We start from the raw sequence: 57671 nt of genomic DNA, 5'->3' as shown, positions 1-57671 counted from the left end.
ACGAGGTCCTCCCAGTCGGAGTAGAGATCGGGGACGCCGCGCGTCGCGCCGAGTTCGCGCAGGCGCGCCTCCTCCTGGCCGGCGAGGGCGACGACGCGCGCGCCCGGCAGGGCCTGGAAGGCGTCGAGATGGGTGGTGCCGGCGAAGCCGAGGCCGACGACGCCGACCCGGAGCTCGGAGGTGTTCTCAGTCATGCTCGAAGCCTAGTCGAATTGATTCGAGTGCTGGATAAACTCTGCGGGGCGTTCGGGTGGACGCTGGGGGCTCGACGTCGATCGAGTGGGCGCCAGGCGGGGCCTGCACGGCGCGCAGGGCCCGGTCGGCGACGACTCGAGCGGGCTCGCGGTGCCGACTCGGCGGGGAACGGGTCCCGGCGGAGGGGTGGCGCCCGGTTCGCGTCCTCTCGCAGGGGACGAGCCGCCTCGGCTGATCGAGTAGACCGCGCAGCGTGCGTATCGAGATCCACCAGCGCTGGAGGACGGGGGTCTCGATACGCGGCGTGCCGCCGCTACTCGACCAGCGGAGGAAGGGGCGGCCCCGTTCTCGCTGATCGAGCAGGCCGCGCCGCGGGCGTGTCGAGATCCACCAGCGCTCGAGGTGGGCGGTCTCGATACGCGGCCAGCGAAGGGGAGGGCGGGCCACCCTCGCTGATCGAGTAGCGCGCGCAGCGCGCGTATCGAGATCCACCAGCGCTCGAGGAGGGCGGTCTTGATACGCGGCCTGCGAAGGGCGGGGCCGGCGCTGGCAGCATGAAGGCATGAGCGCAGTCGAGCAGCGGGCCGGGATGGACGACGACGAGGTCCTGCGGCGGCTGCCGAAGACGGAGCTGCACTGCCACTTCGCGTCGACCATGAGCGCCGCGCACCTGATCGCCTCCGCCGACCGCTACGGGGTGGAGCTGCCGTCGGCGGACCCGGCGACGCTGTTCGACTTCGCCGACCTGCAGGAGTTCCTCGTCGCGTTCCGGGCCGCGCACCGGGTGCTGCGGACTTCCGCCGACCTCGCGACCGTCGCCTACGACGGGGTGCGCGCGGCAGCGGCGCAGGGGCTGCGCTACCGCGAGTACGCGATCAACCCGCAGTACTTCGCCGACGCGGCCTACCTCGGCTGGAGCGGGCTCGGGTACGCCGACGTGCTCGATCCGATCCTCGACGGGCTGCGCGCCGCGGAGGCCGACCTCGGCGTCGGCTTCAGGATCGTCGTGGCCGTGAACCGGAGGGAGCCGGCGGGCAGCGCCGTCGAGCTGGTCGAGACGATGCGCCGCCACCCGCGCGAGGAGGTCGTCGCCCTCGGCATGGACGATCTGACGCCCGAGGGCACGGAGGATCCCGGCCGGTTCCGCGAGGCGTTCGCGCTCGCGCGCCGCTCGGGGCTGGCACTCACGGCCCACGTCGGCGAGACGGACCGGTCCGAGCCGGACTCCGTGCGGATCGCGATGGACGTGCTGCGGGTCGACCGCATCGACCACGGCTACCGGATCCTCGACGACCCGGATCTGGTCGCGAGAGCCCGGGACTCCGGCATCGGATTCACGACCACGCCGGTGTCGACGACGATCTGCTCGGGCTGGACGCTCGACCCGCAGCACCGGATCGCGGCGATGGTGCGGGCCGGGCTGCGCGTCACGGTGTCGACGGACGACGCCGTGTTCTTCCGCACCGACATCGGCCGCGAGTACCGCGAGGCGCTGCCCGCACTGGGGCTCGGACTCGAGGACGCCTGCACGATCGCACGGAACGGCGTCGAGGCGGCGTTCTGCCCGCCGGAGCAGAAGGCGCGGCTGCGGGAGGAGTTCGACGCGGTGATCGCCGGGCTGCTGGGCGAGCGCGACGGCGCCTCGAAGCGCACCGACCCGCAGAAGTAAGGCTCAGCGCAGCCGATCCGTCGCATCGACGCGGATCGATCCCCTCAGCCTTGGTTCTGCTGACGATCCGGCGGCAGGCGCGCCAGCAGGTCGGCGTGGCCGCGCACGCGCACCGCATCCACGCCCGCGTCGTCATCGAGCGAGATCAGCAGGATCTCGAGGCCCCGCCAGAACGCCACGATCTCGCGCGCCAGCACCGGCACCTCCTCCGGCGGCACGCCCGACTCGGCGAGCGCCCGGCGCAGCTCCGGCTGCAGGAACTCGTCGAAGCGGCCGCGCGTCGCCCGCCACTCCTCGGCCTGCTCGAACGCCGCGAGCCCGAAGACCTGGAAGAACAGCCGCAGGTAGGGCCGGTTGCCCGCCGAGGCGAGCGCCTCCCACGAGCGGTCGAGGCGCTCGTGGAGCGGGCGGCCGGGCACCAGGAGCTCGTCGGCCGCGCGCTGCATGTCGGGGAAGCGCACGGCGGCGGCGACGAGCGCCTCCGACAGCAGCTCGGCGCGGGAGCCGAAGTAGTACAGCAGCATGCGGTTGTTCGAGTCGGCCGCGCGGGCCAGAGCGCGCAGCGACACGTTCGCCACGCCGTGCTCGAGGATGTGCCCGACGATGCTCTCGAGCAGGAGCGCGCGCCTCGTCGGAGCTGTCGTCATCGCGTCGCTCCCCTCGGCCGGACCCGCGTCAGCGTAGCGGCACCCTGCCGCGTCCCACGAGCCGTGGTGTATCCATGGGCGGGAGCACGGCGCACGAGCGCCGCGCCGCACAGGAGGGGGACGCGATGGCACCGCCGCGCAGGAAGGCCACGCTGCTGGCCGTCGCCGAGCGCGCCGGAGTGTCGCTGAAGACCGCGTCGAACGTCCTCAACGACACCGGCCGCATGGCCGACGAGACGCGCCTGCGCGTGCAGGCGGCGGTGGACGAGCTGGGCTACACCGTCAACGTCGCCGCGAGGAACCTGACCCGCGGGCGCACCGACTCCGTCACGCTGGCGGTGCCGACCCTGAAGGCCGCCTACCTGGCCGAGCTCGCCGAGGTCGTGGTCGACACCGCGCGCCGGAGGGGTCTCGTCGTCTACGTGACGACGTATCCGGACGAGGGCCGCACCGGGTCCCGCCGGCTGCTGCAGCAGTTCAACGCGCAGCTCACCGACGGGCTGCTGCTCTCGCTGTCCGAGCACGAGACCCTCGATCGCGAGGCGCTGGACGTGCCGTATCCGCTGGTCTGCCTCGGCTCGCGGAACACCTACGGCCTGACCGACCGGGTGACCACCGACGACGTCGACGACGCCCGCACCGCCACCGCGCACCTGCTCGAGCGCGGCAGCACGTCGATCGCGGTGGTCGGCGCGCACGTGCCGTTCGACGCCGCGGGCCTCGGCGCCGCCCGCGAAGGCAACGCCGAGCTGCGCCTGCGGGGGGTGCTCGAGGAGGTGACCGCGTGGGGCGGCACTCTCGATCCGCGACTGGTCGGAGTGACGGGCTACGACTGGACGATCGGCTCGGGGTTCCGGGTCGCCCGCGATCTCATCGAGACCGGCCTGCCGTTCGACGGTCTCGTCTGCCTCAACGACGGCCTGGCGATCGGAGCGGTCTCGGCGCTGCGCGAGGGGGGCCTGCGGCTCCCCGAGGACGTCCAGGTCATCGGCTTCGACGACGTCGAGGAGTCCGCGTACCTGAATCCGCCGCTCACGACGATGGACTCGCGGATCGACTGGATCGCGGAGACCGCGCTCGACAAGCTGATCGCCCGGATCGACCGCGCGGCGGGCGCGCCGACCACCGAGTTCGCCCGCTCGAAGGTGATCGAGCGCGCGACGACGAGGACCGTCGGAAAACGCTTCTTGCGGTCGGAGGCGTCCTCGGTCTAGATTCGCCCCCGTGGTACAGCGCTGTACCACGTAGGACCTGCGACGACGGAGGACTCCCTTGACGCGATCGATCCCACGATCGACCACCCGCCCGGCCACCCGGCCCGCGACTCGACGGCTCACCGCCCTCGTCGCGGCGCTGCTCGCCGGACTGCTCGTGCTCACCGGCCAGACCTCCGTGTCGAGCGCCGAAGCCGCCGAGGTGCAGACCTCCACGGTCGCCTTCACCGACACGACGACCGTCCGCGGCACGCCGCTGAAGACCTTCTACGAGGGCGCCTGGTCGAAGAACAGCACCCACACCTGGGCGAGCGCCGGAGCCGCGTTCGAGATCACGTTCACCGGCGAGACCGTCGCCCTCTCGGGCCGCAAGGCCACCACCAACGGCACGGCCGACGTCTTCGTCGACGGAGTCAAGGTCGGCTCGGCCGACTACCGCGGCGCCCGCTCGACCACCACGGTCCCGATCTTCAGCCACACCGGCCTCCAGCCGGGCGAGCACGTCCTGCGCGTGGTCACCGTGGGCTTCATCAACCACGCCTCGGCCGAGTTCACCGCCACGACGCCGGTCGACGAGCGGGCTCGCCTCACGGAGACGATCGACCGGCTGAGCGCCTCGGCCGCCGACGACTTCACGGCCTCCTCCTGGGCCGCCTTCTCCGCGGAACTCACGACCGCCACAGCGGTCCGCGACTCCGCCACCGCCACGGACGCCGAGCTCGTGGCGCCCGCGCCGACCTCGAGCAGGCCGAGACCGCCCTGGTGCGCGTCTCGGGGCTGCGCGAGATCCTCGAGCAGTACCGCACCCGCGTCCCCTCCGCCTACACGGCCGACTCGTGGGCGCCCTTCGCCGCCGCGACCGTGACGGCCGGCGACGTGCTGGACGACCCGGCCGCGAGCGCCTCCGCCGTGGTCGCCGCGAAGAACGGCCTGCAGACGAGCGCCGCGGCACTCGACCCGCTGTCGGACGGCGACCTGCAGACCATCGAGAACAACCGCTTCTGGCTCGACACCGCGGGCGACCCGATCTTCTCGCAGGGCGGCGGCATCTTCCGCTTCGGCGACCGCTACTACTGGTACGGCGTCGAGTACACCGGCTCGCAGCAGTACTACGACTCCCCCACCCGCACCTACACGCGGGCGGGCGAGGTCGACTTCGTGGCCGTGACCGCGTACTCCTCCGAGGACCTCGTGAACTGGACGTTCGAGAACGACGTCGCCACGAAGGACACCCCGCTGCACATCCCGACGTCCAAGGACGTCTCGGGCTCCTACTTCTCGGACATGGAGACGCTCGCCGACGCCGTCTGGATCGGGCGCCTCGGAGTCGCCTACAACGAGAACACGGGACGCTACGTGCTGCTCACCCAGTTCGAGAGCCCGGACCCCGCCCGGATCACCAACGCCGGCGTGCTGTTCCTCAGCGGCGACTCCCCCGTCGACGACTTCGAGTACGCGAACCTGCAGACCCACATCCCCGGTGTCTACAACAACCCGAACAAGCCCGGCTGGAACCAGGGCACCGGCGACCAGACCGTCTTCACCGACGACGACGGCTCGGACTACCTCGTCTTCTCGTACCGCGACGGCCGCAGCCGCACCTACGTCGGGAAGATCGCCGAGAGCGACTCGCTCTCGGTCGAGACCGCCGTCGAGGTGTACCGCGGCGCGGGCCGCGAGGGCAACGCGATGTTCAAGCTCGACGGCCAGTACTACGTCGCGAGCTCGGACCTGCACGGCTGGAACACCTCGCAGACCTACCTCGTGCGCTCGCTCGAGGGACGGATCCAGGGCCCCTACTCGAGCATGTACGTGCTGCCGGGCACCGAGAAGGACTACAGCCACGTCACGCAGAGCGGCTTCTTCCTCACCGTGCAGGGCACCGAGCAGGACACCGTGATCTACGCCGGCGACCGCTGGGCCGACTTCGCCTGGAACGGCCTCGGCTACAACCAGTGGGTGCCGCTCTCCGGCACCGGCGCCGACGTGTCGTTCAACTCGCTCAGCGAGTGGGAGATCAACGCCCGCACCGGCGAGTGGGAGGTGGGCGAGGGCAACAACTGGATCCTCAACCCCGACTTCGCGGCCGACCGGATCGCGGTGACGACGATCACCGGATGGACGCAGGTCGCCGACCCCTCCTCCGCCACCACCGCCTTCGTGCAGAACACCTCGCCGGGCGCCGACGGCTCCCGCTTCGCCCTCCGCCTCGGAGCCGCGCAGGCCTTCTCGGGCGGCGTGCAGCAGGAGGAGGAGGTGCCCGCGGGCGTCTACGCGCTGGCCCTGAAGGCGAGCAACCCGGGCGGCCTCACCGCCGCGCAGGTGTCCGTCACCGGCGCCGACGGCGTCGCGCACACGACCGCGATCCCCGTGACCGGCGGATGGGCGGACGTCGCGTCCGAGCAGTTCGTCCTGCCGGCCGGCACCGCCCGCGTCGCGATCACCGCGACCGGCACCGGCGGCCAGTCCGTGAGCGTGGACGCGCTGTCGCTGCGGAAGCAGAGCGTCGACACGGCGCCGCTGCAGGCCCTCGTCGACGTGACGGCCGGCCTCGTGCCCGCCGACTCCACGGCCGGCTCCTGGGCTCCGTTCGCCGAGGCCCGAGCGGAGGCGACCGCCGTGCTCGCCGGTCCGGCGACGCAGGCGGCCGTCGACGCCGCCCGCGCCGCGCTGGAGTCGACCCGCGCCGCGCTCGTCCCCGCCGTCCGCTCGATCGTCGTCGCTCCGGCGACGGTGCTCGTGCCGGTCGGAGCCGCATTCGACCCCGCGTCGGTCACGGTCACCGCGACCCTCGCCGACGGCAGCACCCGCGCCCTCACCGCGAGCGAGTACCGGGTCACCGGGTTCGTGACGACGACGGCGGGCGCGCGCACCGCGACCGTCGCGGTCGTCCCGGCGCTCCTCGCCGAGGGGGCGACCGTCGAGGCCCGCCTCACCGTCTCGGTGCTGCCGGCCTGGAACGCGAAGGCCGTGTACCAGAAGGGTGCGGCGGTGCTCTACGCCGGATCCGAGTGGCGCGCCTCCTGGTACTCGAGCAACCAGAAGCCGGGCGATGTGAACGGACCGTGGCAGCAGATCCTGACCGCACCCGACGGCACCGCGATCTGGACCGCCTCGCGCATCTTCGACACCGGCGACGTCGTCGTCCACCAGGGCCAGCGCTTCCGCGCCGAGTGGTGGACGCGCAACCAGGCCCCCGGCGACCCGTACGGCCCCTGGCAGCCCCTGCGCTGACCTCCCCCCGCTCGCACTCGGACCCCCGAGTGCGCCCCCGGCCGACCCCGGAGTCGGCGGATCCGATCACGATCCGCCCCTCCGGGACCGCCGCGGAAACCCTCCAGCACCCGACACAGCACCTGCCATCACAGACAAGGAACAGACACCGTGCGAACTCTCTCCAAGAAGGTCACGACCGCCGTGGCCGTCGCCCTCCCCCTCGCCCTCGCCCTCACGGCCTGCTCCGGCGGAGGCTCGTCCTCCGGCGGTGACGGCGGAGGCGACGGCGACAACACCCTGACCGTCTGGGCCTGGGACCCGGCGTTCAACATCGCCGCCCTCGAAGAGGCCGAGAAGATCTACCAGAAGGACAACCCGGACTTCTCGCTCGACGTCATCGAGACGCCGTGGGAGGACCTGCAGCCCAAGCTCACGACCCTCGCCCAGTCGCGGCAGTACGAAGAGCTGCCCGACATCTTCCTCATGCAGAACAACGCGTTCCAGAAGAACGCCCTCAACTACCCCGAGATCTTCAGCGAGATCTCGACCGACGCCGTCGACTTCTCGGAGTTCCCCGAGGCCGTCACCGCGTACTCCACCGTCGACGGCGTGAACTACGGCGTCCCGTTCGACTCCGGCACCGCGGTCACCGCGCTGCGCACCGACGTCCTCGAGGCGGCCGGCTACACGATCGACGACTTCACCGACATCACCTGGGACGACTTCCTCACCAAGGGCAAGGACGTCCTGGCGAAGACCGGCTCGCCGCTGCTGTCGGGCCAGGCGGGCTCCGCCGACATGATCATGATGATGCTGCAGAGCGCGGGGGCCAGCCTCTTCGACGACGAGGGCATGCCCACCATCAGCGACAACGACGCGCTGCTCACCGCGATCGACACCTACAAGCAGCTCGTCGAGTCGGGCGTCTTCGTCGAGGTCAACTCGTGGGACGAGTACCTGGGCACCTTCGTGAACGGCTCGGTCGGCGGCACCATCAACGGCATCTGGATCGTCGGCTCCATCCAGGCCGCCGAGGACCAGGCCGGCAAGTGGCAGGTCACCAACGTGCCGTCGCTCGACAGCGTCGACGGCGCGACCAACTACACCGCGAACGGCGGATCGTCGTGGACGATCAGCTCGAACGCCGACGTCGACCTCGCGACCGACTTCCTCGCGTCGACCTTCGCCGGCTCCACCGAGCTGTACGACACGATCCTCCCCGCCACCGGAGCGGTCGCCAACTGGCTCCCCGCCGCGTCGTCGCCCGCCTACGAGCAGCCCAGCGAGTACTTCGGCGGACAGCCGATCTTCTCGGAGGTCGCCCAGTTCGGCGCCGAGGTGCCCAGCAACAACACCGGTGCGTACTACTACGAGGGCCGCGACTCCGTCAGCGCGGCGATCACGCAGATCATCGGAGGCGCCGACCCGGCCAAGCGCTCGAGGAAGCGCAGGCGAACGTCGAGTTCGCGATGAGCTGACAGCTCTAGACCGGGTCGGGGCTTCGGCCCCGACCCGGTCCCCCTTCTCCCTCCTCCTGCAGATTGCGAGCACCCCGTGACGACCTCCGCGCCACCGCGCACCCGACCCCGCGTTCCTCCGCAGAGGCGGCGCGACACCCGACGACCCGTGAGGATGACCGGCGAGCGCCGCCGCAGCCTCACCGGCTGGGCCTTCCTCCTGCCCGCCTCGCTGCTGATCCTGCTGGTCAGCTTCCTGCCGATGGCCCAGGCGCTCCTGCTCTCGCTGCAGACCGGACGCGGCGCGAACCTCTCCTTCGCACAGCCCTTCTGGCTCAACTACGAGCGGCTGCTGCAGGACGAGATCTTCCGCCTGACGCTGCAGAACACCTTCATCTACCTGCTCATCCAGGTGCCGGTGATGCTGATCATGGCGCTGGTGCTCGCCAACCTGCTCAACGACCGCACCCTGAAGTACAAGACCTTCTGGCGCACCGCGATCTTCCTGCCCTGCGCCGTCTCGCTCGTCGCGTACTCGCTGGTGTTCCGCACGATCTTCGCGAACGACGGCTTCGTCAACGACGTGCTGCTGGGCATCGGCCTGATCGACAGTCCGGTCAACTGGCTCGGCAACCCCGAGACCGCGCGCTTCGTCATCATCCTCGGACTGCTCTGGCGCTGGACCGGCTACAACATGGTCTTCTACCTGGCGGCCCTGCAGAACGTCGACTACTCGAGCATCGAGGCCGCGAAGATGGACGGCGCGAGCTCGCTGCAGACCTTCTTCCACGTCACGATCCCGCAGCTGAAGCCGATCATCCTGCTCACCGCGATCATGTCGACGAACGGCACCCTGCAGCTCTTCGACGAGTCGTGGGCGCTGACCCGGGGCGGCCCGGCGTACACGACCATGTCGATGTCGCACTACCTCTACGAGGTCTCGTTCCTCAAGAACCCGAACTTCGGCTACGCGTCGGCGCTGTCGTACGTGATCCTCATCCTCGTCGCGGTCCTCGCGTTCGCCCAGCTGAAAGTCGGTGACAAGCGTGACTGACCCCGCCCGCACCCTCCCCGTGACCGATGCCGTCCTCTCGCTCCCCGAGACGGAGTCGTCGCGCCCCGTGACCGCCCCCAAGCGCACCGTCCCGGTGGCCTCGCGCCTGCGTGCGGTGCCGAAGTACGCGTTCCTGACGGTCTTCGCGATCTTCTCGATCTTCCCGCTGTACTTCATGGCCGTCTCGGCGACCAACACCAGCCAGGACGTGCTCGACTCGCGGATGCTGCCCGGCACGCAGCTGTTCGAGAACTTCGCGAAGCTCTCGGGGCTGCAGGACGTGGGCGGAGCGATGTGGAACTCCGCCACCGTCGCCATCGGCACCACGATCCTCGCCCTGATCGTCTGCTCGATCGCCGGCTACGGCTTCGAGGTCTTCCACTCGCGGGGCAAGGACCTCGTGATGGCGATCCTCCTGATCGCGATCATGATCCCGTTCGCGGCGACCATGATCCCGCTGTTCCAGGTCTTCGCCGAGCTCGGGATGGTCAACTCGCTCGCCGCGGTCGTCATCCCGGCGATCTCGACCCCGTTCCTGATCCTGCTGTTCCGCCAGGCCTCGCGCTCGTTCCCCTACGAGATCATCGAGGCCGCGCGGATCGACGGAGTGAGCGAGCTGGGCATCTTCGCGCGCATCTACCTGCCGTCGATGAGGTCGACCTACGCGGCCGCCGCCGTCATCACCTTCATGACCGCGTGGAACAACTTCCTCTGGCCCAAGGTGATCCTGGTCAACAACGACTTCCAGACCATGCCGATGCTGATCTCGAACCTGGCCGCGGGCTACGTCACCGACTACGGAGTGCTGATGCTGGCCGTGCTGCTGGCCTCGGTGCCCACGATGGTCGTCTTCATGATCCTGCAGCGCTCGTTCGCCGAGGGCATCACCGGAGCGATCAAGTGAGCCTCGCGCACGATCCGCGGCCCGCCGCCTCCGCCTCCCCGGGGTTCGACCCGTCGCGGCTGTCCGACCCGGGCTACTTCGCCGAGAACCGGCGCCCGGCCCACTCCGACCACCGCTGGTTCCGCTCCTCGGACGAGGCCGCGACCGGCGTCAGCTCGTTCGAGCAGTCGCTGAACGGGCTCTGGCGGATCCACTACTCCCCCGACCTCGCGGGCACCGTCCCCGGGTTCGAGCAGCCGGACTTCGACGCGGGCGACTGGGACACGATCCCGGTCCCCGCGCACATCCAGCTGCACGGCTACGACCGCCCGCAGTACGTGAACACGCAGTACCCGTGGGACGGGCACGAGGACCTCGCCCCCGGGCAGGCTCCGCAGCGCTTCAACCCCGTCGCGTCGTACCGCACCGTGTTCACACTCGACGCGCCGCTCGAGCCCGGCGAGCGGATCGCGCTCGACGTGCGCGGCGCCGAGAGCGCCATCGCGCTCTGGCTGAACGGGCGCTGGCTCGGCTTCTCGGCCGACAGCTTCTCGCCCGCCGAGTTCGACCTCACCGACCTGCTGGTCGAGGGCGAGAACGTGCTGGCCGCGCAGGTGGTCAAGTGGAGCGCCGGGTCGTGGCTCGAGGACCAGGACTTCTTCCGCTTCTCGGGGATCTTCCGCGACGTGGTGCTGCTGCGCCGCCCGCGGACGCACCTCGAGGACCTGCACGTCACGACCGTCGTCGAGGACTCCTGGGCCGAGATCTCGGTGGAGCTGAGCCTCGACGGCGAGGGCTCGGCGGTCGTCGAGCTCGAGGGAGTCGGAGTGCTGCGGCAGGACGAGGACGGGCGGCACCGCCTCCGACTCGCCGACCCGCGGCTGTGGAGCCCCGAGGACCCGCACCTGCACCGCCTGATCGTGCGCGTGCGCGACGCCGACGGCGTCGAGACGGAGGTGGTCCCCCAGCCGGTCGGCCTCCGCCGCTTCGCGATCGAGGACGGGGTGCTGCGGCTGAACGGCCGCCGCATCGTGTTCTTCGGGGTGAACCGCCACGAGTTCGGCGTCGACGGCCGCGTCGTCACGCGCGAGCAGACGGAGGAGGATCTGCGGATCCTCAAGCGCGCGGGCGTGAACGCGATCCGCACCAGCCACTACCCCAACAACTCCTTCTTCTACGAGCTCGCCGACGAGTACGGGTTCCTGGTCATCGACGAGATGAACCTCGAGACGCACGGCGTGTGGGACCGGGTGCGCTTCCTCGACGCCCCGGTCGAGGACGCGGTGCCCGGCGACGACGGCCGCTGGGCCGCCGCGCTGCACGACCGCGCGCGGAGCCTCGTCGAGCGCGACAAGAACCACCCGAGCGTGGTGATGTGGTCGCTCGGCAACGAGTCCTTCGGCGGCAGCGTGCTGCGCGATCTCTCGGACTGGTTCCGCGAGGTCGACGACCGCCCCGTGCACTACGAGGGCGTGCACTGGGACTCCCGCTACCCCGACACGACCGACGTCGTCAGCCAGATGTACACGCCGGCCGCCGAGGTCGAGGAGTACCTGCGCGAGCACCGCGACAAGCCGTTCATCCTCTGCGAGTACGCCCACGCGATGGGCAACTCGTTCGGCGCGGTCGACCGCTACCTCGACCTCGCCTCCCGGGAGCCGCTGTTCCAGGGCGGCTTCATCTGGGACTTCGCCGACCAGGCGATCGCGATGGTCGACCGGCACGGCGTCCCCTACTTCGGGTACGGCGGCGACAACGGCGAGGCGCCGCACGACGGCGACTTCAGCGGCAACGGCATCCTCTTCGCCGACCGCGCGCCCACGCCGAAGCTGCAGGAGGTCGCGTTCCTCTACCAGCCGTTCCGGATCGAGGTGACCCAGGAGGGGATCGCGATCGGGAACCGGCTGCTGTCGACTCCGTCCTCGGCGTACGACGCGGTCGTGACGCTGCGGCGCGAGGGCCGCGTGCTGGCCGAGCAGACGCTCGAGACCGCGGTCCAGCCGGGGGGCGCGCGACGTACGCGAGCCCGGTGCCGGTGCCCGAGCTGCCGGGCGAGTACACGCTCGACGTCGAGCTGCGGCTGGCGTCGTCGACCCGCTGGGCCGAGGCCGGGCACATCGTGGCCCGCGGCCAGCGGGTGCTCGAGGTGGCGGGCCGGCCGCACGTCGAGAGCCGGCCGCGACCCGAGGTCGTCGAGGGCACCCACAACGTGGGCGTCCGCGGTGAGGGGTTCAGCGTGCTGTTCTCGCGCCTGCACGGCGGACTGCAGTCCTACCGCTGGGGCGGCGGGGCCGAGGGCGGGCGCGAGCTGCTCGACTCGATGCCGATGCCGTCGTTCTGGCACGCGCCCACCTCGAACGAGCGCGGCTGGGGCGGGCCGTTCGAGGACGGCCAGTGGCTGCTCGCGAGCCGCTACGCCCGGGCGGCCGGCGGGGCGCTGCGGACCGCGCGGGCCTCCTCCGACGACTCGGCGGTCACGGTCGGCTTCACCTACGAGCTGCCGACCACGCCGCGGACCACCTGCGACGTCGACTACCGGGTGACCGGCGACGGGCGGATCGAGGTGACGGTGGCGATGGACGTGCCGGACGGCCTGCCCGACCTGCCCGAGTTCGGGATGCAGTGGACGATCGGCGCCGACGCGCACCGCCTCCGCTGGTACGGCGACGGACCGGACGAGTGCTACTCCGATCGCCGCCTCGCGCCCGGCTGGACGTCTGGTCGAGCGACGTGGCGCGGGAGCTGACCCCGTACCTGAAGCCTCAGGAGGCGGGCAGCCGCACCGGCGTGCGCTGGGCCGAGGTCACCGGCGACGACGGCTGGGGACTGCGTCTCGACTGCGACGGCGGGATGGAGTTCTCGGCGCTGCACTGGACGCCGTTCGAGATCGAGAACGCGCAGCACCCGAACGAGCTGCCGCCGGTGCAGCGGACGGTCCTGCGGCCGGCGCTGAAGCGGCGCGGGGTCGCAGGCGACGACTCCTGGGGCGCGCGGACGCATCCGGAGTACCTGGTGCGGCCGCGCGACGGCCGGCTGGTGTTCCGCTTCGGGGTGTCGGGAGTGTCCGGAGGCTGACGCGGGGCGCTGCCTCCGCTACGGTGAACCGATTGGTTCAGATCGCCGCTCGTCCCTCGGGGCGGGCGGCGATCGCCGTACTCGACGAGAGGGATGCGCGTGCCGAAGAGGATCGTTCTGGGAGTGTTCGAAGCGGGGACGCCGCACGTCGGCGGCACCATCAGCTGGTCGCACGAGCGCAGCCGCGACGGCGACTTCCGCGACATCGGGTACTGGATGCGCATGGCGCGGCTGCTCGACGACGCCGGCTTCGACTTCCTCTTCTTCGCGGGCGGCTCGTTCGGCTACTCCTCCCGCCGCGGCGAGCTCTCGACGACGCTGATCGAGGCGGGCATGACCTTCGCGCTCGACGGGGCGTACATCATCCCCGCCCTCGCTGTCGTGACGGAGCGGCTGAACTTCGTGGTCACGTCGACCACGGGAGCCGACCACCCGCTGCACGCGGTGCGCAAGTTCTCGACGCTGGACCACGTGACCCGGGGCCGCATCGGCTGGAACATCGTCACCGGCGCCTCGCAGAACACCATGGCCGCGATGCTCGGCCAGCCGATGGTGCCGCACGACGAGCGGTACCGGGCGGCGCAGGAGTACGTCGACGTGACCTACTCGTTCTGGGAGGGCGGGCTCGACGACGACGTCATCGTGCTCGACCACGAGAACGGGGTCTTCGCGGATCCGGCGCGGATCCGTCCGGTGTCGTTCGAGGGCGAGTTCTACCGCTCAGAGGGGTACCACACGCTGCCGCCGTCGCCGCAGCGCTCTCCCCTGCTGTTCCAGGCGGGCACCTCTCCCGTCGGCCGGGCGTTCGCGGCGAAGAACGCGGAGTGCGTGTTCGTGCAGGGATCGACGTACGCGAAGGTGGCGTCGGACATCGCGGACATCCGGCGCCGCGCGGCCGAGAACGGTCGCGACCCGGCGTCGCTCAAGGTGATGGTGGGCGTGACGGTCGTGGTCGGCGAGACCTCGGAGGACGCGGCGCGGCTCCGGGCCGAGTTCGACGCCCTGCAGACCGACGAGCTGGCGGCGCACTACTACGCGGGGAACACGGGCGTGGACCTGCTGCAGTACGACCCCGACCGCACGCTCGCCGAGCAGCTCGTGCTCGACGACCAGGCGGGGCAGATGGGAACGAGCAACATCGAGCGGTTCCTCCGCCGCCCGGACGGCACGGCGCCGACGGTGCGCGAGATCCTCGACGAGCTGAAGGGCAAGGGCACCCGCGGCTTCGCGGTGACCGGCTCCCCCACCGAGGTGGCCGATGAGCTCGAGCGGATGATGGACGAGACCGACCTCGACGGCATCATGCTCGAGGCGGTGTTCGGGATCGCGTCGCTCTCGGACTTCGTGACCCTCGTGCAGCCGGAGCTCCGCCGGCGAGGGCGCCTCGACCCGGAGCCGGTCGGCGCGACGTTCCGCGAGCGGATGCTGGGCACGGGGCCGCACCTGGCGCCGGAGCACCACGCGGCGTCCTTCCGCCCGGCGGAGTCGGCTGCCGCCGAGTAGCCCTGTCCGCAACCGAGGTCGGGAGCGGCACCGCGTGCCGGATCGGCCGTGGAGCCCGCTCCCGACCTCGGTTGCTGACACCTCGGGCAGCAGAACGAAGGGTGAGAGGGCCGATCCGCGCGAGATTCGCGGGATCGGGCCGGTGAGCCTTATTCGTGCAGGCCCGACGCCGCCCTCCTGCAGCGCGGCCCGCGCAGAACCTCGGCCGGGAGTGGGGCTCAGCCACGATCGTGGCCGACGCCCGCGCTCAGCCGAGGTTGCGCTGCCGGATGCGTCATCGCTCCCAGCTGAAGCGGATGATCCCGCCGCCGTCGATCCCCATCCCGGTGAAGCGGGCGACAGAGGCGGCGAGCACGACGGCGCCCGCACCCCAGGCGAAGCCAGTGCGTCGGCGCCGGCGCGCAGCGGACCAGCCCGAGAACCCGCACGCGATCGCCAGGCACGCGAGGGACGCGACCGACGCCCAGCGCGCGGCATCCGTCATCGCCGTGCCCAGCAGAGCCCCCGCCCAGCTCACGAGCACGGCGAGCACGAAGATCGCGCTCGACACGGACCACCCGGTGAGTGCGACCGCGTCGCGCCAGTCCTCCGCGGGCAGGGCGAGGTGCAGGCGCTCCTCGGCCGAGAGCCGGAAGCGGACGCGGTACCGCTCGATGTCCGGCAGCAGCCGGACGACCGCGGCGGGCAGGTCACCGGTCGGCAGCGCGAGGAACTCAGGAAGATCGGACGCCGAGACGCGGGAGGCCGCTACGAGACGGGCCGCTCGGTCGCGCTCGAGCGGAGTCGCCTCGCCGTCCAGAGCGAGGGACCAGCGCCCGGCCTGGTCCGGAGCTCCGAGTTCGCGGTAGAACGCGATGAGTACCCGCCGTGCCGCTGACTCGTCAGGCGCACGTCGGACGCGGGTCTTGAGCAGCTCCAACGCCTCAGCGCGTCGCCCGGACACCCAGAGTCGCGTCGCCCGCGCGATCGCATCCGTCTCGTTCACCGCCCCATCGTGCCAGTGCCGTCCCGCTGCGGCGCGGCCTCCGAACCCTCGATCGTCCGCAGTCGGTTCCTGCACATCACGGCGACACTCCCCGCTCTCCCCAGAACCCGCATCGACCACGACACCCGCTCGCGAGCTGCCGGCACCCTCACCACCAGGCCCCCGGTGGCCGGCAGCGTGCTCGGCGCGGCCGCCGGCACGGGCTTCAGCAGGAGACCCGAGAGCAGTGTGCGATATGGCGGCAGTGGTTCCGAGCGACTACGGATCGACTCTGGAGGAGGTGAAACGGCATGTGCACGCGGCGCGGTTCCAGGCGCAGCGCAAGGTCAACACCGAACTCCTGCTGCTCTGGTGGCAGATCGGCTCGACCATTCTCGAGCGGCAGCGGCACCAGCCGTGGGGCAGCGGCGTTCTCGAACGGCTTGCCGACGACCTGCGCGCCGAGTTCCCCTCCATGAAGGGGTTCTCGCGCACGAACCTCTTCTCCATGAGACGCTTCGCAGCAGCCTGGCCCGACAAGCGCTCGATCGTTCAACGACCCGTTGGACAATTGCCCTGGGGCCACATCATCGAGCTGCTCGACAAGCTCGAGGATCAGGAGCTGCGGGACTGGTACGCCGCGAAGGACGTCGTGCACGGGTGGAGCCGACCGGTCCTGGCACACCAGATCAGCACGCGCCTGCACGAGCGCGAGGCTGCCGCACCGAGCAACTACACCGGCGTTCTCGCGCACGGCGACTCCGAACTCGCGCAGCAGATCACCCGCGACCCGTACGCCCTCGACTTCCTCGCTGTCGACGCTGATGCGACGGAGCGCGAACTCGAGGACCGCATGGTCGGCAGGATCGCAGAGACTCTTCGGGAGCTCGGTCCCGGGTTCGCTTTCGTCGGTCGGCAAGTGCACTTCGACGTCGAGGGCGACGACTTCTTCATCGACCTCCTGTTCTTCCACGTCGAACAGCTCCGCTACATCGTGGTCGAGCTGAAGACGAGGAAGTTCGACCCGAGAGACGCCGGTCAGCTCGGCTTCTACGTCGCCCTCGTCGAGGACCGACTTCGCATCCGCGGCGCGCACCGAGCAACGATCGGCATCCTCGTCGTCCCCGGCAAGAACGACGCCGTCGTCCGCTACGCCGTCGCCTCCACGACTCAGCCTGTCGCCGTGAGCCGCTACGAACTCGCCGAGGACACTCGAGCCGCTCTCCCCGACGAGGAGTCGATCCTCCACGCCTTCACTCACCCCTCTCGGAGCGACGTGCACGCCGCTCGTCCCGACCCGGGTCCGCGGGGCGAAGGGTGACAGGGACGAGTCGCGCGGAATCGCCGGACCGGCCCGATCAGCCCTGCTGGCGCGGGTCCGTCGCCGGACTCCTGCAGCACCGCCCGCGCAGAACCTCGGCCGGGAGTGGGGCTCAGCCACGATCGTGGCCGACACCCACTCCTGACCGAGGTTCCGCACGCGGGAGCGGTGCGAGCGGGTCAGCTGACGCGGACGAGGGTGCGCTGCCAGCCGGACGAGCCGTTCGGGGCGATCGGGGCGCGCTCCTCGATCTGGAGGGTGCCGTCCGCGTCCGTCGCCCGCACGGCGACGTAGTGCGAGCCGGTCTCGGCCTGCCAGTCGATGTACCACTGCACCCAGGTGTCGGTGTTGACCGGGGTCGAGAGGGTGGCTGGCTGCCAGTCGCCGTCGTCGATGCTGACCTCGACCTTCTCGATGCCGACGGTCTGCGCCCACGCCATGCCGGCGATCTTCGTCGGGCCGGCGGGGATCGCGGCGTCGATGCGCGGGGTGTCGATGCGCGCCGACATCTTGATCGGAGCCTCGGCGGAGTAGCCGCGCGGGGTCCAGTAGGCCTCGTCGGCGGCGAAGGTGGTCACCTTCAGCTCGGTCAGCCACTTCGTCGCCGAGACGTAGCCGTAGAGGCCGGGCACGACCATCCGCACCGGGAAACCGTGCTCGAGCGGCAGCGGTTCGCCGTTCATGGCGACGGCGAGGATCGCGTCGCGCCCGTCGTCGGTGAGGGCCCCGAGAGGCGTGCTCGCGGTGTAGCCGTCGACGCTGCGCGAGAGGACCATGTCGGCCCCGGACTGCACGCCCGCGCGGGCGAGCACGTCGCGGATCGGGACTCCGAGCCACTTCGCGTTGCCGACCAGGCCACCGCCGACCTCGTTCGAGACGCAGGTCAGCGTCACTCCGTACTCGTCGAGGCCCATGTCGAGCAGGTCCTGGAACGACAGCACGACCTCCTGGTCGACCATGCCGGTGATGGTGAGGGTCCAGGTGGAGGGGTCGATGCTCGGCACGGTCAGCGCGGTGTCGACCCGGTAGAAGTCGGCGTTGGGCGTGAACAGCGGGGTGAGGCCGTCGATGTCCAGCTCGGCCCCGGCGGGCACGGTGATCGTGGTGCGCGGGCTCGGGAGGCGCAGCGCCTCGCGGACCCCCGCGATGGTGGAGGTCGCCGCACTGACGACGCGGGCTCCGGCGCCGACGACGATCGCGCCGACGGCGGCGATCAGGGACACGCGGAGGAAGCCGCGGCGCTCGAGGCCGGGCGCGTGCGCGGGGGTCCGGCCCTGCGCCTCCGCCGTCCGTGCCGAGCGCCAGCGGCGCAGGCGCGAGGTCAGCAGGTGCAGCACGATGATCGCGACGACGAGCCCGACGAGGGTCGGGACGGCCGAGAGCGGAGTCGCTCCGGCGCGCGTGACGATCGCGGCGATCGAGAGGACGCCGGCGAGCACGAGGACGAGCTGCCCGAGCGGCGGCCGGATCAGCTGCAGCACCCCGGCGAGCGCCGCGGCGACGAGGACCGCCACGCCGATCCCGGCGAGCAGGAAGATCTTGTCGTTCTCGCCGAACGTCGTGATCGCGAACTCCTTGAGGGGCCGCGGCACGATGTCGACGATGAAGGAGCCGAGTGCGAGGACGGGGCTGGCCGTCCGGGCGACGGCGAGGGCGATCAGCTCGGCGACCGCGAGGAGGACACCGGCGGTGACCACCCCCGCTAGGGCGGCGAGAAGGAGGAATCGCCTCTGGCGCACGGGTCCCGCTGTCTCGTTCATAGGTGCAGTTTTCGCCCCTGACCTGCCCGTTCACCGGGTACCCCTGGTTTGGTCGCGCGGACCCCGATCCGGTAACGGTTCGGTAACGCTTCCTGCCTGCCGCCTCTCGCGAGATGCCACTTCGGGACGCGACACGCCGAGGAGCGCGGACCGGAGTGGCATCTCGCAGGGCGCACGAGAACGGCGGCCACCGGAGGAGGTCCCCGGCGGCCGCCGTCACTCAGGCACGTGCGCTCAGCAGGTGCGCGCGGTGTAGGTCGCCGGCGTCGCGGCGGTGACGGGCGAGCCGTTCACCGTCCCGGTCGCTGTGACCGTCACGGAGCCCGCGGCGATCGACGCCGCCCGCGTCGTGAACGCGTGCGTCACCGTCTTGCCCGGAGCGACTCCCGTGAAGGACTTCGACCCGAACGAGGAGGCGATGGTGAGGCCCGTCGCGACCGTCGAGTCGTTGCGGGCGGTCACCGTCAGCACGACCTTGCCGGTGACGCAGCGCGACGACGTGGTCACGGTGGTCTTCAGCGCGGGGGCGGTCTCCCTCACGACGGCCAGGCGGTAGGTCGCCGTCGTCGTGTGGTCCTGGGCGGCGGAGGTGATCACGACGTTCGTGGTCCCCGTCGCGGCCAGGCGCACGGTGCGCAGCTCGGTGTCGTCGATCAGCACGCCGTCGACGCGGACCAGTCCGCTCGCGACGGCCGGGTCGAGGTCGAGCGAGACGCTCGTCGTCGAGGCCGGCACCGTGAGCGTGTAGTCGCGCACTCCGGTCGCCAGCGCCGGAGCGAGGGTCCCGACGTCCGACGTCATCCTCGCGAGCTCGGCGTTCGTGCCGAACGAGGTCGACTCGGTCGTGTAGACGCCGAAGACGCCGCCGACGTTGCTGGTCGTGGTGATGCCCTGGAAGCGCACGGTCACGACCGGCACCTTCTGGCCCTTCGCGTCGAGCACGTAGTTGCCGGCGAGGTCGCGCTTGTAGCCGTCCCGCGCGGCGATCCCGTCGAGGACCGCCTTGGGGATCTCGTCGTACTGGATGTACCAGTTCGTCGATCCGGCCGCGCCCGAGACCACCTCGGTCTTGAGCTTCACGCCGTTGAGGAGGACGTCGAAGGTGCGTCCCGCGTCGCCGCCGTAGTAGCGGACGCCGAGGTAGTTCTTCGGCAGCGTCGGGTCGACGATCATGTCGTACTGGAACCACGCCTCGGGCGAGCGCTCGCCGTCACGGTAGCCCTCTCCCCGCCAGGTCCCGACGCTCGAGCGGTTGTACTTGTAGTTCTTGTCGGCCTCGCTGTTGTTGTTGTCGAACGAGGTGAGCGAGTCGATCGTCGTCTCGTCGGTGCGCAGCTGCTGCTTCTCCTTGAGGATCAGCGCCTGCGCCTCCGGGGAGTCGGGGGCGATCAGCGTGAGGTACGTCGCGTACCGGGCGTCGTGGAGGCTGTAGTACGGCTCGAAGACGCGGGCCGCGGAGGCGGCGTCGACGTTCTTCATGCCGAACCGCATCGTCTCGAGGCCGTTGTTGTTCACCGCGTCGGGCAGGCGCACCAGGTTGTCCCGGATGCCGGCCTTCCAGGCGTTCGCGTCGGCGACGACCACGTTCGAGTTGACCGTCTTGTCGGCGACGCCCATCTGCACGAGCACGCCCGCGGGGTAGGAGGCCTCGACGTTGTTCCGGTTCAGCTCGGTCGCGAGCAGCACGGGCCCGTACTTGAAGGCCGCGAAGTTCGCGTTCTCGGTCTCGGCCGAGACGGTCACCTTCGCCGGGAGCTTCCAGGTGAGGGTGTCGCCGGCGGCGACGGGGACGACGACGTAGCCGCCCTCGGTGATCGAGGCGATGCTGCGCGCCGCCCCGTTCACGGTGAGGGTCGGTGCTCCGTCGACCCACGACGGGATGCGCAGGCGCACGGTCGTGCCCTCGGCGACGGCGCCGCCGTCGAGTCCGGCGATCGAGTAGGTCGCGGTGTCGGTATCGGGGATGTCGGCCGTCTGCGTGAGCTTCAGGTTCGACGCCTGCGAGCTGAGCACCGACGAGCGGAACAGGTTCACGTAGACCGTGCGCTCGCCCTCGAAGTAGATCGAGTCGCCGAGCTTGGTGAAGCTCTCGATGCCCGATCCGTGGTCGCACCAGAACTCGTCCTGCTCCTTGCCGAAGACCTTGGCGTAGCCGGCGGTCTGGGGCTGGAAGTAGGTGACCATGCCGGTCTCGGGGTTCTGCGAGGCGAGGATGCCGTTGATGTACGCGTCCTCGTAGAAGTCGGCGTACTTGACGTCCTTCGTCACCTGGAACAGCGCCCGGGAGAGCTTGAGCATGTTGTAGATGTTGCAGCCCTCGGACGTCGAGTTCTCGCCGTATCCGGAGGTGCGGCCGCTCGTCGCGTACTGGTACAGCGTGCCCGGGGCGTGGAAGTGCTCGGACTCGCTGTTGCCGCCGTTGGCGTAGGTGTGCGTCTCGTCGACCATGCGGAAGAAGTTCTCGGCCGCGCGGCGGTACATGCCGAGGTCCGCCTTCTCGGCGTCGGTGAGGGTGGCGTACAGCGCCGGGTCGTCCGTGAACACCGTGTAGCGCTTGAGCGCGCCGATCAGCTTGGGGATCGTCGTGTTCGCGTGGAGTCCGTTGAGCACGTCCTCGTTGTTCGCGAGGCGCTCGAACAGGGCCCGCTCGTCGAAGTACTCGGCGGCGCGCTTGTGCTCGGACTTGCCGGTGAGCTCGAAGAGCTTGTACAGCGCCTCGTTCATCCCGCCGTACTCGGTGCGCAGGAGCAGCGTCGGGTCGGCCTGGCGGCCGCCCCAGTTGCGGATCCAGGTGCCGAAGCCGTCGGCGACGGTGAGGGCCTTGGCCGACACGTCGCGGGGGGCGTACTTCTGGGCGTCCAGCAGACCGGCCACGACCTTGTGCAGGTTGTAGAACGGCACGAGCAGTCCGTCGGCTCCCGAGGGGAGGTACGACACGGGGAACGGCGAGACGTAGCCCGCGTTGCTCGGGTCCTTCAGGGCGTAGGCGTCCTGGACCTTCTTGAGGCCGTCCACCGAGGCGGTCAGCTTGGCGAGCAGGGTCGCCTTCGTGGTCGGGTCCTCGGCGGTGGAGTAGGCCTGCGACAGCGCCGAGACGTAGTGGCCGAAGAAGTGGCCCTGGAAGCGGACGTTGCTGTCGCGCTCCCATCCGCCGTATCCGGACGTCGTCGTGGGGGCGAGGCCGGCCTCGCGGTAGAAGGAGTAGAGGAAGCGCTCGGGGTCGAGGCTGAGCAGGTACTCGACGGTCTGCTTCTCGCCGTTCTCGAGGTAGGGGTCCTCGACGTCGACGTCGGAGAGACCGGCCTCGAGCAGGTAGATCGAGCTCTCGAGGCCCTCGGGGAGGACCTGGACCGTGAAGGTCTTCGTCACCGGCACGCTGCCACCGTAGCTCGCCGAGCCGGTGAGGGTCACGGAGGAGGGGGTGGAGCCGGTGGGAGGAGTGACGACAGCGTTGCCGCCGTCGATCGCGATCCGCGCGGGGTCGGAGGAGGTCCACGAGAACGTGGAGCCCTTGGCACCGGTGGACGGCACCGGGAAGTCGAGGACGGTGCTCGAGGGCAGCGCGACCGCGTCGAGGTCGCTCTTCGCGACCGCTGCCGCGTCGAAGGAGGGGTTCCCCGCCTTGGTGAGCGTCACGACGTCGGTCGTCGTGGCGACTCCGTTGTAGAGGACGTACTCGTCGAGCAGGCCGCGCAGGTGCGCGCCGTTGTACTGCGGGCCGTTGAAGCCGATGGTCTTGGTCGACGTGCCCTCGGAGCCGAGGACGCCGGTCGCAGAGGTGGAGGGCGCGGTCTTGACCGCACTGCTCTGCTTGACGCCGTTGCGGTAGAAGGCGACCTGCTTGGTGGCCTTGTCGTAGGTCGCGACGACGTGGGTCCAGGTGTTGGTCGGGAAGAAGGAGGCGCGCGGGGACTCGACGGCGACCTTGTAGGGCTGCCCGCTCGAGGGGCCGATCGAGAGCGCGAGCGGAGTGCCGTCGCCCTCGGAGGTGAGGTACCAGCCGTCGGAGTTGTAGGCCGTCTTGTTCCAGGTGAAGACCTGCTCGCCGGTCATCGCGACGCTGGGGTTGTACCAGAACGAGACGGTGAGGTCGGCGGGCTGGAGGGCGGCCGAGGTGCCCAGGCTGACGGCGTTGGAGCCGTCGAAGGCGAAGGCCTGGCCGGAGAGGCCGGGGGCGTAGCCCGCCGCGCCCTTCTGCATGCCCGTGGGGGTGCTGCGGCCGCTCGTGTCGGTCACGCTGCCGTCGAAGGGCAGCTCGAGCACCTTCTTCGCGTCGAGCGACGTGCTCGGTGCGGCGTTCGCGGGCGCTCCGACCGACAGGAGTCCTGCGGTGAGCGCCATCACCGCCGCGACTGCGATCGGTGTCCGTCGTCTGGTCGTCATTCGTGGTGCCTCTCGTCGTTGAGATCGTCGTCCGGGCCGAGTGGGGAGGGGAGTCGCCACGGAAGGGGATGTGCCGAATGTTACCGTTAACAATTATTTTTCGGTGAAGTTTCGGTCGGCGGCCTGAGTGGCCTCGAAGGGTCGGCGGCGGCGCGTCCGGGGATCGGTGGATCTCGATACGCCCGCTCCGCGGGCTACTCGATCAGCAGAAGCTGCCCGCCGCTGGTCGAGTAGCCCCGCAGGGATGAATCGAGACCCGCCGGGTCAGGCCGTGCGCTTCTCCAGCGCCGCCCGGAGGTACGGCGCCGTGCGGCTGCCCTCCGCTCGGGCGACCTCCTCCGGCGTGCCCGTCGCGACGATCGTCCCGCCGGCCCGCCCGGCGCCCGGGCCGAGGTCGATGACGTGGTCGGCGTCGGCGACGATCCGCATGTCGTGCTCGACGACGATCACGGTGTTGCCCGCGTCGACGAGGTGCTGCAGGTGCGTCAGCAGCCGGTCGGCGTCGGCCGGATGCAGGCCCGACGTCGGCTCGTCGAGCAGATAGAGGGTGTCGCCCCTCTGGGCGCGCCGCAGCTCCGAGGCGAGCTTCACCCGCTGCGCCTCGCCGCCCGAGAGCTCCGGGGCGGGCTGACCGAGCGCGACGTAGCCGAGGCCGACGTCCACCAGCGCGTCGAGGTGCCGGGCGACCTCGGTCTCCTCCGCGAACACCTCGCGCGCCGCGGTGACGCTCAGCGCGAGCACGTCGGCGATGCTCCGCCCGTCGAGCGTCACCTCCAAGGTCTCGGAGTTGTACCGCGTTCCACCGCACTCCGTGCACGGCGCCTCCACCGTCGGCAGGAACAGCAGCTCCACCTCCATCGTTCCCTCGCCCTTGCAGACGGGGCAGCGGCCGCTGGGCAGGTTGAACGAGAAGCGGCTCGCGGAGTAGCGGCGGCGCTTCGCCTCCGGGGTCGCGGCGAAGAGCGCCCGCACACGGTCGAACAGACCGGTGTAGGTGGCGACGTTGGAGCGCGAGGTGCGTCCGATCGGCGTCTGGCTCACCTGGACCACTCGGCGCAGGCGCTCCCCCGGCCCCTGCGCCCGGCCGAGTGTGACGTCCTCCGCGGAGCCGAGCAGCGGATCCGCTCCTGCGCGGTCGTCGTCGGGAGAGGTGTCCTCGGCGAGGTCGGCGTGCAGGCTCGCGCGCAGCAGATCGGGGAGCGCCTGGTTCACGAGCGTGGACTTGCCCGAGCCGGACACCCCGGTGACCGCCGTCAGGGAGCCCACCGGGAACGAGACCGCGAGATCGCGGAGGGTGTTGCGCGTCACTCCGCTCAGCTCGATGCTCTGCGACGAGCGGCGACGCTCCCGCAGCGGAGCGACGGAGTCGGCGTCCGGGAAGAGGTACCGCCGCGTCGCCGAGTCGGAGGCGTGCCGCAGCCCGTCGAGCTCGCCCGAGTAGACGACGGAGCCGCCCCCGGTGCCGGCCGCGGGACCGATGTCGACGATCCAGTCGGCCTCGCGCACGACGTCGAGGGAGTGCTCGACGAAGAAGACCGTGTTGCCCGTGGCGCGGAGCGTGCGGAGGATTCCGAGCAGCGCCTCCGTGTCGGCGGGATGGAGGCCCGCCGAGGGCTCGTCGAGCACGAACACGACGCCGAACAGGCGCGAGAGCACCTGCGTGGCGAGCCGCATCCGCTGCAGCTCCCCGGAGGACAGGGTGGGCGTCGACCGGTCGAGGGAGAGGTAGCCGAGGCCGAGGTCGACGATCGGAGCGAGGCGCGCGATCAGGTCGCCGACCAGGCGCTGGGCGGCCAGGCGCGTCTCGGGAGCGGGGGCGCCGGCGCGACGGGGATCCAGTCGGGCTCGAGCACGCGCTGCAGGAGCACCTGGAGCTCCTCGAGCGGGAGCGCGGCGAGCTCGGTGATGTCGTGGCCCTCGAAGGCGACGGCGAGCGCCTCGGGCTTCAGCTTGCGTCCGTGGCAGGTGCCGCAGGGGACGCTGACCAGGAACGTCGCCGCGCGCTCGCGCATCCGGGCGCTCTTGGAGCCGGCGAAGGTATCGAGGACGTAGCGCCGCACTCCGAGGAACGTGCTCATGTAGCGCGGCTCGAGCCCCGCCGCGACGGCCTTCCGCACGTCGGCGGGCGAGCGGTCGGTGAAGATCGGCACCTGCGGCGACTCGTCGGTGTGCAGGATCCAGTCGCGCGCGTCCTCGGGCAGCGTCCGCCACGGCACGTCGATGTCGTGGCCCAGTGAGATGAGGCTGTCGCGCAGCTGCTTGCCGTGCCACGCCGTGGGCCACGCGGCGAGGGCGCCGTCGCGGATGCTCAGCGAGTCGTCCGGCACCATCAGCTCGTCGGGCACGTCGTAGACGCGGCCGATGCCGTGGCAGGTCGGGCACGCGCCCTGGACGGTGTTGGCCGAGAAGTCCTCGGCGAGGAGCATCGGAGCGCCCTCGGGGTAGGTGCCGACGCGTGAGAAGACCATGCGCACGACGCTCGAGAGGGTGGTGGCGCTGCCGAGGGTGGAGCGGGCGGAGCCGGCGGAGCGGCGCTGCGGCAGGGCGACGGCCGGCGGGAGTCCCTCGATCGAGTCGACATCGGGCACGCCGACCTGGTCGATCAGCCGACGGGCGTAGGGCGCGACCGACTCGAAGTAGCGGCGCTGCGCCTCCGCGTAGAGGGTGCCGAACGCGAGCGAGCTCTTGCCGGAGCCGGAGACACCCGTGAACGCGACCAGCGCGTCGCGCGGGAGGTCGACGTCCACGTCCTTCAGGTTGTTCTCGCGGGCACCGCGCACGCGCACCCGGTCGAGGGAGGAGGGGGGCGTCGTTCCGGGGGCGGGCATCCGCTCAGCATCCCACCCCCCGATGGGCGCCCGCCGAGCCCTGCTGCGGGTGCGGCGGATCTCGATACGGCCGCGAGCGGCCTACTCGATCAGCAGCAGCCTGCTGGTCGAGTAGCCGCCCGGCGGCGTCTCGAGACCCGCATCCACCAGAAGCCCGGCGGACGCGGATCTCGAGACGGCCGCGAGCGGCCTACTCGATCAGCAGAGGAGCAGCGCTCAGCAGCGGCGCGCCGCGTACGGCGTCTCGAGCACCGTGGAGGCGCCTCCGACGGTCACTGTCGCGCTCAGCGACCCGGCCGCCACCGACGCGGCCCGGGTGGTGAACGCGTGGGTCGCGCTCGCTCCGGGGGCCGCGGTCAGCACGGGCGACGTGCCCCAGGCCGAGCGCAGCACGACGCTCGCGGGCGCCGTGCCGGTGTTCTTGACCGCTCCGGTCACCACGACCTTGCCGCCGATGCAGCGGGTCGACGTGGTGAGGGTCGCCGACACCGCGGGCGCCTGGACGACGACCGTCGCCGTGACGCGCACCGCCGTCGAGCTCGACAGCACCTTGTCGGGTGCCGTGTACGCCGTCGATCCGCCGGCGCCCACCCACTGGTTCTCGTTCGCGCCGATCGTGCGCACGACTCCGGTCACCGCGTAGCGACCCGGGGTCGCGGCGCGGACCGAGGACGTGTCCCAGGTGACCGGCTGCGACGCCGTGCCGCGCCCGTACGCGAGGACCACGTCGGTCCGGGCGGGCAGCGCGGCGGTGACGGCCGCGGCACTCGCTCCGGAGGCGACGCTCACGTCGCCCAGGTCGGCGCGCACGGCCGAGGCCGCATCCGCCTTCCTGACCTCGTCGTACTGCCCCGCGGTCAGCGACACGATGCCGCCGTGCTTGGTCGAGGGCGCCATCGTGAAGCCGGGATCGGTCAGCTGCGTCCACCCCGCGTCGAGGTCGGTGGTGACCATCGGGCGGTAGCCGGTCGAGGGGATGACGTCGACGTAGAGGTACCAGCGGTCCTCGTCGTGGTCCTTGAACACCGCGGGTCCTTCGACTCCGCCCGCGTTGCCGCCCGTCCAGACCGCTCCGATCCGGTCCTGGATCGGCGTCCAGCGGGTCGCCGGCAGCCACCACTGGGCGGCGGTCGTCGACTCCATGTAGATGCCGCGGCCGGTGCCGTTGTCCTTCGAGATGCGGTATGTGGTGCCCTCGTGCTGGATCATCGTGGTGTCGATGACGTCGGCTCCGGTGTCGACGAAGACCCCGCCGTAGGAGTAGGTCTCCTGCGTGAAGTCGGTCGTCGAGCCCCAGAGGATCTTCGACGCTCCGGTGCCGGGCGCGTGCGCGGCGGTCGGGTAGACCGTCGAGGACCAGTAGAGGACGAACGAGCCGTTCCCCTGCCCGTCGAAGTCGTCGACCCAGGTCGCCTCGGGCGCCCACATCATGCCGGCCTCGAGGGCCCGCTGCCCGGCGTCGTCGAGCGACACGTCGAACTGGCGCAGGTCGCTCCACGACACGAGGTCGGTGGACTCCCAGACGTTCATCTTCACGCTGCCCTGGGTGGTCCAGTAGCACCAGGAGGTGCAGGAGCCGGTGCCGCTGTCGCCGCCGAAGACCCGGAGGTCGGTGGCGATGATGTAGTACTTCTTCGTCTCGGGGTTGTAGGTGAGGTACGGGTCGCGGACGCCGGTCGTGCCGAGGTCGGAGGCGAGGATCGGCTTGCCGCCGTTGAGCGGGTCCCACTTCTCGGGGTCGTCGCCGCGCGAGACGTCGAGGTAGATCTTCTCGGCGTAGCCCTGCGCGTCCTCGATGAAGTGCACCATCAGGTAGCCGTAGGGGGTGTCGACGCGACCTGCGGCTCGACCGTGACGGCGATCTGACGGGTGGCGGCGACTCCGCGGATGCTCGCCGTCGCGGTCAGGGTGCTCGTGCGCGCCTGCTGGCCGGCCGCGGGGCGGTCGGCGCTCAGGGTGCGGCCGTCGGCGCCGATCCGCAGGGCGGGGTCGCTGGAGCTCCAGGTCACCGCTCCCCCGTAGTCGGGCAGGTTCGTGGTCGAATCGTCGACGGTCAGCGGAGCGACTCCGTCGAGCACCGCGGCGGCGAGCGGCGAGAAGGTGCTCGCGTGCAGCTGCGCGTCGGCGGTCGAGACCGAGGCCACCTCGGCTCCGGTGAGCGCCCGGTCGTAGACGCGGAAGGTCGACACCTCGCCCTTGTAGAAGGGGTCGGGGTACGGCGCGCGGCCGATCGTGTTGAGCGACTGGTCCGTCACCGAGGACGGACGCAGCGCCGTCGGCGCCGAGGCCACCCGCTCGCCGTCGACGAAGAACGAGATCGTCCCGGCGCCGCCGTCGATCACCGAGGTGAGGCTGTACCAGCGGTCGGCCGCGATGCCCGAGGCGCCGCGCGCGTTGTTCTCGGCTCCGCCTCCGTTGGTCGTGATCGCCGTGCGCACCCGGTCGCGGACCGACGCGAACCAGTACTGGCTCGTGCTGTCGCTGCCGATGTTCCAGAGGAAGTGGAAGGTCGAGAGCATCGACGCGTCGGCGCGGGTCTCGACCGTCACGGTCGCCGACGAGCGGCCGGTCAGCAGGTCGTCGGGCAGCTCGACCCAGGGCGCGGCGCTCGTCTTGGCGCCGCCGGGCAGACGAAGCGACGTGCCGGTCCACAGGGAGTCGGTCCCGTTCACGACGCGCGCGGGCCCCACGGCCGAGGCCGCCGTGTTGGGCACGCTCGCGCCCGTCGCCTGGGTGAAGCGGTACTCCGCGAGCAGTCCCGACTGCGGGATCTGCGCGGGCTCCGCGGCGGAGACCGGAGGAGCGACGAGGCCCGAGAGCAGCACCGCCCCCAGTCCGAGCGTCGCGAGGGCGGCGCGCAGCGGCGCGCGCCTGGTGGTGGTGGTCATGGTGTGCTCCTTCGCACGAGGGGGGATCTCGAGACGGCCGCGGCGCGGCCTGCTCGATCAGCAGGGGAAGCCGCTGGTCGAGCAGCCGCGGAGCGGCGTATCGAGACCCGCATCGTCCAGAAGAGGGGGATCTCGAGACGGCCGCTGCGCGGCCTACTCGATCAGCAACAGGAGGGGGCGGGACTGCTGGCCCACCCTGCTGGTCGAGTAGCCGCGGAGCGGCGTATCGAGACCCGCATCGTCCAGAACGGGGGATCTCGATACGGCCGCTGCGCGGCCTACTCGATCAGCAGAGGGAGAGCTGCGCGGCCTAGCCGCAGGTCAGCGCCGGGTACCCGGACTGCACCGTCGCCGTGCGTCCGGAGTCGTCGACCCCGGCCGCGGTGACCGTCGCCGAGCCGGCGGGCAGAGCCGCCAGGCGCGTCGTGGAGCTCGCCGTCGCGGTCTTCCCGCCGCCCACCGCCGACAGGGTCTTCGTCCCGGACGCCGTGGCGACCGTGACGTCCGCGGGCAGGTCGTCGGTGTTGCGGACCGTGGTGGTCAGCACCGCCTTGCCCGAGATGCACCGCGCCGTGGTGGTCGCCGAGACCTTGAGGGCCGTCGTCGACTCCGGTGCGCCGACCGAGAGGCGGTAGCGCTGGCAGTCGTTGTTCAGCACGTCCCACTGGCCGATCAGCGTCCCGTCGAGCGCCGAGCAGTTGAACAGGTCGAGCGCCTTGCCGCTGTGCACGGCGCGCAGCTCGACGGTGCCGTTGTTCGACGGGCGGAGGCGCCAGGTGCTCCCGGTGACGTCGCACGCGCCCTGCGTGACGGTCGCGCCGTTCGCGGTGGAGCCTCCCGTGACCGCGAGGCACTTGCCCGCGGCGGTGACCGGGTGGATCTCGACGTCGCCCGCGCCGGTCGGCGTGAACGTGACGCGCTGGCAGGCGGCGCCGGTCCACTCCCGCTGCTGCAGGGTCGTGCCGTCGGCGGTCGAGCAGCCGGGCAGGTCGAACGTCTTGCCGGTGGCGAGCGAGCTCACGGCGACCGCTCCGGAGGGTCGCAGCGACCACTCCTGCGCGGCCGTCCCCGACACGGTCTCCTGCCGCACCGTGGTGCCGGACGCCTCGAGCAGTCGCCCGCTCTCGCGCGAGGTCAGCGTCGAGTAGCCGCCGGTCGCCGGGTCCACGCTCCACTGCTGGCAGCCGGGCGCGAGCCACGAGGACTGCTGCACCCCGGCTCCGGCGGCCGTCGAGCAGCCGACGGTCCCGAGGGACTTGCCGCTGCTGGCGTTCACGATGCGGACGAAGCCGTTGCCCGTGCTGTCGAGCTTCCAGTTCGCCCGCGGGGTCGAGCAGGAGCCCTGCACGACGGCGGCGCCGTCGCCGCTCGCGGTCGGCGAGACGGTGGCGCACTGGCCGGTGCTGCGGCTGACGAGCTGCCACGAGGCGCCTTCGACGCGGGCCGTGATCGGCGCGTTCTCGCCGCTGGGGACGGGGATCTGCGCGCTCGTGCCGAGCGGGGTCCCGAAGTCGGGCTCGCCCTCGGCGGTCCAGTCGACGAGGTGCGCTCGGGCCGAGCGCTCGCGCGAGCAGCCTCCGTCGGGCCGGGCGTTCGCGTGGTAGAGGTTCCACGTCTGGGTGCCGTCTGGCGAGTCGAAGAAGTCGTTGTGACCCGTGCCGAACTCGCCGTTCGCCTTCGAGAAGACCGGTCCGTCGCTCTTGGTCCAGGAGGAGGCGAGCACCGGGTCGCCGCTGCCGTCGTACTCGAGGGTCGCGAGCTGGTAGTCCTCGGTGCCGCAGAAGCTCGCCGAGTAGACGATCCAGGTGCGGCCGTCCTTCTGCAGCGGGATCGGGCCCTCGTTCACGGGCGCGCCGATGGTCTCCCACGACTCGACCGGCTGCGAGAGCACGTTCAGCGGTCCGGTGGCGGTCCAGGGGTCCGACATCCGGGCGATGTAGTTGTTCTGGAGCCGGTTGGGCTCGGGCGAGAACGCCGACCAGGTGACGAAGAGCTCTCCGTTCAGCTCGAGGTACGAGCCGTCGATGTTCCAGTCGTCGGTCGGGATCGGGCGGCCCTTGTAGGTGTAGGGGCCCATCGGGTCGTCACCGGCGCTCTCGATGACCTGCAGGTGCTGGCGGTCGAAGTTGCCGGCCGTGCCCATCGTGTACATGAGGTACCAGCGGGGCCCGTTCGGCCCGTTCAGGCGCTGCAGCTCCGGCGCCCACATGTTGGCGTTCCGGCCGGGGTTGGTGTCGGTGTACACGGTCACCGGAGTGGTCGTGCCGAGCGCCGCGAGGGTCGGCGCCTTCCGCATGACGACGCGGTTGTCCCAGGTCGTGGCGACCATGTAGTAGTTGCCGTCGTGGAACTCGATGGTCGGGTCGGCGGTGTCCGGCTCGATCGGGTTGGTGAAGGTCGGCTCGCCGATCGCCGCGGCCGGAGCGGCGGCGAGCATCGGGAGGGCGACGACGCTCGCGAGGAGGATCAGGAGCCCTGCGGTGAGGCGGCGGCGCGCGGACCTCAGCACGTCGTCACCACCCGGGGACAGATGCTCGTGGGGCAGGGGGCTGCTGTCATGGGTGACTCCATCGTCGAGGGTGCGTCGCGGGACGCGGTGCGCTGCGGACAGCCGGGAGGCCTTCGTGCGGGGGGCGCCTGGTCGTCCTCGACCCGCCCACCCGCGCGGCCTTCCGGCCTTGTTCACGGTAACATCGCGCTTCGCGAACGGTCAATCCGTTCGCGAGCGGCCGACGGCCCCGTCCTCGCGCAGCACCCCTCCGTCAGCCCGCGTTCGGCAGCAGCACCTCGACACGACCCTCGACCACGCGGGTCTCGAACGTCGGCTGCGGCGACGTGGCGGGACCGCGCAGCACCTCGCCCGACTCGAGCGAGAACACGCTGCCGTGCCACGGGCACGAGACGCAGGCCTCGCCGGACCGCTCCCCCACGGCGCCCTCGTCGAGGGGTCCCGACAGGTGGCTGCACACGTTCGACAGCACGCTCACCCGGTCGCCGTGGCGGAAGGCGAGCAGCGGGATCCCGCCGACCTCCTTCGTCACGCTCTCGCGCTCCGGCAGATCCTCGAGCGGGCCGAGGTCCTGCCAGCCCGAGGGGAAGCGGTGCGGCACGTCCTCGGCGTGGTTCGCTCCCGCCGCCTGCCGGTAGCTGAGGTGGCCGCCGAGGTAGCCGCCGCCCGAGACGACGGCGAGCCCGAGCATGCCCAGGACCTTGCCGCTCGCCCGGCGCCCCCTCGCCCGCTGCACGAACGACGCCGCGTAGAGCGCCGTCGCGACCACGTTGGCGGAGGCGTGCACGAGCCCGACGCGCGTCTGCTGCTCGTGCAGCTCGGACCAGTCGGTCCACCCGGCCGCCGCCGTGGGCAGCACGCTGACGACACCGAGCCCGACGAGGGTGCGCGCCGCGCGGTCGTTGCCGGGGAGCAGGTCCAGGACCGCGGCCGACACCCACGCACCGGTCGGCACGAGCACGAGCAGCGGATGCACGGGGTGCCCGACCGGGACGCCGTGCAGAACGTCGCGCACGGGCTGGGGGCGGATCACGGAGTTCACGACCTTCCGGGCCCGCTCGACGAGCGGATCCAGAGCGGCGGCGTCCTCGAGGCGGCTGACGAGTCTCACGAACTTCATTTCGCGCATGCCTCAGCACACCGCGGCACGACCGCGCGCACCAGGGGGTTGTGGCGGAGCGGTCAGAGCGGGCGAGGGCGGGATCAGCGCCTGCGACGCAGCAGCAGCACGGCGCCGAGGGTCGCCGCGACCGCGGCGAGCGCGCCCCACGGCACCGCGGGCACCGGAGCGACGCTCGTCGACGCGTCCTCGCCGCGGCGCAGCAGAGGCAGGTGCTCGACCTTCTCGGCGATCGCACCGAGCCGCGTGCTGATCGCCCGAGCGGCTTCTCCGCCGCCCGATCGGGCCGCCGCGTCCGCGGCGTCGCGGAGCCGGTCGAGCACCGAGAGCGGCACGGCCGCGACGGCGTTGCCCGGTGGGCGACGGGCGACGATCGGATGCGCCCGCGTCGGGGCCGTGCGCCGCACCACCTCCCAGGCGGCACCGAGCAGCTGCAGCTCGAGCCGGCCGACCCTCTCCTGCAGTCGCGGGAAGAGCTCGTCCTCCTCGTCGCGGACATCCTCGCGCAGCACCTCGACGAGCCGCTCGAGCAGCGCCGACCGCTCGGGATCGTCGTGACCCGTGCGATCCAGCCGGGCCACCAGCTCGTTGACCTCCTGATGCTCCCGCTCGACCTCGAGGGTCAGCTCCTCGCCGTCGGGCAGCACCCGGCGCATCACCGGCCACAGCACGGCCTCCTCGGCGAAGGCGTGCGGGAACACGAGCCGGTCGATGCGGTGAAGCACGGCGTCCTGCTCCTCGCCGCTCGTGCGCTCGAGCTCCTCGAGCAGGCCGTTCAGAGCGAGGTGATCGTTCTTCTGGCGCACGAGGACGCTGAGCGGACCCCCGAGCTGCGCGGTGTCCTGGTCGGCGACGGACAGGGTCACGGGGTCCTCCTGACGGACGGGGCGGGCACGGCCGACGGCAGTCTGCGACGACCGGGCGCCCGGACTCCACGGGGTTGCGCTCGGCCGCCCGGGTACTCCCGCACAGACGCGTCGTGCGGCGCACCCGAACGGGCGCGGGAGCATACTCCCCCGCCCGAGGGAACTGTCAACGGGCCTTCGCTCCGCGGCCATCCTGCCTAGCGTCGGTGTCGAGGCCGGCGTCCACTCGGGCCGCCCTCACTCCGCCCCACCGGAACTCGAGAAGCAAGGAAGTCCCATGATCGACACCACCGCTATCGACAGCATCTACGGCTCGACCGTCTACGGATCGGACGGCGACAAGATCGGCTCGGTCGAGCAGGTCTATCTCGCCGACGACACCGGCAACCCCGTCTGGGCGACGGTGCGCACCGGCCTCTTCGGCACCAAGGAGACGTTCGTCCCCCTCGAGGGCGCCTCGTTCGACGGCGACCGCCTCACCGTCTCGTACGACAAGTCCTTCGTGAAGGACGCCCCGAACATCGACGCCGACGGCTCCCTGACCGAGGACGAGGAGGCCGAGCTGTACCGCTACTACAACCTCTCCGGCGCCGCCTCCGTCTCGGACGGCGTGGACGGCTCGGCGGGCTACGCCGGCACGACGACCGGCACCGGCACCACCGGAGTCGACACGAACGTCGGCCGCGACACCTCCGGCCCGACCACGGACGACGCAATGACCCGCTCCGAGGAGCAGCTGCACGTCGGCACCGAGCAGGTCACGACCGGCCGCGCCCGCCTGCGCAAGCACATCGTGACCGAGCGGGAGAGCGTCACCGTCCCCGTCTCGCACGACGAGGTCCGCGTGGTCCGCGAGCCCATCACCGACGCGAACGTCGGCGCCGCCACCTCCGGCCCCGAGCTCAGCGAGGAGGAGCACGAGGTCGTGCTGACCGAGGACCGCGTCGTCGCCGCCAAGGAGACGGTCCCCGTCGAGCGCGTCTCGCTCGGCACCGAGACGGTCACCGAGCAGCAGCAGGTCACCGAGGACGTCCGCCACGAGGAGATCGAGGTCGACGACGACGGAGTCACCCCGCGCCGCGACCGCGACGGACTCTGATCCCCGTCGCCGGCGGCGGGACCCGACCCGCCGCCGGCGCTCCCTCCCCCCTGCACCCCGTGAGGAACACCGTGCCCGACAGCCGCCCCCCGGCCGACCTCCCGCCCGACGACGCCGTCACGGTGATCCGCTCGGAGGAGCGCCTCTCGGCGACGACCGTGCGCACCGCCACCGAGAGGGTGCGGATCCGCCGCGTCGTCGTGACCGAGGAGCGCACGGTCACCGTGCAGCTGCGCCGCGAGGAGCTCGTGATCGAGCGCGAGCCGATCGACGGCGACGCCGGGCCCGCATCCGACGCCGAGCCCCCCGCCCCGATCACCCTCGTGCTGCACGCCGAGGAGCTCGTGCCGACGACCCGCGTCGTGCCCGTCGAGCGCGTCAGCGTCCTCGTCGACCGCATCGTCGAGATGCGCACCGTCTCGGACTCGGTGCAGAAGGAGCGCGTCGACGTGCAGACCTCCGTCCGCGACCGGCTCGACGGCGACGCGGAGTAGCACTCGCCCCCATCGGACCCTCTGCGGGTGGGCGCATGCACGATCTGCAGGGGATCCGGCGCCCCTCCGCCCTCGTGCCGCGGCGGGAACCGCATTCCTGTGCGAAGTACCTGCAGATCGCACACTTCCCCTACCGCTTCGGAGCCGCGCTCACGCCCGGCGGCTCGCTACGGTGACGGAGTGACCCGCCTCGCACCCGCCTCCCGATGACCCCCGACGGCTGGTGGGCGCTCGCCCTCGCCGTGCTCGGCGGCGCCGTGCTCGTCTGGTGCGCGCTCGTCCTCGTCCTGTGGCTGCAGCAGCGGCGAATGGGCCGCGCGATCGACTGGCGGGAGGCGCTGCGCCTGATCCCGGACGTCGTCCGCCTGCTCCGCGCCCTCCTCGCCGACAGCACCGTGCCGCGCTCCGTCCGCTGGGCGCTCGTCGGTCTGCTCGGCTACCTCCTGCTCCCGATCGACCTGATCCCGGACGTGATCCCCGTGCTCGGAGTCGCGGACGACGTCCTCGTCGTCGCGCTCGTCCTGCGCTTCGCGATCCGCCGCGCAGGTCCGGAGGTGGTCTGCCGGCACTGGCCCGGCAGCCCGGAGGGACTGCGCAGTCTGCTGGCCCTGGCCGGCTCCGACTAGTCCCGCTCGCCCGCGCCGTGCGCCAGCAGCACCACGATCCGGCGCAGGTGCAGCGCGACGAGCACTCCCGGCCCGAGCGCGCTGCCCGCGGCCACCGCCCGCTCGTCCACCGCCTGCACCAGGAGGCGCACCGAGCGGGTCGCCTCGGCGAGCAGCCGGTGCGCCTCGGCCGTCCCCGCGCCGTGGCGGTCGACGGCATCGGCCACCGCTCGCAGCGCGTCGCCGAGCGGTCGGCGCAGCTCCGCATCGAAGCGCAGCGCCCCCGGCCGGTCCCACATGGTGTCGGCGAGGGCGCTCGTCGCGTCGCGCACGTGGAAGAGGATCGTGTCGAGCACGGCCAGCCGGTCGTGATCGGAGCGGGAGTCGCGGCGGTGCAGCAGCGCGCGCGGATTGCCCTTGCGGCTCTCGTCGGCCTCGACGAGCGTGCGCCGCACGTCCTCCGAGGTGGCGGCCAGCTCCTCCCCCGTGCTCGCCCACGAGTCGCGCTCGGGCGGCCACGGCTCGTCGAGGGCGTCGGCCGTGTCGCGCAGCACGCCCGCCAGACGCTCCTGGAACTCGTCGACCCGCGCCGCCGCCGCCTCGCTGGTCAGCCCCGGCACCACGATCAGGTTCACGAGGAGTCCCACGACCACTCCGACCGCCATCTGCACGAGGTAGCCGAGCGAGTAGTCCTCGGCGTCCGCTCCTCCGATGATCAGCACGAACAGCGCCGCCATCGGCACGTACTCCTTGCCCGCGCCGAACCAGCCGGTGCCCGACACGAGCACGCCGAGCCCGACGATGATCGGGATCGTCCACCACGTCGGCCCGACCGTCACGACGACGAGCGTCGCGAGCGCGATCCCCGCCGCGAGCCCGGCGAGCGTCTGCAGGCCCGTGCGCGCCGAGCCCATCAGGGTCGGGTACATGCTCACCAGCGCGCCGAGCGGTGCGTAGTAGGGGTACTCCTCGGCGACGCCGGGCACGTGCGGCGCGAGGGCCCAGGCGATCCCCACCGCGAGCGCGGTCTTCGCGGCGAGGAGGAGGCGCGGCGCGGCCGTCGCTGCTCGCCAGGCTCGGGCTGCTCGGGTGCTGGTCACCAAGGGACCCTACGCGAGGGCCGCGGCGGAGTGGTCGCGATCGTCCGGATGCCGTCCGGCCGACCCCGACGCCGCGCGGCAGGGCGGGCTCGCGCGGCGAACGTCGAGCCGGCGGTGCTCGAGCGGCCGGAGGTGGCCGCGGCACTCCGCCCCTCGCCTCTGCGCGCCGGGACGCCCGGGCTCGACTCCCGCGACTCGATGGCGCGAGCCCGTGACCGCCTCGTTCGCGGCGCTCCTGCAGCGCCTCGACGCTCCGCAGCGCCTCCCGTCGCAGCACCCCTGACACTCCGGTACCCTCGCCCGATGACGCGCGCCCGCCTCCTCCCCGCCCTCGGTGCCCTGCTGCTCGTCGCCGGAGTCGTCGTCGCACTCATCGCACCCCGCGAGACCTCCTTCGGCTGGTTCGCGTACGCGCCCCTCTCGACCGAGGTCTTCACTCCGGACGGCACGCTCCTGCTGCGCCGGGAGTGGCTGGTGTCGGCCGCGCTGTTCGCGCTCGGCCTGGTCGTGCTCGCGTTCTGGACGGGGATCCGCACGGGGTCGCGACAGGCGCGGCGCCGGGACTGATCCGCGCGGTCGCCCCTCCAGGTGTCGTATCGCCCGGAAGGGCCGCTCGGCCGTACTTCTGCGATGGACATCCTCAACGGTGCGATCCTCAGCGGCGGCGACACCCTCTGGACGTGGGTGGTGCTCCCGGTCCTCGCGGTGCTGGGCGTCTACTTCACCCTGCGCTCGGGGGTGGTGCAGTTCCGGATGATCCCCGAGATGTTCCGCACCCTCACCGACAAGACCCCCCTCGACGAGGCGGGATGGCCGCAGTCGGTGTCGGCGTTCCAGGCGTTCACCATCTCGGCGGCCTCGCGGGTCGGAGTCGGCAACATCGCCGGCGTCGGGACGGCCATCGCCATCGGCGGGCCGGGCGCGGTGTTCTGGATGTGGACCATGGCGTTCGTCGGCGGGGCGTCGAGCTTCGTCGAGTCGACCCTCGGCCAGCTCTACAAGGTGCGCGACCAGGACGGGTTCCGCGGCGGACCGGCCTACTACATGCAGTACGGCTTGAAGGCGCGCTGAATGGGCATCGTCTTCGCCGTCATCCTCATCGTCTGCTTCCCGCTCGCCTTCAGCTCCCTCCAGGCGAACACGATCAGCGCCACCGTCTCGTCGAGCTTCGGCGGCCAGTTCGGCTGGATCCCCGCGGTCGTGGGCCTCGCGCTCGCGGTGCTGACCGCGCTCGTCGTCTTCGGCGGCGTCCGCCGCATCGCGAACGTCACCCAGGCGGTCGTCCCCGCGATGGCTCTGGGCTACCTGCTCCTGGGGCTCGTCATCGTCGGGCTGAACATCGACCAGGTGCCGGTGGTCTTCTCCTCGATCTTCACGCAGGCGTTCGGGTTCAACGAGGTCGTCGGAGCGACGCTGGGCACGATCATCATGACCGGCGTCAAGCGCGGCATGTTCTCGAACGAGGCCGGTCTCGGATCCGCGCCCAACGCCGGCGCGAGCGCCGCCGTCACCCACCCGGTCAAGCAGGGACTCGTGCAGACGCTCGGCGTCTACTTCGACACGTTCCTCGTCTGCTCCATCACCGCGTTCATCATCCTGGTCTCCACCCCGGACCTCGCCGGCGCCACCCGCGGCATCGGGCTGACCCAGGAGGCGATCGTCGGCAACCTCGGCGAGTGGTCGAACATCCTGCTGAGCATCATCATCTTCCTGCTGGCCTTCAGCTCGATCCTCGGCAACTACTACTACGGCGAGTCCAACATCGAGTTCATCACCGCCCGCCGCGGCGTCCTGACCGGCTACCGGATCGTCGTCGTCGCGGTCGTCTTCCTCGGCTCCATCGCGTCGGCCGACCTGATCTGGAACACCGCCGACGGCATCATGGGCCTGATGGCGCTGGTGAACCTGATCGCCATCGGACTGCTGTCCGGAGTGGCGTTCGCCCTGCTCAAGGACTACAGCGCGCAGCGACGGCGCGGCCTGGACCCGGTCTTCACCCGCGACCGCCTGCCCTCGGTCCGGGGCGTGCAGTGCTGGCAGGACGAGCTGAGCGTGACGGGGCCGCTGCCGGTGCCGACGGCCGCGGCGGCGAAGAGCGCGCGGCGCTGACGACGCGCGCGCGGGTCTCTCGACGAGCCCGCGCCTCGGGTCCGGATCCGATCCTCGCGACGGATCCGGATCCGGCCCTCGAAACGTCCGTCCCCGCCCGCGCGGGTCAGCTCTCGACGACGGGCAGCTCCGCGCTGGCCACGACGTCGCCGCCGGCCGCGACGATCTCGACGGCGGCCACCGCGTCGCGCGGCACCGCGGCGTTCATCTCGCAGTCGATCTCGACCGCGCTGCCCAGGAACGAGCCCGACGGCAGCCGCTCCCCCGACTCCGTGACCAGCACCAGGTCGTAGCTCTCGCCCACCGCGAAGCCGCTCGCCCGCAGCACCGTCTCGGTCCCCCACGTGTGCGCGATCACCGACCCCTCGACGTCGACCGCCGTCGACTCCTCGAAGGCGATCGTCTCGACGGCGCCGAGGGTCCCCGGCGGCCCGGCGACCGGCCTCTCGCCCGTGCCCTGGAGCAGCGTCGCGCCGAGGGCGCCGACGGCCACCGACGCCGCGACAGCTCCGACGGCGAGCGCGAGGCGTCCCCGCCTCGGCCGCGCGGGAACCTCCTCCTCGGGGATGCGCAGCACGCGCGACCGGAGCGCGGCCGACGCCTCGCCCTCCTCCCACCCGCCGAGATCGCCGAGGCGGTCGACGACGACGCCGAACGACGCCAGTTCGCGGTCGACGGTCGGGTCCTCGGAGCGCAGCCGGTCGAACTCGACAGCCTCCTCGGGCGAGAGCTCGCCGGCCAGGGCCGCGGCGATCAGCTCCTCGCGGCGTCCGCCGGGCTGCTCGGTGCCTGTCATGGTCGCTCCTGGTCGGTGGGGTCGGCCTCCGCGAGGTGGCCGCGGAGTGCTCGGAGAGCGTAGAAAGCGCGGGTGCGCAGAGTGGCGATCGGCACGCCGGTCGCCTGCGAGAGATCGGAGTAGCTCTCGCCGCGGAGGTGGATCGCGACCACGACGGCGCGGTGCTGCTCCGTGAGCCGCGCGAGCGCCTCCGCCATCGCGAGCGGCTCGAGAGGGTCGCGCTCGTCGCCTGCGACGTCCTCGAGCACCTCCGCCTCGACGAGGCGGGGCAGGCGCTGGAGAGACCGGTGCACGTCGATCACGACGTTGCGGGCGATCGCGAACAGCCAGGTGCGCAGGCTCGCGCGCTCGGCGGAGTAGCCCGCGCGCGACCGCCACGCCCGCAGGAACGTCTCCTGCACGCAGTCCTCCGCGAGCTGCCGGTCGCGCAGCGCGTTCACCGCGAAGCCCAGCAGGGCACCGCCGTGCTCGTCGTAGGCGGCGGCGAGATCGAAACCGGCGTCGGGGTGCAGCGGAGTCACCGGAGCGGGGTCGCGAGGGAGCCTCGTCACAGCGGGCCCCTCCCGTCGTCGCATCGCCGTCGCCGTCATCGGCACCTCCCCGATCGTGGGCCGATCGGCCCGTCGAGAGGAGTACGTCCGCGCGGGACGCTTCGTTCATCCGGAGGCGGATCCCGAGTCTAGGAAGAACTTCCGAGAGGCGGATGAACGCGGAGCACCCCGCGCCCGTACACCCCTGCATCGGGCCCACCCGGTCGCCCGCGAACGAAAGGCTCCACCATGACGAAGACGTCCGCCACCCGGAACCGCCTGCTCGCCCTGGGCGGCATCACCGCCGTCGCCGGAGCCTCCCTCCTCGCCGCCGCGCCCGCCCACGCCGAGACCGAGGTGGCCGCGCCGTCGAGCTTCACCAGCGCGTTCACCGTCATGGCCACCCCCGACCAGGTCGTGAACGCCGACTCGGTGGCGACCCCCGGCGAGGCGGGAGCCGCCGGCGAGATGACCTTCCGGGTCAACAGCGACCTCGAGATCATCTGCTACGACATCACCCTCACCGGCGTCACGGGCGAGTACCAGAGCCCGGCGAAGACCGCGACGCACATCCACCAGGCCGCGCTCGGGAAGTCCGGACCCCCGCGGATCGCGTTCCCGAACCCCTCGCCGGTGGGCGACGGACCGCGCACCAGCTCCGGCTGCCTGCAGGGCCCGTTCACCACGGGCGTCCAGGCGAACGGCGCCGACACCGGCACCGGCTTCTCGCTGAAGGCCCTCGAGGCCGACCCCGCCGGCTTCACCGGAGACGCGCACACCGCGTCCTTCGCCGCCGGCGTCGTGCGCGGCCAGCTCTCGCAGGTGCCGGTCGGCGGCCTGCAGACCGGCGGCGGTGCGACCGCGGCCGCGTCCTCGTCCGGCCCCGACGCGGGGTGATCGGAGTCGCGGGCATCGGCGCCCTCGCCGCGCTCGGCGCTCTCGGAGTCGTCGTCGCCCGCCGCCGCACCGCGTCCTGACCGTGGGCACTCGACTGAGGAGCGGCGCCGTCCTCTGCGCGGCGCTGCTCCTCAGCGGGTGCGCCGCGTCCGCGCCTGCCGGGTCCGCGGCTCCCGGGTCCGGGGCTCCCGGGTCCGGGGCGGCGGGAGCGGCGACTCCCGTGATCGCGTCCCCGCTCGCGACGACCGCTCCGGCGGCGCCCGCTCCGCCCCCGTCCACTCCGACGGACTCCTCGACGGCGGCACCCGCCCCGGTCACCGCCGCCCCGACCCCCGTCCTGGGCGTCGGCGTCGAGCCCGCGCGCCTCTCCGTGCCCGCGATGGATCTCGAGGAAGCGCTGATCCCGCTGGGGATCGCGGCCGACGGGACGATGGAGGTGCCCGTCGACTACGACGACGTGGGCTGGTTCTCGGGCGGCGGACGTCCGGGCGGCACCGGGCGCACGGTGATCGCCGCCCACGTCGACTCCCGCTCCGGACCCGCCGTCTTCTTCCGCCTGCGCGAGCTCGCCGTCGACGACGAGATCGAGCTGACCGGAGTCGACGGCTCGCTGCACCGCTACCGGGTGACCGCGACCGAGTCGCACCCTAAAGCGGCCTTCCCCACCGCCGCCGTCTTCGGCGGCACCCTCGAGGACGAGGTCGTGCTCGTCACCTGCGCCGGCGCCTACGACACGGGCATCGGCCGCTACGAGGACAACCTCGTCGTCTTCGCCTCCCGCACCTGACTCCTCCGGGCGGCCCTCCGCGCCGGACCGACGAAGAACGCCCAGCCACCCGGCGAGAACGGCCGCCTCACGCGCGTCCACGCGGCCGCTCGCGCCGGATCGACGAAGAGCGCGACCCATCCGGCAAGAACGGCCGCCTCACGCGGGTCGAGGCGGCCCTTCGTGCCGGATCGAACCCGCGGCGACGACGCCGATCCGAGCAGGCTCGGCCACTCCGCGTCCCGCGCCGATCCCTCTCCGCCTCAGCGGGCCGACGGGCGCTCGGTCCATTCGGCGCGACCGGCCGCCCCTCCCACCCGCGGGCAGCCGTCCGCGACGGATCGACCGAGACCCACACGACCCGGATCCGAGCCTCGTCACCACTGCCGACGCCGCACCAGCACGGCTGCGACGGCCGATCGACGGGAGCGCGGTCAATCCGGCGAGAACGGCCGCCGCTTTCCGCTGCGGGCGGCCGTCCGTGAAGGATCGGACACAACACGGACACGACCCCCGCGTCGACATCGGCACCCTCCCGCGCCCGCACCGCTCCGCCCTTTCGCGCCGGATCGACGGACCGGGTTCATCCGGCGAGAACGGCCGCCTCTCCCACCTGCGGGCGGCCGTCCGTGACCGTTCGGACACGACACGGCCGCGACACGGGTCGGTGCCGAATGGACAAGGCCGTCGTCCTGCGCCAGGATCATCCGAGTCACGAGACCCGGCCCCGTCTCGATCCGGAACCCGGCGACCGCGGAACGCCGCGTCGCGGGGAGCGGGACGGCCCCCGGGTCGAGCAGGCGTTTCGGGTACGCCGCTCCTCCCCCGCCGTCCCCCGGGTGGGGCCGTCCAGGGCGGCCCCACCCCTCTTCCCTCCTCGCAGCGGCGGAGCAGCGCACCACAGCGTCAGCCGCGCGGCCCCACGTCAGCCGCGCACCACCGGCGTCACCAGCGCACTCCACGTCACCCGCGCATCACCAACGTCAGCCGCCCGCTTCCCACATCAGCCGCGCCCCCTCACACCCGCGCGTCACCCGCGCACCCCCGCGCCACCCGCAGACCACCGCCTCACCCGCGCCGCGCGAACCCCCCGAGGCTGTACCCGAGCAGCAGCCCCGCCATGACGACTCCCGACGCGACCGCCATCGCCTCCGCCGCACCCGTCAGCAGGCCGATCCCGCCCAGCACGACCAGCAGCCCGCCCAGCAGCGCGAACATCCGCTCGTGGAACGCCCACGCGAAGGGCAGGAAGTGCAGACCGACGACGAGCGCGATGAGGGCGGGCCGCAGCGCGCCCGCACCGGCCTCCTCCAGCAGCCGCGTGCCGACCGCGATGAGCGCCAGCTCGCCGACGACGCAGGCGAGGTAGACGGCGATGCCGACCCGGGTCGGAGGCGCGAAGCGGCCGAGGCCCCGCGGCCGGACGAACAGGAACCAGAGCGTCGCCGCGATCAGCGCGACGACCCCCGCCCTGACCACCAGCGCCGCCGCCCCGGAGGACGTGTACGAGAAGACGAACACCGCGGCGCCTGCCAGCCCGATCAGCGCGCCGGTGCGGCGCGGATCGGCGAACCGGGGCGGGGCGGGAGCATCGGCGGTCATCGGGCGAGCCTCGCAGACGGGCACCGCGAGCGGTAGGCCGGGCCTCGTCGCACGAGCGCTCCTCCGAGACCCCCTCGCCGAAGAAGGCCCGCGCCCGTTCCCGCCACCCCTCAGCCCTGCGCCAGGATCGACCCCGTGACCGCCTCGATCGAGTGCACGACCCGCTCCCCCCGCTCCGCCGCGGAGATGTTCGACCGCGCACGGGACATCGGCCTGCACACCGCCTCGCAGTCCGCGGCCGGCGAGCGCGCGGTCGCCGGAGTCGTCTCCGGCCTGATCGGCCCCGGCGAGGAGGTGACGTGGCGGGCCCGCCACTTCGGCGTGCCGTTCCTCCTCACCAGCCGGATCACCGCGTTCGAGGCTCCGCACCGCTTCGTCGACGAGCAGGTCCGCGGACCGTTCGCGCACTTCCGGCACGAGCACCGCTTCGAGGCCGACGGCACGGGATCCGTCATGATCGACCGTCTCGAGTACTCGGCACCGCTGGGGCCGCTCGGCAGGATCGCGGAGCACCTCGTCGTGACCCGGCACCTCCACCGCCTGCTGCAGGAGCGCGGCGAATTCCTCGCCGCTCCCTGAGCCCGGGCGCCGGCCCCCGGCAGCGCCCTGAAAGGGGGCCCGCCCCTCCGCTCCCGCTCGCACAGGCTGACTATGCTTGTGCCACCCACGACCGGCGAGCCCGCGCCGATCCGCGGGTTCGCGACCTCGACGCCCGGGGACCGGAGGGGGTGCACATGGCCGACCGGCCGAATCTGCGGCACGTCGCCGCCGTCGCCGGCGTCTCGCACATGACCGTGTCCCGCGTCCTGAGCGGTCACCCCAACATCAAGGAGTCGACCCGGCAGCGGGTCCTCGAGGCGGTCGACGAGCTCAACTACCGGCCCAACATCGCCGCCCGCTCGCTGGTCACGCAGCGCACCGACCGCATCGGCGTGATGGTCGAGAGCGGAGCCGAGTTCGGGCCCTCGAGCACGCTGCGGGCGATCGAGCGCGCGGCCCGCGAGAAGGGCTACTCGATCACCTCGGTCGCTCTGCGCGACGACCACGACATGACCCCCGTCGACGCGATCAACCACCTCACGGGCCTGGGGATCGACGCGCTCTGCGTCATCGCCCCGCGCTCCTCCTCGGTCGCGACGCTGCGCACGGTCGAGATCGGCGTGCCCACGCTGGTCGTCAAGTCCGACAAGGACCCCACCTTCCTCACCGTCTCGGTCGACCAGCAGGCGGGCATGGCGCAGGCCGTCGACCACCTCGCGGCGCTCGGCCACCGCGACGTGCTCCACATGTCCGGCCCCCTCGACTGGCTCGCGCCCGCGCCCGCGAGCGCGCGTTCCACTCGCGGGCGAAGGCCTGGGGCATGCACGAGCGGCCCATCGTGGTCGGCGACTGGACCCCCGACTCGGGCTACGACTTCGCGACCAGCCTGCGCTCGGTGCCCGACTTCACCGCGATGGTGGTCGCCAACGACGAGATGGCGCTCGGAGTGATCCACGGACTCGTCGAGCGCGGCATCCGCGTGCCCCAGGACGTGAGCGTGATCGGCTTCGACGACCTGCCCACCGCGCGGCACTTCCTCCCGCCGCTCACCACCGTGAAGCAGGACTTCGACAAGCTCGGCTCGACCGTCGCCGAGGTGATCCACGCGCGGATCCGCGGTCAGGAGATCCCGCAGCGCACGCGGATCCCCACCGAGCTGATCGTGCGCGAGTCGACGGCCGCTCCCCGGTCGTGACCCTTCCGGGACCATCCCGGCTCCCGTGCTCGCGTATCATCGGCGGCACCCATTGGCGTGAGACATCTGCTCGCGCGCGACACGAACCGAGGGCGGCACGTGGCAGTTCAGTCGAGGACGACGGAGCGCTCGGCCGTCCCCGTCGTCGAGATGACGGGCATCACGGTCTCGTTCTCCTCGGGCCGCGCCCTCCAGGATGTCGGCTTCCGCCTGTTCCCCGGTGAGATCCACGGCCTGATGGGCGAGAACGGCGCGGGCAAGTCGACGCTGATCAAGACGCTCACCGGCATCCACCGCCCCGACGCCGGAGTGATCACCGTGGACGGCGTCGAGCGCAGCTTCTCGGGTCCCGCCGACGCCAAGTCCGCCGGCATCTCGGCCGTCTTCCAGGACGAGCGGCTGACGGACAACCTCAGCATCGGCGAGAACATGATGCTCGGCCACGAGGTCCGCGGCCGCTTCGGCATCTCGTGGTCGCGCACGCACCAGCGCGCCGCCGAGATGCTCGGCGAGCTCGGGCTGGGCGATCTCGATCCGCGCCTGCCGCTGCGCTCGCTGTCCCCCGCGATCCGCCAGCTGGTCGCGATCAGCCGCGCCATGGTCGATCAGCCGCGCGTGCTGGTCCTCGACGAGCCCACCTCGAGCCTCGACCTCGGCGACGTCGCCCGCCTCTTCGCCGTGCTGCGGCGCCTGCGCGACAGCGGTGTCGCGATCCTCTTCGTCTCGCACTTCCTCGAGCAGGTGCTGACCCTCAGCGACCGCCTCACGGTGCTGCGCGACGGCAGCACCGTCGGCGAGTACCCCGCGCGGAGCATGGACCGCGCGGAGCTGATCGCGAAGATGATCGGCAAGGACATCGACGCGCTGCGGCAGATCGGCTCCGACCGGCGCGAGCACCGCCGCCAGCCCAGCGGGCCGCCGATCTACCGGGCGTTCGGCCTCGGCCGGCGCGGAGCCGTCGCCCCGACCGATCTGGAGCTGCACCGCGGCGAGATCGTCGGCTTCGCGGGACTGCGCGGCTCCGGTCGCACCGAGCTGGCCTCGCTCCTGAGCGGAGTGGACCGCGCCGACTCCGGCCGCGTGCTGATCGACGGCGAGCCCGCGCAGATCACCGACCCGGGCTCGGGGCTGCGGAACCGGATCGCGCACTCGAGCGAGAACCGCCGCGAGGACGGGATCATCGGCGACCTCTCCCTCCGCGACAACCTCGTGCTCGGCATCCAGGCGCTGCGCGGCTGGGCGCACCCGCTCTCGGCGGCCGAGACCGACGACCTCGTCTCGACGTACATCGAGGCGCTGAACATCACCCCGGCCGACCCGGACATCCCGGTGAAGTACCTCTCGGGCGGCAACCAGCAGAAGGTCGTGCTCGCGCGCTGGCTCGCGACCCGGCCGCGCCTGCTCGTGCTCGACGAGCCGGCGCGGGGGATCGACGTGGCCGCGAAGGTCGAGATCCAGGCGCACATCTCGCAGCTGGCCAAGGAGGGCGTGTCGGTGGTCTACATCTCCTCCGAGCTCGAGGAGGTGGTGCGCCTCAGCGATCGCATCGTCGTGTTCAAGGACCGCGAGAAGATCGGCGAGGTCAGCAACGGCCCCTGGCTGACGGTCGACACGATCGTCGAGATGATCGCCGCGGACGCGGATCCGGACGCCGACGAGGACGACACCGACCCGTTATAAACCGCTCATTGCACCGCCGAGATTGTTCACGGTAACATTCGGAACAGGACGCGCTCCCGTCGTGTCCACGAGCACTGCAATCACCGCATCTCAGGGCCCCTGGGCCCCATTCCCCGGGTCTTCGGACCCACCCCATCCCGGGCGCTCCTCAGCGCGCCCGCGGTCTCAAGGAGGAGACACATGTCCACGAAGAGGCGTATCGGCCAGTTCCTGGGTTTCGCAGCGGTCGGAGCGATGGCCTTCGGCCTCGCGGGCTGCTCCGGAGGCGACTCGGAAGCAGGCGCCGGCGGCGAGGGCGACCTGACCACCATCGGATTCGTGGCCGTCGGCCCCGAGGGCGCGTGGCGCCAGGCGAACGAGACCAACATCGAGGACACGTTCACCGAGGAGGCCGGCTACGACCTCAAGTACGCGCCCGCCACCAACGGCGACCAGAAGTCCCAGATCGACTCCTTCACCTCGTTCGTCGACGAGGGCGTCGACATCATCCTGCTCTCGGCCACCGAGGGCTCCGGCTGGGAGGACTCGCTCGAGCGCGCCCAGGAGGCCGAGATCCCGGTCATCCTGATCGACCGCGGCATCGAGCCGGACAACTCCGACCTCTACGTCACGCGCATCGCGCCCGACAACATCGCGGTCAGCACCTCGGTCGCCGACTGGGCCACCACGACCTTCCCCGACGGAGCGAACTACTTCACGCTCGAGGGCCCCGCGGGCGTCTCGGTCGTCAACGAGCGCAACGAGGGCTGGGACGAGGTCATCGGAGCCGACTCGAAGTTCGTCAAGCTCGGCGCGCAGACCGCCAACTGGTCGACCGAAGAGGCGAAGAGCGTCTTCGAGACCGTACTGAAGTCGAACAACAACGACGTCCAGCTCGTCTTCGCCCAGAACGACGAGATGGGCCTCGGCGCCGTCCAGGCCGTCCAGGAGGCCGGCCTCACCCCCGGCACCGACGTCAAGATCGCCACGATCGACGGCACCAAGAACGCGCTGCAGGCCCTGGCCGACGGTGAGCTCAGCTTCGTCGCCGAGTACAACCCGCTGTTCGGCGAGACCGCCCTCGACGCCGTCGAGAAGACGCTCGCCGGCGAGACCGTCGAGTCCTCGATCGTCGTCCCGAGCGAGACCTTCGACTCGCCCGAGGTGGCCGCCGAGGTCCTCCCCGACCGCAAGTTCTAGTCGGAGCCGCCCGACGGCGCCGGTCGGCGCCCGACGGCAGCACCACAGGGCTCAGGCCCACCCCTGCGGATCGCGCGGGGTCCGGACGATCTCCGGACCCCGCGCGTTCCGTCCCTCGGCGTCACCGCTCCGGTCCGCCCCGCTCGAGAACGGAAGGACGCGACATGACAGCTTCGCCTCCGATCGTCGAGATGAAGAACATCTCGATCAGCTTCCCCGGTGTCAAAGCGCTCGACGGCGTCGACTTCCGCCTCTTCCCGGGCGAGGTCCACACGCTCATGGGCGAGAACGGCGCCGGCAAGTCCACGCTCATCAAGGCCCTGACCGGCGTCTACCGCATCGACAGCGGCGAGATCCTCGTCTCGGGCTCGCCCAAGCGCCTCAGCGGCACCGCGGATGCGCAGGCGGCCGGCATCTCCACCGTGTACCAGGAGGTGAACCTGGTCACGAACCTCTCCATCGGCGAGAACGTGATGCTCGGCTACGAGGTCCGCGGTCCCTTCGGCATCAACTGGAAGGCCACCCACGCGGCGGCCAAGGTCGCCCTGGCCAAGCTCGGGCTCGACCACCTCAACACCCGCCAGTCGCTCTCGTCGCTCTCGATCGCGATGCAGCAGCTGGTCGCGATCAGCCGCTCCACCGTGAGCGACTCGAAGGTCCTGATCCTCGACGAGCCGACCTCGAGCCTGGACGCGAACGAGGTCGAGAACCTCTTCGTCGTCATCCGCCGGCTGCGCGCCGAGGGCGTCGCGATCCTCTTCGTCTCGCACTTCCTCGACCAGGTCTACGCGATCAGCGACCGGCTCACGGTGCTGCGCAACGGCAAGTACATCGGCGAGTACCTCACTCCCGAGCTCGACCGCACCTCGCTCATCTCGAAGATGATCGGCAAGGACATCGCGGCGCTGCGCTCCCTCGACTCCGAGCGCGAGAACAGCGACCACCTCTACCGCGACGCGCCGCTCTACTCGGCCAAGGGCCTGGGCCGGAAGGGCTCGATCGAGCCCACCGACATCACGCTGCACCGCGGCGAGGTCGTCGCTTCGCCGGGCTCCTGGGCTCCGGCCGCACCGAGCTGGCCCGCCTGATCTACGGCGTCGACAAGCCCGAGACGGGCGAGATCACGCTGCACGGCAAGAAGGTCGACGTGCCCACGCCCACCGCGGGGCTCGCGCACAAGATCGCCTTCGCGAGCGAGAACCGCCGCGACGAGGGCATCATCCGCGACCTCTCCATCCGCGAGAACCTCATCCTCGCGGTGCAGGCCAAGCGCGGCTGGGCCCGCCCCCTCTCCAAGAAGGAGAAGGACGAGATCGTCGACAAGTACCTCGTCGAGCTCAACGTGCGCCCCGCCGACCCGGACCGCCCGATCAGCAAGCTCTCCGGAGGCAACCAGCAGAAGGTCCTCCTGGGCCGCTGGCTCGCCACGCACCCCGAGATCCTGATCCTCGACGAGCCGACCCGCGGCATCGACGTGGGCGCGAAGGCCGAGATCCAGGAGAAGGTCGTCGCCCTCGCCGGCGAGGGCGTCGCCGTGATCTTCATCTCGTCCGAGCTCGACGAGGTGGTCCGCCTCAGCGATCGCATCATCGTGCTCAAGGACCACCGGGTCATCGCCGAGATCCTCAACGGACCCGCGGTGACAGCGGAGTCCATCGTCACTACCATCGCCGCAGAGGGAGTCGTCGACGAGGACGTCGTCGTCCTCGAAGGCGCCACGCAGGAGGCCGCATCATGAGCAGCGACACCCGAACCGGGAGGACCTCGATCCTCACCGGCCTGATCCGGCGGCAGTGGTTCTGGGGAGCGGTCGCGATCGTCCTCCTCCTGCTGATCAACGTCGTCAAGGACCCCGGATACCTCTCGGTCTCCATGAGCCCCACGACCGGCTACCTCGTCGGCAACGTGATCGACATCGCCCGCGCCGCGGCTCCGATCCTCATGATCGCCGTCGGCATGTGCCTCGTCGTCGCGACCGGGGGCATCGACCTCTCGGTCGGCTCGATCATGGTCGTCGCCGGCGCCGTCTCGATGGAGTTCCTGAACGCCCAGAGCGCTCCCGACTCCCTCGGCGCCGCCGCGGCCGCCTTCGGACTCGCCCTGCTGGTCAGTGCGGCGCTCGGAGCGGTGAACGGCGTGCTCGTGTCGGTGGTGGGCCTGCAGCCCTTCATCAGCACCCTCGTCGTCATGCTCGCCGGCCGCGGACTCGCGAAGGTGATCACCGGCGGCCAGAACACGGCCGCCACCAACGAGCCGTTCCGCTGGCTCGCCAACGGCTACGTCTTCGGCCTCCCCGTCGTCTTCCTCCTCGCGATCGCCATCGTCGTCGCGGTCGGCCTGCTGGTCCGCCGCAGCGCCTGGGCCTGATGATCGAGGCCATCGGCATGGACGCCAAGCGCCCGCCTCGCGGGCATCAACCGCCGCGGCTCCTGCTCACCGCCTACATCAGCAGCGGCGTGCTGGCCGGAGTCGCGGGCGTCTTCGCCACCGCGAGCGTCATGACCGTCGACACCTCCCGCACCGGGTACCAGCTCGAGCTCGACGCGATCCTCGCCGTCGTCATCGGCGGCACCTCGCTGGCGGGCGGCAAGTTCAACATCGCCGGAGCCGCGGTCGGAGCGATCCTGATCGCGACCCTCGACAAGACCGTGGTCTTCCTCGGCGTCTCCTCGTCCGCGACGCCCGCCTTCAAGGCGATCGTGATCGTCGCTCTCTGCCTCCTGCAGTCCGAGCGCGTCCGCTCCGCCTTCTCCCACCGTCGCGAAGCGCGTCGTCGCGCCCCGCAGAAAGAGGCGATCCCCGCATGAGCGCCCTGCTGACCCGCTCCGCCCCTCCGGCGAGCTCCGAGCGCACGAGCGCCCGGTCCTTCTTCAGCCAGCACCTCGACAAGCTGCCCACCGTGGCGGCCCTGGTGATCTTCGTCGGCATGCTCGTCTACGGCGAGGCGGCCTACGGCCGGATCCTGCAGGCGAGCACCCTGTCGAACCTCCTGGTCAACAACGCGCACCTGATCATCCTGGCCGTCGGGCTCACCTTCGTGATCCTGACCGGCGGCATCGACCTCTCGGTCGGCGCGGTGATCGCCTTCAGCAGCGTCAGCGGCGTGCTGCTGATCAACGCCGGCTGGAACCCCTGGCTCGTCATGGTCCTGATGGTCGTCATCGGATCGGCCTTCGGCCTGATCTCGGGGATCCTGATCCAGTACTTCGACGTGCAGCCGTTCATCGCGACGCTCGCGATGATGTTCCTGGCCCGAGGCCTCGCCTCGATGCTGAGCACGGTTCCCGAGCGCCTCCCCGAGGACTCGGCGGTGACCTCGCTCGCGACGCCGATCAAGCTGATCGACGGCCCGAAGGTCAACGACTTCGTGATCAGCCCCGGCGTGATCATCGCCCTGCTGGTGGTCGCCGGAGCGTTCTTCGTCCTGCACCGCACCCGCATCGGCCGCACGGTCTACGCGATGGGCGGCTCCGAGCAGTCGGCGGCGCTGATGGGCCTCCCCGTGCTCCGCACGAAGCTCTTCATCTACGTGATCAGCGGCACGCTCGCCGGTCTCGCCGGCGTCGTCTACACGGCCCGACTCGGCAGCGCGCAGAACATCACGGGCACCGGATGGGAGCTCGACGCGATCGCGGCGACCGTCATCGGCGGCACGCTGCTCACGGGCGGGGTGGGCTTCGTGCTCGGCTCGGTCGTCGGCGCCCTGGTCCTGGGTCTGATGAACGTCCTGATCACCCGGGACGGCGGCATCCCCCCGGAGGCCACCACGATCATCACCGGCGGCATCCTGCTCGTCTTCGTCCTCCTGCAGCGCGCGGTCATGTCGCGAAGCAGGACGTAGCGGGCGCCCTCCGACGCTCCGCTGCGACGGCACCCCTGCCCCCCTCACCGGGGCAGGGGTGCCGTTCCGGTTCACCCGGTGATCGAGTCCGATCGATACCGCCGGACCCCTTCACGTTGACGTGAACATCGTGTTACCGTGAACACGCCGACGAGTGTCGGCACCCCCCCTCCCTCAGCAATGGTGCCGATCCAGGAGCAAGCGCGATGAAGCCCTACCTACGACCCCTCGTCCTGGCGACCGCCACGGCGCTGGCGATCCCCCTCCTCTCCGCGATGCCGGCCCAGGCCGCCGCGAACCCCGAGAACCTCGTGCTCCGGTACCAGCTGAACGAGACCAGCGGCACCGTCGCCCTCGACAGCTCGGGGAAGAACCGCAACGGCACGCTCGTGGGCGGCGCGAAGACCGGAGGCGACGCCGGCGTCGTCCTCGACGGCACCGACGACGCCGTGAAGCTGCCCGACGACATCCTCGCCGGGCTGAACTCGATCACCGTCAGCACCGAGGTGCTGGTGCGCCCCGAGCAGTCGGGCAACTACTTCGTCTACGGACTCGGCACCGCCGCGACCAGCAACTCCGGCGCCGGCTACCTCGCCACCCTCGCCGACAGCCGCTACCGCACGACGATCACGCCGAGCAACTGGCAGGGCGAGCAGAACGCGGACTCCGGCTCCGCGCTCCCCCGCGGAGTCTGGAAGACCCTCACCTACACGCTCGACGACGCGACCGACACCGCCCGCCTCTACCTCGACGGCGCGCAGGTCGCCGTGCAGACGGGCGTCACCACGAAGCCCGCCGCGATCGGCGGGGGCACCACCACCTCCAACTTCATCGGCCGCTCCAACTACGCGGCCGACAAGACGCTCGCCGGCAGCGTCCGCGACTTCCGCATCTACGACAACGCGCTCACCGCCGCCGAGGTGACCGCCCTGCAGCCGACCGCGGCGACGAAGGCCGCCCGCGACGCGTCCGCACTGGCGCTCGGCGACCTCTCGGCCGTCCAGGCGAACCTCGCACTGCCCACGACGGGCGCCAACGGCTCCGCGATCACGTGGGCCTCGAGCGCTCCCCAGACGATCTCGACCAACGGAGTCGTCACGCGGCCCGCCGCCTCGGCCGGCAACGCGACCGTCACCCTGACGGCGACCCTCACGAGCGGATCCGAGACCCGCACGAAGGCCTTCACCGCCACGGTCCTCGCGCAGTCCGGCGACCAGCAGGTCGTCGACGCGGCCGCCGCCGGTCTCACGATCCCGGACCTCACCGACGTCCGCGGCAACATCACGATCCCCGCGGCTCCCGCCGGCACCTCGATCAGCTGGACCTCCAGCGACCCGGCCGTCGTCTCGACCACCGGAGTCGTCACGCGGCAGTCCGCCGACCGCACCGTGACGCTCCGCGCGACCGTCACCAAGAACTCCGCCACCGCGACGCGCGACCTCGTCGCCACCGTGCGCGCCGCGAAGCAGCTCGCTCCGCTCGAGGGCTACGCGTTCGCCTACTTCACCGGCAACGACATCGCGGGCGAGAACATCTTCCTGGCCGCGAGCAAGGGCAACAACGCCCTCGCCTGGGACGAGCTCAACGGCGGTCAGCCCGTGCTGACCTCGACCTTCGGCGAGAAGGGCCTGCGCGACCCGTTCCTCATCCGCTCCCCCGAGGGCGACACGTTCTACCTGATCGCCACCGACCTCTCCATCGGACGCGACGGCAACTGGGACCGCTCGCAGCGCCAGGGCAGCCGCTACCTCGAGGTCTGGGAGTCGCACGACCTCGTGAACTGGTCCGAGCAGCGCCACGTGCTGGTCTCGCCCGAGACCGCCGGCAACACCTGGGCGCCCGAGGCGCACTGGGACGCCAGCATCGGCGCCTACGTCGTCTACTGGGCCTCGAAGCTCTACGCCGAGACCGACCCGAACCACACCGGCAACGTCAGCAACGTGATGATGTACGCCACCACCCGCGATTTCACGACGTTCTCCACTCCGCAGGTCTGGCAGAACACCTCGCGCATCGACTCCACCGTGATCGAGCAGAACGGCACGTTCCACCGCTTCACGAAGGACGAGGGCGCGAGCGGCACCGGCTGCTCCGACATCATCCAGGAGAAGTCCACGACGCTCCGCGCCCCGCTGACCGGCTGGACGACCGTCGACAGCTGCATCGGCCGCGACGCCGGCACCGGCGCCGTCGAGGGCCCCACCGCCTTCACGGCCAACCCCGGCGACGTCAACGGGCAGACCAACTACCTCTTCGTCGACGAGTACGGCGGACGCGGCTACATCCCGCTGAAGACCGCCGACCTGAACGCGCCGAACTGGCAGGTCGCGCCGAACTACGACCTCCCCGCGAGCCCGCGTCACGGCACGGTCCTCCCGGTGACCGCCACCGAGCTCGCCGCGCTGCGCGCCTCCGAGCCGGCCGGACCCGTCCCGGTGACCGCGAACGCCGCCGGCGAGATCCTGCGCTACTCCTTCGACAACGGGTCGGGCACGACGCTCGAGGACGTCTCGGGCAACGACCGCGACGCGACGATCGTCGGCGGCGCCGCCTGGCAGACCGGCGCCCTCTCGTTCGACGGCACCGACGACCACGTCGACCTGCCGGACGACGTGCTGACCGGAGTCGAGGACGTCACCGTCGAGGCCGAGGTGAAGATCGACCCGACCCAGGGCACTCCGTACTTCCTCTACGGACTGGGCAACTCCTCGAACAACGCCGGCAACGGCTACCTGTTCACCACCGGCGACTCGTACCGCACGAGCATCGCCTCCGGGAACTGGCAGACCGAGCAGACCGCCGGGACCGGGTCGAACCTCCCCCGCGGGCAGTGGGCCAAGCTGACCTACACGCTCTCGAACGGCACGGCGACGATCTACCTCAACGGCGCCAAGGTCGCCACGAAGACCGGAGTCACCACGACGCCGGCCGATCTCGGCGGCGGACGCACCGCGGCCAACTACCTCGGCCGCTCGCTCTACGGTGGCGACAAGCTGTTCAAGGGCGAGTACCGCGAGTTCGCGCTCTGGAACCGCGCGCTCAGCGAGAGCGAGGTGCTGACCCGCTCCGGGTCGGCCGACCAGATCGCCGGAGTCTCGCTCACCGCCCCCGACGTGCTGAAGGTCGCTCCGATCGTCGACTCGGCCGCCCGGACCGTCACCTTCGCGGTGAAGCCCGGCACCGACCGCTCGAAGCTCGCCCCCGTGTTCGCCACGGCGACCGGCACGACCTCCTCCCCCGCCTCCGGCACCGTGCGCGACCTGCGCACGCCCGTCACCTACACGCTGACCGCGTCCGGCGGAGCCACCGCGACCTGGACGATGAAGGCCGTCGAGATGAAGAGCCCGGTGATCCCCGGTCTCTACGCCGACCCCAACATCGCGGCGTTCGGCGACACCTTCTACATCTACGCGACGTCCGACGGCTTCCCCGGCTGGGGCGGGAAGACCTTCTACGTCTGGTCGTCCAAGAACCTCGTGGACTGGACGCGCTCGGCGCAGCCGATCCTCACCCTGGACGGCGCGAACGGGAACGTCCCGTGGGCCGTGGGCAACGCCTGGGCGCCGACGATCACCGAGAAGGGCGGGAAGTACTACTTCTACTTCTCGGGCCACAACGCCTCGCTCGACCGCAAGACGATCGGAGTGGCCGTCGCCGACAGCCCCACCGGCCCCTTCACCGCTCAACCCACCGCGATGATCACCAACGGCGAGTCCGTGACCTCGGGTCAGGCCATCGACCCGGCCGCATTCACCGACCCCGCCACCGGCAAGAGCTACCTCTTCTGGGGCAACGGGGCGCCCGTCTACGGCGAGCTGTCGGACGACATGCTCTCGATCAAGGCCGGCACCATCAAGCGGATGAGCGGACTGACCGACTACCGCGAGGGCAGCTTCGTCAACTACCGCCAGGGGCTGTACCACCTGACGTACTCCATCGACGACACCGGCTCCGAGAACTACAAGGTCGGCTACGCCACCTCGACGAGCGTCGACGGCCCGTGGACCTACCGCGGCGTCCTCCTCGAGAAGAACCCGTCGCTGGGCATCCTCGCGACCGGCCACAACTCGATCGTCAACGTCCCCGGCACCGACGACTGGTACATCGCGTACCACCGGTTCGCGATGCCCGGTGGAGACGGCCAGCACCGCGAGACCACGATCGACCGCGTCACCTTCGACCCGGCGACCGGACTCATGCAGAAGGTCGTCCCGACCCTCGAGAGCGTCGCCGGCCAGACCATCACCGACCCCGCCCCGCTGCGCGCCGCCATCACCGGCGCCGCCACGGTCGGGACCCGGCTCACCGCCACCGCCTCGACTCCCTGGACCGCCACGGCGTACCAGTGGAAGCGCGGCGGAGTGGACATCGCCGGCGCGACCGCGTCGACGTACGTCCTCACCGCGGCCGACCGCGGCACGGTGGTCTCGGTGACGGTGTCGGCGACGAAGCCCGGCTGGTCCCCCGCCACGGCGACGGCGCAGACCGCCGCCGTGACCGGGACGACGGGCATCGTCGGGGCGACCACCACGACCAGCACGCGCTGCGTCGCCGGCAAGGTCGTGCTCACGGTCACCGCGAAGAACCCGAACGCCTTCCCGGTCAAGATGACGGTCACCTCGGCGCACGGCTCGAAGTCCTTCGCCGAGGTCGGCGCCGGGAGCACCGTCTCGGCCGCCTTCACCGCTCGGACCTCGAGCATCCCGGCCGGAGAGGTCACCACGACCTCCACCGCCTTCGTGGCGAACCGCCCCGCTACGGCGACCACCACGACCCCCACCTCCGCGGCCGGCTGCAGCTGACCTCGGTTCCCATCCGACACACAGAACCGCGGCGGCGACGGCGCCGCCGCGGAGAACGGAGAACACCCGCAATGAACACCCGAACGATCGTCTCCCGCGGAGTGGCCGGCCTCGCCGGTGGCTTCCTCCTCCTCGGCGTCGCCGGCACCGCGATGGCCGCCGAGATCGAGCTCGACAACAACGACGTCGACGTCAACGTCGACATCGCCGAACTCCCCGGAGGCGGCGCACTGTCGATGACCGTCGCCGGCGACGCCACCGAGCTGACCGAGGCGGGCTCCACCGCCGTCATCCGCCAGTTCACCGGCACCCTCCCCACGGTGACCGTCGCCGACACCCGCGACGCCGCCGACATCCCGGACGGAGCCGGCTGGTACGTCGTCGGATCCGCGTCGGACTTCGTGAACGCGGAGGGCGACGTGATCCCCGCCGAGCACCTCGGCTGGCAGCCGAACGTGATCGACGGCGGCGACTCCGGCCTCGTGGCCGAGGGCGACCGCGTCGACACGATCATCGACGAGGGCGAGGACGCCGTCGGACTGGTCGACAAGGAGCTGCTCTTCATCACGAACGAGTCGGCCGAGGTCGCCCCCACCGGGCCCTTCACCGCGAACGCCGACCTGTTCCTGAAGACCCCGCCCACCATCGAGGCCGGCGAGTACTCGTCCACCCTCACCCTGTCGCTCTTCGAGTGACCCGGGGGAGGCTCCGGCCTCCCGCACCCCTCCGACGCGGTCGAGCAGCCACTGCTCGGCCGCGTCGGCCTGTTCCCGACCGTGGCATCCTGGACTCCTCATGACCGATCAGCGACGATCCGCCGGCCGCCCCCGACCGGCCCTCCGCACCCTGCTCGCCCTGGCCGCCGCCGCAGTGGCGCTGTCCGC

38 protein-coding genes and 6 pseudogenes (1 of these 44 running past the window's edge) are annotated in these 57671 nt (G+C 71.4%); 28 read left to right on the top strand and 16 right to left on the bottom strand.

Translation table 11 applies throughout. The features are described from left to right. Positions 1 to 194: the beginning of a Gfo/Idh/MocA family protein gene (locus B0T42_RS01675; protein ID WP_077221690.1), read on the bottom strand. It extends 916 nt beyond the left edge of the window; 194 of the gene's 1110 nt are visible here — the first part of the coding sequence; the start codon lies at positions 192 to 194; its stop codon lies beyond the left edge, outside the window. Positions 195 to 757: 563 nt separating this feature from the next. Between B0T42_RS01675 and add the strand changes: the two genes are divergently transcribed. Next, on the top strand, positions 758 to 1864 hold the full coding sequence (add, locus tag B0T42_RS01670) for an adenosine deaminase (RefSeq protein ID WP_077221689.1): 1107 nt from the start codon (positions 758 to 760) through the stop codon (positions 1862 to 1864). Positions 1865 to 1908: 44 nt separating this feature from the next. Here the strand turns inward: add and B0T42_RS01665 are convergent, their stop codons facing one another. Further along, the gene (locus B0T42_RS01665) at positions 1909 to 2511 is read right to left on the bottom strand and encodes a TetR family transcriptional regulator (RefSeq protein WP_077221688.1); all 603 of its coding nucleotides are present in this window, start codon (positions 2509 to 2511) and stop codon (positions 1909 to 1911) included. 125 nt (positions 2512 to 2636) lie between these two features. Here B0T42_RS01665 and B0T42_RS01660 point away from each other — a divergent pair, with 125 nt between their 5' ends. The 9 genes and pseudogenes from B0T42_RS01660 to B0T42_RS01625 all read left to right on the top strand — a co-directional run bounded on the left by B0T42_RS01660 (position 2637) and on the right by B0T42_RS01625 (position 14913). Beyond that, positions 2637 to 3725, top strand: coding sequence for a LacI family DNA-binding transcriptional regulator (locus B0T42_RS01660; protein ID WP_094742656.1), 1089 nt, complete (start codon positions 2637 to 2639; stop codon positions 3723 to 3725). Positions 3726 to 3783: 58 nt separating this feature from the next. After that, positions 3784 to 4590, top strand: coding sequence for a hypothetical protein (locus B0T42_RS01655; protein WP_077221686.1), 807 nt, complete (start codon positions 3784 to 3786; stop codon positions 4588 to 4590). Then, positions 4488 to 6959, top strand: coding sequence for a carbohydrate-binding protein (locus B0T42_RS01650; protein ID WP_077221685.1), 2472 nt, complete (start codon positions 4488 to 4490; stop codon positions 6957 to 6959). Before B0T42_RS01655 ends, B0T42_RS01650 begins: the two co-directional genes overlap by 103 nt. A 150-nt stretch (positions 6960 to 7109) precedes the next feature. Further along, positions 7110 to 8414 (top strand): ABC transporter substrate-binding protein, encoded by a 1305-nt coding sequence (locus tag B0T42_RS01645; protein ID WP_139344381.1) that lies wholly within the window; start codon positions 7110 to 7112, stop codon positions 8412 to 8414. 159 nt (positions 8415 to 8573) lie between these two features. Beyond that, positions 8574 to 9452: a carbohydrate ABC transporter permease gene (locus B0T42_RS01640; RefSeq protein WP_077221684.1), complete on the top strand. Its 879-nt coding sequence runs from the start codon at positions 8574 to 8576 to the stop codon at positions 9450 to 9452. Further along, a complete protein-coding gene (locus B0T42_RS01635; RefSeq protein WP_236720054.1) occupies positions 9445 to 10356 on the top strand; it encodes a carbohydrate ABC transporter permease in 912 nt (303 codons plus the stop codon). Before B0T42_RS01640 ends, B0T42_RS01635 begins: the two co-directional genes overlap by 8 nt. Then, positions 10353 to 12140, top strand: a pseudogene (locus tag B0T42_RS01630) (glycoside hydrolase family 2 TIM barrel-domain containing protein); the annotation flags it as partial. The gene B0T42_RS01635 and the pseudogene B0T42_RS01630, both read left to right, overlap by 4 nt. A 224-nt stretch (positions 12141 to 12364) precedes the next feature. Then, positions 12365 to 13410 (top strand): annotated as a pseudogene (locus B0T42_RS20895) (beta-galactosidase small subunit family protein). A gap of 123 nt (positions 13411 to 13533) precedes the next feature. After that, complete coding sequence (locus B0T42_RS01625) at positions 13534 to 14913, top strand: NtaA/DmoA family FMN-dependent monooxygenase (protein WP_158078009.1); 1380 nt, start codon at positions 13534 to 13536, stop codon at positions 14911 to 14913. A 274-nt stretch (positions 14914 to 15187) separates the two neighbouring features. Here B0T42_RS01625 and B0T42_RS01620 read toward each other — a convergent pair whose 3' ends face one another. After that, the gene (locus B0T42_RS01620) at positions 15188 to 15898 is read right to left on the bottom strand and encodes a DUF6584 family protein (protein ID WP_077221682.1); all 711 of its coding nucleotides are present in this window, start codon (positions 15896 to 15898) and stop codon (positions 15188 to 15190) included. Positions 15899 to 16133: 235 nt separating this feature from the next. Between B0T42_RS01620 and B0T42_RS01610 the strand changes: the two genes are divergently transcribed. Continuing rightward, a complete protein-coding gene (locus tag B0T42_RS01610) occupies positions 16134 to 17198 on the top strand; it encodes a PDDEXK nuclease domain-containing protein (RefSeq protein WP_077221680.1) in 1065 nt (354 codons plus the stop codon). Between the two features lie 179 nt (positions 17199 to 17377). On the opposite strand, the gene B0T42_RS01605 is transcribed toward B0T42_RS01610, so the two are convergent. From B0T42_RS01605 to B0T42_RS01570, 9 genes are all read right to left on the bottom strand, one after another. Next, entirely contained in the window at positions 17378 to 18958 is a 1581-nt protein-coding gene (locus B0T42_RS01605) for a molybdopterin-dependent oxidoreductase (RefSeq protein ID WP_077221679.1), read from the bottom strand. 234 nt (positions 18959 to 19192) lie between these two features. Beyond that, on the bottom strand, positions 19193 to 23341 hold the full coding sequence (locus tag B0T42_RS01600; protein ID WP_077221678.1) for a beta-L-arabinofuranosidase domain-containing protein: 4149 nt from the start codon (positions 23339 to 23341) through the stop codon (positions 19193 to 19195). 264 nt (positions 23342 to 23605) lie between these two features. Continuing rightward, positions 23606 to 25015, bottom strand: a complete 1410-nt coding sequence (locus B0T42_RS22175; protein ID WP_342418189.1) for an excinuclease ABC subunit UvrA — start codon at positions 25013 to 25015, stop codon at positions 23606 to 23608. Between the two features lie 92 nt (positions 25016 to 25107). After that, positions 25108 to 26169 carry an excinuclease ABC subunit UvrA gene (locus tag B0T42_RS22170; protein ID WP_342418188.1) on the bottom strand — a complete coding sequence of 354 codons (1062 nt, stop codon included), beginning with the start codon at positions 26167 to 26169 and terminating at the stop codon, positions 25108 to 25110. A 216-nt stretch (positions 26170 to 26385) separates the two neighbouring features. After that, positions 26386 to 27978 (bottom strand): glycoside hydrolase family 43 protein, encoded by a 1593-nt coding sequence (locus tag B0T42_RS20585; RefSeq protein WP_201788465.1) that lies wholly within the window; start codon positions 27976 to 27978, stop codon positions 26386 to 26388. Then, positions 27978 to 29057 (bottom strand): LamG domain-containing protein, encoded by a 1080-nt coding sequence (locus tag B0T42_RS01585; RefSeq protein ID WP_077221677.1) that lies wholly within the window; start codon positions 29055 to 29057, stop codon positions 27978 to 27980. Before B0T42_RS01585 ends, B0T42_RS20585 begins: the two co-directional genes overlap by 1 nt. A gap of 310 nt (positions 29058 to 29367) precedes the next feature. Next, on the bottom strand, positions 29368 to 31566 hold the full coding sequence (locus B0T42_RS01580) for a family 43 glycosylhydrolase (protein ID WP_201788464.1): 2199 nt from the start codon (positions 31564 to 31566) through the stop codon (positions 29368 to 29370). A 253-nt stretch (positions 31567 to 31819) separates the two neighbouring features. Further along, positions 31820 to 32695, bottom strand: coding sequence for a Rieske (2Fe-2S) protein (locus B0T42_RS01575; RefSeq protein ID WP_077221676.1), 876 nt, complete (start codon positions 32693 to 32695; stop codon positions 31820 to 31822). A gap of 74 nt (positions 32696 to 32769) precedes the next feature. After that, entirely contained in the window at positions 32770 to 33552 is a 783-nt protein-coding gene (locus tag B0T42_RS01570) for a hemerythrin domain-containing protein (protein WP_094742651.1), read from the bottom strand. Between the two features lie 277 nt (positions 33553 to 33829). Between B0T42_RS01570 and B0T42_RS01565 the strand changes: the two genes are divergently transcribed. From B0T42_RS01565 to B0T42_RS01555, 3 genes are all read left to right on the top strand, one after another. After that, positions 33830 to 34651 (top strand): DUF2382 domain-containing protein, encoded by an 822-nt coding sequence (locus B0T42_RS01565; protein WP_077221674.1) that lies wholly within the window; start codon positions 33830 to 33832, stop codon positions 34649 to 34651. Positions 34652 to 34722: 71 nt separating this feature from the next. After that, complete coding sequence (locus B0T42_RS01560) at positions 34723 to 35145, top strand: YsnF/AvaK domain-containing protein (protein WP_158078008.1); 423 nt, start codon at positions 34723 to 34725, stop codon at positions 35143 to 35145. Positions 35146 to 35351: 206 nt separating this feature from the next. Then, the gene (locus B0T42_RS01555; protein WP_077221672.1) at positions 35352 to 35771 is read left to right on the top strand and encodes a YkvA family protein; all 420 of its coding nucleotides are present in this window, start codon (positions 35352 to 35354) and stop codon (positions 35769 to 35771) included. On the opposite strand, the gene B0T42_RS01550 is transcribed toward B0T42_RS01555, so the two are convergent. Continuing rightward, positions 35768 to 36850 carry an aromatic acid exporter family protein gene (locus tag B0T42_RS01550; protein WP_236720053.1) on the bottom strand — a complete coding sequence of 361 codons (1083 nt, stop codon included), beginning with the start codon at positions 36848 to 36850 and terminating at the stop codon, positions 35768 to 35770. The genes B0T42_RS01555 and B0T42_RS01550 overlap by 4 nt on opposite strands. 303 nt (positions 36851 to 37153) lie before the next feature. Here B0T42_RS01550 and B0T42_RS01545 point away from each other — a divergent pair, with 303 nt between their 5' ends. Further along, positions 37154 to 37417, top strand: coding sequence for a hypothetical protein (locus B0T42_RS01545; RefSeq protein ID WP_077221670.1), 264 nt, complete (start codon positions 37154 to 37156; stop codon positions 37415 to 37417). 63 nt (positions 37418 to 37480) lie between these two features. Further along, a pseudogene (locus tag B0T42_RS01540) lies at positions 37481 to 38959 on the top strand (alanine/glycine:cation symporter family protein). A 106-nt stretch (positions 38960 to 39065) separates the two neighbouring features. Here the strand turns inward: B0T42_RS01540 and B0T42_RS01535 are convergent. Beyond that, a complete protein-coding gene (locus B0T42_RS01535; RefSeq protein ID WP_077221669.1) occupies positions 39066 to 39755 on the bottom strand; it encodes an anti-sigma factor in 690 nt (229 codons plus the stop codon). Continuing rightward, positions 39752 to 40306, bottom strand: coding sequence for a sigma-70 family RNA polymerase sigma factor (locus B0T42_RS01530; RefSeq protein WP_236720052.1), 555 nt, complete (start codon positions 40304 to 40306; stop codon positions 39752 to 39754). Before B0T42_RS01530 ends, B0T42_RS01535 begins: the two co-directional genes overlap by 4 nt. A gap of 228 nt (positions 40307 to 40534) precedes the next feature. On the opposite strand from B0T42_RS01530, the gene B0T42_RS01525 reads away from it, so the two are divergent. Further along, positions 40535 to 41182, top strand: coding sequence for a CHRD domain-containing protein (locus B0T42_RS01525; RefSeq protein WP_236720051.1), 648 nt, complete (start codon positions 40535 to 40537; stop codon positions 41180 to 41182). 220 nt (positions 41183 to 41402) lie between these two features. After that, positions 41403 to 41969, top strand: coding sequence for a class F sortase (locus B0T42_RS01520; protein ID WP_236720050.1), 567 nt, complete (start codon positions 41403 to 41405; stop codon positions 41967 to 41969). A gap of 1047 nt (positions 41970 to 43016) precedes the next feature. Here B0T42_RS01520 and B0T42_RS01515 read toward each other — a convergent pair. Then, the gene (locus B0T42_RS01515) at positions 43017 to 43550 is read right to left on the bottom strand and encodes a DUF7010 family protein (protein WP_139344380.1); all 534 of its coding nucleotides are present in this window, start codon (positions 43548 to 43550) and stop codon (positions 43017 to 43019) included. Positions 43551 to 43685: 135 nt separating this feature from the next. Between B0T42_RS01515 and B0T42_RS01510 the strand changes: the two genes are divergently transcribed. The 10 genes and pseudogenes from B0T42_RS01510 (at position 43686) to B0T42_RS01470 (ending at position 57482) form a co-directional block, all read left to right on the top strand. Continuing rightward, a complete protein-coding gene (locus B0T42_RS01510) occupies positions 43686 to 44129 on the top strand; it encodes an SRPBCC family protein (RefSeq protein WP_077221667.1) in 444 nt (147 codons plus the stop codon). A gap of 155 nt (positions 44130 to 44284) precedes the next feature. Further along, positions 44285 to 44377 (top strand): annotated as a pseudogene (locus B0T42_RS22165) (LacI family DNA-binding transcriptional regulator); the annotation flags it as partial. A 533-nt stretch (positions 44378 to 44910) separates the two neighbouring features. Continuing rightward, entirely contained in the window at positions 44911 to 45285 is a 375-nt protein-coding gene (locus tag B0T42_RS21820) for a substrate-binding domain-containing protein (protein WP_269087482.1), read from the top strand. Between the two features lie 150 nt (positions 45286 to 45435). Continuing rightward, positions 45436 to 46965 carry a sugar ABC transporter ATP-binding protein gene (locus B0T42_RS01500; RefSeq protein ID WP_077221739.1) on the top strand — a complete coding sequence of 510 codons (1530 nt, stop codon included), beginning with the start codon at positions 45436 to 45438 and terminating at the stop codon, positions 46963 to 46965. A gap of 180 nt (positions 46966 to 47145) precedes the next feature. Continuing rightward, positions 47146 to 48144: an ABC transporter substrate-binding protein gene (locus B0T42_RS01495; RefSeq protein WP_077221666.1), complete on the top strand. Its 999-nt coding sequence runs from the start codon at positions 47146 to 47148 to the stop codon at positions 48142 to 48144. A 164-nt stretch (positions 48145 to 48308) separates the two neighbouring features. Next, positions 48309 to 49882: pseudogene (locus B0T42_RS01490) on the top strand (sugar ABC transporter ATP-binding protein). Further along, positions 49879 to 50951 (top strand): annotated as a pseudogene (locus B0T42_RS22535) (ABC transporter permease). The pseudogenes B0T42_RS01490 and B0T42_RS22535 overlap by 4 nt, the downstream one beginning before the upstream one ends. Continuing rightward, positions 50948 to 51985: an ABC transporter permease subunit gene (locus B0T42_RS01480; protein ID WP_055785612.1), complete on the top strand. Its 1038-nt coding sequence runs from the start codon at positions 50948 to 50950 to the stop codon at positions 51983 to 51985. The pseudogene B0T42_RS22535 and the gene B0T42_RS01480 overlap by 4 nt, the downstream one beginning before the upstream one ends. 206 nt (positions 51986 to 52191) lie before the next feature. Then, positions 52192 to 56787 (top strand): family 43 glycosylhydrolase, encoded by a 4596-nt coding sequence (locus B0T42_RS01475; protein ID WP_077221665.1) that lies wholly within the window; start codon positions 52192 to 52194, stop codon positions 56785 to 56787. Positions 56788 to 56858: 71 nt separating this feature from the next. Then, positions 56859 to 57482 (top strand): hypothetical protein, encoded by a 624-nt coding sequence (locus B0T42_RS01470; RefSeq protein ID WP_077221664.1) that lies wholly within the window; start codon positions 56859 to 56861, stop codon positions 57480 to 57482. Positions 57483 to 57671: the final 189 nt, after the last annotated feature.

Origin of the sequence: Rathayibacter rhapontici (assembly GCF_001995175.1) — a bacterium.
GTDB lineage: Bacteria > Actinomycetota > Actinomycetes > Actinomycetales > Microbacteriaceae > Rathayibacter.
Note: the sequence above shows the minus strand (reverse complement) of the source record. Positions and strands in the feature narration are given on the sequence as shown.

Coding starts and splice junctions, on each gene's coding strand:
- add (WP_077221689.1), top strand. CDS start 758: ATGAGCGCAGTCGAGCAGCGGGCCGGGATGGACGACGACGAGGTCCTG.
- B0T42_RS01665 (WP_077221688.1), bottom strand. CDS start 2,511: ATGACGACAGCTCCGACGAGGCGCGCGCTCCTGCTCGAGAGCATCGTC.
- B0T42_RS01660 (WP_094742656.1), top strand. CDS start 2,637: ATGGCACCGCCGCGCAGGAAGGCCACGCTGCTGGCCGTCGCCGAGCGC.
- B0T42_RS01640 (WP_077221684.1), top strand. CDS start 8,574: ATGACCGGCGAGCGCCGCCGCAGCCTCACCGGCTGGGCCTTCCTCCTG.
- B0T42_RS01610 (WP_077221680.1), top strand. CDS start 16,134: ATGGCGGCAGTGGTTCCGAGCGACTACGGATCGACTCTGGAGGAGGTG.
- B0T42_RS01605 (WP_077221679.1), bottom strand. CDS start 18,958: ATGAACGAGACAGCGGGACCCGTGCGCCAGAGGCGATTCCTCCTTCTC.
- B0T42_RS01600 (WP_077221678.1), bottom strand. CDS start 23,341: ATGACGACCAGACGACGGACACCGATCGCAGTCGCGGCGGTGATGGCG.
- B0T42_RS22175 (WP_342418189.1), bottom strand. CDS start 25,015: ATGCGGCTCGCCACGCAGGTGCTCTCGCGCCTGTTCGGCGTCGTGTTC.
- B0T42_RS22170 (WP_342418188.1), bottom strand. CDS start 26,169: ATGCCCGCCCCCGGAACGACGCCCCCCTCCTCCCTCGACCGGGTGCGC.
- B0T42_RS20585 (WP_201788465.1), bottom strand. CDS start 27,978: ATGGTGCACTTCATCGAGGACGCGCAGGGCTACGCCGAGAAGATCTAC.
- B0T42_RS01585 (WP_077221677.1), bottom strand. CDS start 29,057: ATGACCACCACCACCAGGCGCGCGCCGCTGCGCGCCGCCCTCGCGACG.
- B0T42_RS01575 (WP_077221676.1), bottom strand. CDS start 32,695: ATGCGCGAAATGAAGTTCGTGAGACTCGTCAGCCGCCTCGAGGACGCC.
- B0T42_RS01565 (WP_077221674.1), top strand. CDS start 33,830: ATGATCGACACCACCGCTATCGACAGCATCTACGGCTCGACCGTCTAC.
- B0T42_RS01555 (WP_077221672.1), top strand. CDS start 35,352: ATGACCCCCGACGGCTGGTGGGCGCTCGCCCTCGCCGTGCTCGGCGGC.
- B0T42_RS01545 (WP_077221670.1), top strand. CDS start 37,154: ATGACGCGCGCCCGCCTCCTCCCCGCCCTCGGTGCCCTGCTGCTCGTC.
- B0T42_RS01535 (WP_077221669.1), bottom strand. CDS start 39,755: ATGACAGGCACCGAGCAGCCCGGCGGACGCCGCGAGGAGCTGATCGCC.
- B0T42_RS01525 (WP_236720051.1), top strand. CDS start 40,535: ATGACGAAGACGTCCGCCACCCGGAACCGCCTGCTCGCCCTGGGCGGC.
- B0T42_RS01515 (WP_139344380.1), bottom strand. CDS start 43,550: ATGACCGCCGATGCTCCCGCCCCGCCCCGGTTCGCCGATCCGCGCCGC.
- B0T42_RS21820 (WP_269087482.1), top strand. CDS start 44,911: ATGCACGAGCGGCCCATCGTGGTCGGCGACTGGACCCCCGACTCGGGC.
- B0T42_RS01500 (WP_077221739.1), top strand. CDS start 45,436: ATGACGGGCATCACGGTCTCGTTCTCCTCGGGCCGCGCCCTCCAGGAT.
- B0T42_RS01495 (WP_077221666.1), top strand. CDS start 47,146: ATGTCCACGAAGAGGCGTATCGGCCAGTTCCTGGGTTTCGCAGCGGTC.
- B0T42_RS01480 (WP_055785612.1), top strand. CDS start 50,948: ATGAGCGCCCTGCTGACCCGCTCCGCCCCTCCGGCGAGCTCCGAGCGC.
- B0T42_RS01475 (WP_077221665.1), top strand. CDS start 52,192: ATGAAGCCCTACCTACGACCCCTCGTCCTGGCGACCGCCACGGCGCTG.
- B0T42_RS01470 (WP_077221664.1), top strand. CDS start 56,859: ATGAACACCCGAACGATCGTCTCCCGCGGAGTGGCCGGCCTCGCCGGT.